Annotated in this window: 51 protein-coding genes and 2 pseudogenes (2 of these 53 only partly in view); 27 read left to right on the top strand and 26 right to left on the bottom strand. The window is 70.5% G+C overall.

Annotated features, from left to right (window positions below; translation table 11 throughout):
* A protein-coding gene (locus AB0I52_RS07020) for a class I SAM-dependent methyltransferase (RefSeq protein WP_363069707.1) crosses the window boundary here: on the bottom strand, positions 1-342 show its beginning. 450 nt of this gene lie to the left of the window's left edge; only the first 342 of its 792 coding nucleotides appear in the window; the start codon lies at positions 340-342; its stop codon lies off the left edge, out of view.
* 259 nt (positions 343-601) lie between these two features.
* On the opposite strand from AB0I52_RS07020, the pseudogene AB0I52_RS07025 reads away from it, so the two are divergent.
* Positions 602-718: pseudogene (locus AB0I52_RS07025) on the top strand (hydroxymethylbilane synthase); the annotation flags it as partial.
* Positions 719-1362: 644 nt separating this feature from the next.
* The gene (locus tag AB0I52_RS07030; protein ID WP_363069709.1) at positions 1363-1719 is read left to right on the top strand and encodes a hypothetical protein; all 357 of its coding nucleotides are present in this window, start codon (positions 1363-1365) and stop codon (positions 1717-1719) included.
* Here AB0I52_RS07030 and AB0I52_RS07035 read toward each other — a convergent pair.
* On the bottom strand, positions 1706-2137 hold the full coding sequence (locus tag AB0I52_RS07035) for a hypothetical protein (RefSeq protein WP_363069711.1): 432 nt from the start codon (positions 2135-2137) through the stop codon (positions 1706-1708). The genes AB0I52_RS07030 and AB0I52_RS07035 overlap by 14 nt on opposite strands.
* Positions 2138-2442: 305 nt before the next feature.
* On the opposite strand from AB0I52_RS07035, the pseudogene AB0I52_RS07040 reads away from it, so the two are divergent.
* Positions 2443-2583: pseudogene (locus tag AB0I52_RS07040) on the top strand (FAD-dependent oxidoreductase); the annotation flags it as partial.
* On the opposite strand, the gene AB0I52_RS07045 reads toward AB0I52_RS07040, so the two are convergent.
* The 3 genes from AB0I52_RS07045 to AB0I52_RS07055 all read right to left on the bottom strand — a co-directional run bounded on the left by AB0I52_RS07045 (position 2549) and on the right by AB0I52_RS07055 (position 4238).
* A complete protein-coding gene (locus AB0I52_RS07045; protein ID WP_363069713.1) occupies positions 2549-2932 on the bottom strand; it encodes a hypothetical protein in 384 nt (127 codons plus the stop codon). The pseudogene AB0I52_RS07040 and the gene AB0I52_RS07045 sit on opposite strands and share 35 nt — an antisense overlap.
* A 242-nt stretch (positions 2933-3174) precedes the next feature.
* Positions 3175-3372, bottom strand: a complete 198-nt coding sequence (locus tag AB0I52_RS07050) for a DUF397 domain-containing protein (protein WP_363069715.1) — start codon at positions 3370-3372, stop codon at positions 3175-3177.
* A gap of 11 nt (positions 3373-3383) precedes the next feature.
* On the bottom strand, positions 3384-4238 hold the full coding sequence (locus tag AB0I52_RS07055; protein WP_363069717.1) for a helix-turn-helix transcriptional regulator: 855 nt from the start codon (positions 4236-4238) through the stop codon (positions 3384-3386).
* A gap of 255 nt (positions 4239-4493) precedes the next feature.
* On the opposite strand from AB0I52_RS07055, the gene AB0I52_RS07060 reads away from it, so the two are divergent.
* A complete protein-coding gene (locus AB0I52_RS07060) occupies positions 4494-4997 on the top strand; it encodes an ATP-binding protein (protein WP_363069719.1) in 504 nt (167 codons plus the stop codon).
* 181 nt (positions 4998-5178) lie between these two features.
* Here the strand turns inward: AB0I52_RS07060 and AB0I52_RS07065 are convergent, their stop codons facing one another.
* Both AB0I52_RS07065 and AB0I52_RS07070 read right to left on the bottom strand, forming a co-directional pair.
* On the bottom strand, positions 5179-5361 hold the full coding sequence (locus AB0I52_RS07065; RefSeq protein WP_363069721.1) for a DUF397 domain-containing protein: 183 nt from the start codon (positions 5359-5361) through the stop codon (positions 5179-5181).
* A gap of 446 nt (positions 5362-5807) precedes the next feature.
* Positions 5808-6656: a C40 family peptidase gene (locus AB0I52_RS07070; RefSeq protein ID WP_363069723.1), complete on the bottom strand. Its 849-nt coding sequence runs from the start codon at positions 6654-6656 to the stop codon at positions 5808-5810.
* Between the two features lie 792 nt (positions 6657-7448).
* On the opposite strand from AB0I52_RS07070, the gene AB0I52_RS07075 reads away from it, so the two are divergent.
* The 15 genes from AB0I52_RS07075 to recQ all read left to right on the top strand — a co-directional run bounded on the left by AB0I52_RS07075 (position 7449) and on the right by recQ (position 25761).
* Positions 7449-7808, top strand: a complete 360-nt coding sequence (locus AB0I52_RS07075) for an NADH-quinone oxidoreductase subunit A (protein WP_123460983.1) — start codon at positions 7449-7451, stop codon at positions 7806-7808.
* An 18-nt stretch (positions 7809-7826) separates the two neighbouring features.
* Positions 7827-8381 (top strand): NADH-quinone oxidoreductase subunit B, encoded by a 555-nt coding sequence (locus tag AB0I52_RS07080; protein ID WP_024491742.1) that lies wholly within the window; start codon positions 7827-7829, stop codon positions 8379-8381.
* The gene (locus AB0I52_RS07085) at positions 8378-9091 is read left to right on the top strand and encodes an NADH-quinone oxidoreductase subunit C (RefSeq protein WP_363069725.1); all 714 of its coding nucleotides are present in this window, start codon (positions 8378-8380) and stop codon (positions 9089-9091) included. Before AB0I52_RS07080 ends, AB0I52_RS07085 begins: the two co-directional genes overlap by 4 nt.
* The gene (locus AB0I52_RS07090) at positions 9091-10413 is read left to right on the top strand and encodes an NADH-quinone oxidoreductase subunit D (protein WP_362960490.1); all 1323 of its coding nucleotides are present in this window, start codon (positions 9091-9093) and stop codon (positions 10411-10413) included. The genes AB0I52_RS07085 and AB0I52_RS07090 overlap by 1 nt, the downstream gene beginning before the upstream one ends.
* Positions 10414-10442: 29 nt before the next feature.
* Positions 10443-11258: an NADH-quinone oxidoreductase subunit NuoE gene (gene nuoE / locus AB0I52_RS07095; RefSeq protein WP_363069885.1), complete on the top strand. Its 816-nt coding sequence runs from the start codon at positions 10443-10445 to the stop codon at positions 11256-11258.
* On the top strand, positions 11255-12622 hold the full coding sequence (nuoF, locus tag AB0I52_RS07100) for an NADH-quinone oxidoreductase subunit NuoF (RefSeq protein ID WP_363069727.1): 1368 nt from the start codon (positions 11255-11257) through the stop codon (positions 12620-12622). The genes nuoE and nuoF overlap by 4 nt, the downstream gene beginning before the upstream one ends.
* Positions 12619-15150, top strand: coding sequence for an NADH-quinone oxidoreductase subunit G (locus AB0I52_RS07105; protein WP_363069729.1), 2532 nt, complete (start codon positions 12619-12621; stop codon positions 15148-15150). The genes nuoF and AB0I52_RS07105 overlap by 4 nt, the downstream gene beginning before the upstream one ends.
* Complete coding sequence (gene nuoH, locus AB0I52_RS07110; protein WP_363069731.1) at positions 15147-16550, top strand: NADH-quinone oxidoreductase subunit NuoH; 1404 nt, start codon at positions 15147-15149, stop codon at positions 16548-16550. The genes AB0I52_RS07105 and nuoH overlap by 4 nt, the downstream gene beginning before the upstream one ends.
* Positions 16543-17265 carry an NADH-quinone oxidoreductase subunit NuoI gene (gene nuoI, locus AB0I52_RS07115; protein WP_363069733.1) on the top strand — a complete coding sequence of 241 codons (723 nt, stop codon included), beginning with the start codon at positions 16543-16545 and terminating at the stop codon, positions 17263-17265. Before nuoH ends, nuoI begins: the two co-directional genes overlap by 8 nt.
* Complete coding sequence (locus tag AB0I52_RS07120; protein WP_363069735.1) at positions 17262-18092, top strand: NADH-quinone oxidoreductase subunit J; 831 nt, start codon at positions 17262-17264, stop codon at positions 18090-18092. The genes nuoI and AB0I52_RS07120 overlap by 4 nt, the downstream gene beginning before the upstream one ends.
* Positions 18089-18388 (top strand): NADH-quinone oxidoreductase subunit NuoK, encoded by a 300-nt coding sequence (gene nuoK / locus AB0I52_RS07125; protein WP_362960508.1) that lies wholly within the window; start codon positions 18089-18091, stop codon positions 18386-18388. Before AB0I52_RS07120 ends, nuoK begins: the two co-directional genes overlap by 4 nt.
* A 15-nt stretch (positions 18389-18403) precedes the next feature.
* Positions 18404-20311, top strand: a complete 1908-nt coding sequence (nuoL, locus tag AB0I52_RS07130) for an NADH-quinone oxidoreductase subunit L (RefSeq protein ID WP_363069737.1) — start codon at positions 18404-18406, stop codon at positions 20309-20311.
* A gap of 4 nt (positions 20312-20315) precedes the next feature.
* Complete coding sequence (locus tag AB0I52_RS07135) at positions 20316-21911, top strand: NADH-quinone oxidoreductase subunit M (RefSeq protein ID WP_363069739.1); 1596 nt, start codon at positions 20316-20318, stop codon at positions 21909-21911.
* Complete coding sequence (nuoN, locus tag AB0I52_RS07140; RefSeq protein ID WP_363069740.1) at positions 21908-23572, top strand: NADH-quinone oxidoreductase subunit NuoN; 1665 nt, start codon at positions 21908-21910, stop codon at positions 23570-23572. Before AB0I52_RS07135 ends, nuoN begins: the two co-directional genes overlap by 4 nt.
* A gap of 173 nt (positions 23573-23745) precedes the next feature.
* Positions 23746-25761, top strand: a complete 2016-nt coding sequence (recQ, locus tag AB0I52_RS07145) for a DNA helicase RecQ (protein WP_363069887.1) — start codon at positions 23746-23748, stop codon at positions 25759-25761.
* A 28-nt stretch (positions 25762-25789) separates the two neighbouring features.
* Here the strand turns inward: recQ and AB0I52_RS07150 are convergent, their stop codons facing one another.
* From AB0I52_RS07150 to AB0I52_RS07170, 5 genes are all read right to left on the bottom strand, one after another.
* Positions 25790-26398: a Uma2 family endonuclease gene (locus tag AB0I52_RS07150; RefSeq protein ID WP_363069742.1), complete on the bottom strand. Its 609-nt coding sequence runs from the start codon at positions 26396-26398 to the stop codon at positions 25790-25792.
* Positions 26399-26484: 86 nt separating this feature from the next.
* Complete coding sequence (locus tag AB0I52_RS07155) at positions 26485-27177, bottom strand: GPP34 family phosphoprotein (protein ID WP_363069744.1); 693 nt, start codon at positions 27175-27177, stop codon at positions 26485-26487.
* The gene (gene fahA, locus AB0I52_RS07160; RefSeq protein WP_363069746.1) at positions 27174-28403 is read right to left on the bottom strand and encodes a fumarylacetoacetase; all 1230 of its coding nucleotides are present in this window, start codon (positions 28401-28403) and stop codon (positions 27174-27176) included. Before fahA ends, AB0I52_RS07155 begins: the two co-directional genes overlap by 4 nt.
* Positions 28404-28562: 159 nt before the next feature.
* On the bottom strand, positions 28563-30557 hold the full coding sequence (locus AB0I52_RS07165; protein ID WP_363069748.1) for a CocE/NonD family hydrolase: 1995 nt from the start codon (positions 30555-30557) through the stop codon (positions 28563-28565).
* Between the two features lie 9 nt (positions 30558-30566).
* Positions 30567-32066 (bottom strand): peptide MFS transporter, encoded by a 1500-nt coding sequence (locus AB0I52_RS07170; RefSeq protein WP_363069750.1) that lies wholly within the window; start codon positions 32064-32066, stop codon positions 30567-30569.
* A gap of 156 nt (positions 32067-32222) precedes the next feature.
* On the opposite strand from AB0I52_RS07170, the gene AB0I52_RS07175 reads away from it, so the two are divergent.
* The 5 genes from AB0I52_RS07175 to AB0I52_RS07195 all read left to right on the top strand — a co-directional run bounded on the left by AB0I52_RS07175 (position 32223) and on the right by AB0I52_RS07195 (position 37533).
* On the top strand, positions 32223-33233 hold the full coding sequence (locus tag AB0I52_RS07175) for a polyprenyl synthetase family protein (RefSeq protein WP_362960536.1): 1011 nt from the start codon (positions 32223-32225) through the stop codon (positions 33231-33233).
* 220 nt (positions 33234-33453) lie between these two features.
* A complete protein-coding gene (locus AB0I52_RS07180) occupies positions 33454-34686 on the top strand; it encodes a DUF2092 domain-containing protein (protein WP_363069752.1) in 1233 nt (410 codons plus the stop codon).
* Between the two features lie 183 nt (positions 34687-34869).
* On the top strand, positions 34870-35871 hold the full coding sequence (locus AB0I52_RS07185) for an ABC transporter ATP-binding protein (protein ID WP_363069754.1): 1002 nt from the start codon (positions 34870-34872) through the stop codon (positions 35869-35871).
* Positions 35858-36748 (top strand): ABC transporter permease, encoded by an 891-nt coding sequence (locus AB0I52_RS07190; RefSeq protein WP_363069756.1) that lies wholly within the window; start codon positions 35858-35860, stop codon positions 36746-36748. Before AB0I52_RS07185 ends, AB0I52_RS07190 begins: the two co-directional genes overlap by 14 nt.
* Positions 36749-36945: 197 nt before the next feature.
* A complete protein-coding gene (locus AB0I52_RS07195; protein ID WP_363069758.1) occupies positions 36946-37533 on the top strand; it encodes a TetR/AcrR family transcriptional regulator in 588 nt (195 codons plus the stop codon).
* Between the two features lie 83 nt (positions 37534-37616).
* Here AB0I52_RS07195 and AB0I52_RS07200 read toward each other — a convergent pair whose 3' ends face one another.
* Complete coding sequence (locus AB0I52_RS07200) at positions 37617-38237, bottom strand: TetR/AcrR family transcriptional regulator (protein WP_363069760.1); 621 nt, start codon at positions 38235-38237, stop codon at positions 37617-37619.
* Positions 38238-38408: 171 nt separating this feature from the next.
* Between AB0I52_RS07200 and AB0I52_RS07205 the strand changes: the two genes are divergently transcribed.
* Positions 38409-39554, top strand: a complete 1146-nt coding sequence (locus AB0I52_RS07205) for an NAD(P)/FAD-dependent oxidoreductase (RefSeq protein WP_363069762.1) — start codon at positions 38409-38411, stop codon at positions 39552-39554.
* Between the two features lie 11 nt (positions 39555-39565).
* Here AB0I52_RS07205 and AB0I52_RS07210 read toward each other — a convergent pair whose 3' ends face one another.
* Positions 39566-40372 carry an HAD family hydrolase gene (locus AB0I52_RS07210; RefSeq protein ID WP_363069764.1) on the bottom strand — a complete coding sequence of 269 codons (807 nt, stop codon included), beginning with the start codon at positions 40370-40372 and terminating at the stop codon, positions 39566-39568.
* Between the two features lie 284 nt (positions 40373-40656).
* On the opposite strand from AB0I52_RS07210, the gene AB0I52_RS07215 reads away from it, so the two are divergent.
* On the top strand, positions 40657-41259 hold the full coding sequence (locus AB0I52_RS07215; RefSeq protein WP_363069766.1) for a hypothetical protein: 603 nt from the start codon (positions 40657-40659) through the stop codon (positions 41257-41259).
* 153 nt (positions 41260-41412) lie between these two features.
* Here AB0I52_RS07215 and AB0I52_RS07220 read toward each other — a convergent pair whose 3' ends face one another.
* The 6 genes from AB0I52_RS07220 to AB0I52_RS07245 form a co-directional block, all read right to left on the bottom strand.
* A complete protein-coding gene (locus tag AB0I52_RS07220; RefSeq protein ID WP_363069768.1) occupies positions 41413-41862 on the bottom strand; it encodes a VOC family protein in 450 nt (149 codons plus the stop codon).
* A 65-nt stretch (positions 41863-41927) separates the two neighbouring features.
* Positions 41928-42575, bottom strand: a complete 648-nt coding sequence (locus tag AB0I52_RS07225) for a class F sortase (protein WP_363069770.1) — start codon at positions 42573-42575, stop codon at positions 41928-41930.
* Positions 42572-44020, bottom strand: a complete 1449-nt coding sequence (locus tag AB0I52_RS07230) for a hypothetical protein (protein WP_363069772.1) — start codon at positions 44018-44020, stop codon at positions 42572-42574. The genes AB0I52_RS07225 and AB0I52_RS07230 overlap by 4 nt, the downstream gene beginning before the upstream one ends.
* 58 nt (positions 44021-44078) lie before the next feature.
* Entirely contained in the window at positions 44079-45671 is a 1593-nt protein-coding gene (locus tag AB0I52_RS07235) for an FAD-dependent monooxygenase (RefSeq protein ID WP_363069774.1), read from the bottom strand.
* Between the two features lie 101 nt (positions 45672-45772).
* A complete protein-coding gene (gene rarD, locus AB0I52_RS07240; protein ID WP_363069776.1) occupies positions 45773-46759 on the bottom strand; it encodes an EamA family transporter RarD in 987 nt (328 codons plus the stop codon).
* 132 nt (positions 46760-46891) lie between these two features.
* On the bottom strand, positions 46892-47770 hold the full coding sequence (locus tag AB0I52_RS07245; RefSeq protein ID WP_363069778.1) for an SDR family oxidoreductase: 879 nt from the start codon (positions 47768-47770) through the stop codon (positions 46892-46894).
* A gap of 109 nt (positions 47771-47879) precedes the next feature.
* On the opposite strand from AB0I52_RS07245, the gene AB0I52_RS07250 reads away from it, so the two are divergent.
* The gene (locus tag AB0I52_RS07250) at positions 47880-48284 is read left to right on the top strand and encodes a helix-turn-helix domain-containing protein (protein WP_363069780.1); all 405 of its coding nucleotides are present in this window, start codon (positions 47880-47882) and stop codon (positions 48282-48284) included.
* Between the two features lie 6 nt (positions 48285-48290).
* Here AB0I52_RS07250 and AB0I52_RS07255 read toward each other — a convergent pair whose 3' ends face one another.
* The 6 genes from AB0I52_RS07255 to AB0I52_RS07280 form a co-directional block, all read right to left on the bottom strand.
* Positions 48291-50246, bottom strand: coding sequence for an APC family permease (locus AB0I52_RS07255; protein WP_363069782.1), 1956 nt, complete (start codon positions 50244-50246; stop codon positions 48291-48293).
* Positions 50247-50392: 146 nt separating this feature from the next.
* Entirely contained in the window at positions 50393-51487 is a 1095-nt protein-coding gene (locus tag AB0I52_RS07260) for a 2-oxoacid:ferredoxin oxidoreductase subunit beta (RefSeq protein ID WP_363069784.1), read from the bottom strand.
* Complete coding sequence (locus tag AB0I52_RS07265; RefSeq protein ID WP_363069786.1) at positions 51480-53432, bottom strand: 2-oxoacid:acceptor oxidoreductase subunit alpha; 1953 nt, start codon at positions 53430-53432, stop codon at positions 51480-51482. The genes AB0I52_RS07260 and AB0I52_RS07265 overlap by 8 nt, the downstream gene beginning before the upstream one ends.
* 311 nt (positions 53433-53743) lie before the next feature.
* Positions 53744-54403 carry a response regulator transcription factor gene (locus tag AB0I52_RS07270; protein WP_363069889.1) on the bottom strand — a complete coding sequence of 220 codons (660 nt, stop codon included), beginning with the start codon at positions 54401-54403 and terminating at the stop codon, positions 53744-53746.
* Positions 54404-54572: 169 nt separating this feature from the next.
* Positions 54573-55928, bottom strand: coding sequence for a sensor domain-containing protein (locus AB0I52_RS07275; RefSeq protein ID WP_363069788.1), 1356 nt, complete (start codon positions 55926-55928; stop codon positions 54573-54575).
* Positions 55929-56120: 192 nt separating this feature from the next.
* On the bottom strand, positions 56121-57080 hold the 3' portion of the coding sequence (locus tag AB0I52_RS07280) for a sensor domain-containing protein (RefSeq protein WP_363069790.1). 267 nt of this gene lie beyond the right edge of the window; the window shows 960 of its 1227 coding nt (coding positions 268-1227); the start codon falls outside the window, past its right edge — the gene reads right to left on this strand; the stop codon is at positions 56121-56123.

Consider the following 57080-nt stretch of genomic DNA (forward strand, 5'->3'; position numbering starts at 1 on the left):
GGTGCGCAGTTCGAGTCCGTTGCGCTCCGCCACCATCCGGTCCTGGCCGAGCTGGCGGGGCGAGTTGTCGAACACGGTGACCCGCGCCCCTGCGGCGGCGAGGATCGGGCCCTGCTGGCCACCGCCGGAGGCCAGGCACAACACGTCCTTGCCGGTCAGGTCCGTCGGCAGCCAGGAGCGGTCGACCGGCTCACGCCCGATGAGGACAATCGACCAGTCGCCCGTGCGGGCGCGCTCGACGTCCTCAGCACTCACCGGCCTCGACCACTCGTTGCCCTCCTGGGCGTACTTGTCCCAGGCTGCCCGATTGTGGGCACCGGGGTCGACGACACGGTCCTGCACGTTTAACTCCCTGCGCTACAGCCAAGCGGGCACCAGCGGTACCGACAGTTCGGCGCCGCCAGCCAACACGATCACAGGTGCGGGCTCAACGAAATTAGCGGGCGTCGAGGCGCCCACGGCCCGGAACGCATGGCTGAGCCGGCAAAGCTCTGCCATCCAAGATTCCTCAACCCTGGTCAGGCCAGGTACGCCGAGGAAGATCACTTGTCACCGGACAACTGTCACTCGAGTGATGTGCCCGCCGATCGGCGCGGGAGTCCTCAACGCCCACGCGTGGGCCGGCCTCTCGAACCCGTGACCCGCGGCCCTCGGCACGGCCGTCGCAGTCAGCCTGCTGTGTCAGGGCGTGCATGAGCTGATCGACGGCATCGCGCACCGAATCCCCCGTGCGTCGGCGACGTGGGCGTCAGGGCCAGTTGGAGCAGGGGCGTACGTGCCATTCGATGTGGCGCCCCTTGCGGAGCAGAAGCGTGAACCCGCAGGCCTCGTCTCGATGGAGTGCCCCGAGCGCCTGTACGCCAGCCGCCTTGGTCGGCCCAGTAGAGCGCCCGTGCCGCTTCACGTGGGGTCAGCCCGAGTACGTGGTGCGCGCGGAGTTGGACGCGGATGACGCGGATGGCTTCGCGGGGGCGGGCAGGACGCGGAGGTCGACCGGTTCCGGGACGCAGCCGGCGGCGGGGAAGGCCAGAGCACTTCGAATCGGTATCCGTGTGCGACGCGGGCCTCCACGGGGGTGGGGCGGGGCGGCGACGCACGCATGGTCGGGGGTCCGATCGCGGTGAGGCACACAACGTGCCCGCGTGCAGGGGGAGGTGGCGCGCCGAGGGGGGCGGGTGTGTGGTGGGCTCGATACGTTCTTCGCCGAGCTCGGACCCGAGCGCGTCGCCGAACTGGTCGCGGTGAGCACGGATATGGGCCCGGCCTTCGCCAAGAGCGTCCGCAAGGAAGACCACGACCCGCAGACCGTGATCTGCATCGGCCCCTTCCGCGCCGTCAAGCTCGTCGGGGAGGTCACTGGACGTGGTGCACCGCGAGGTCTGGAACGAGACGCGGCAACTACCCGACCCCGCAGCGGCGAAGAAGTTCAAGGGCGCCCGCTGGATCCTGCTGGAGAACCCGGAGGACCTCACCGACGACCAGGCCGCGACCCTGCGCAGTCAAGCGCAAGGCCGGCCGATCTGGCGGGCGGGCCTACCGCCTCAAGGAGTCTTCCACGCTGTCTTCGCCGACGGTCCGGACGCCGACGAGGCAGGTGAGGCACGCGAGTTGACCGAGCGCCGGGTATCCAAGGCCCAGCGAGAGCCGCATTTCGGGGGTCACTCCACTTTCGGGGTGTCCGGCCCGTCTCACTCGCCTGCGGCGGTCATGGGCAGTTAAAACCGTTCGGGGCCACGGTGCAGCTCACTTGCCAATTGGTCCAGGAGCCGTCGGGGTAGCGCATTCGGAACCAGTAGTTGTCGTCGCCGCCGATAGCCGCGATGGTGAAGGCCAAGGGGTTGTTCTGCAAATAGCTGATCTCGATGTGGCTCTGCACCCACCCGCCCATGGACACCCACCCGTTCCAGGAGCCGTCTGTACGGGTCCAGTTCGTCCACACCGCGTGATCGGAGCCGACGACGAACTCCTCCTTCGTCCCGTTGGGGAACTTCGTCGTCGTGATGTTGTAGTCGCAGAAGTATTTCTGCCCCTTGGTCGTGCAGTAAGACGCCGCCTGTGCCGGTGCCGCCGCGACACCCACCCCGGCGAAGGCGGCCAGGGCCGCAACTGCCGCGAGGGCACTCCTGAATCTACGCATGTCCATGTTCCTTTGCTGAGTGGCGTGGTCGTGCCGGGGAAGGGGGCGAGCCAGCGCCCCGACGTCCCCTGGAGAGTCAACATTCTCGGCCCCGCCGCTAACGTCCCGCTAATGTGTCCCGTCGGCGATTCGCTTCCGCCCGCGCGGACGAGCACTCCCGCGAGTCGCGGGGATGCTCCGTGAGCCTGACCTGGCGCTTTCACGAAGCGGGCTGTCCGACCGGTGGGCGCTGGGAAGAGAACCCCGGACTCCTGGTCGGCTACGGACGCCGAAGTCCCCAATCCCTGCGAGCGCGAACCGAGGGCATGGCCACCCAGCGCGGTCTCATGTACCCGCTGCTGATGAAGTTCACCCTGAAGATGCTGGCCAACCTGACCGACCCGACGGGTGGCGATGCGATGGACCGGATCATCAATGGCCTGACGAAGTTGGGCCCGCGGGCCTGAGTGTGAGGTGCAGCAGCGGGCGTACGTGCCACTCGATGTGGCGCCCCTTGCGGAGCAGGAGAGTGAATCCGCAGGGCTCGCCACGATGGAGTGCGCCGAGCGCCTGCACCCAGCCGCCCTGGTCCGCCCAGTAGAGCGCACGCGCCGCTTCGCGCGGGGTCAGCCCGAGGACGTGGCTCGCGCGGAGCTGGACGCGGATGACGCGGATCGCTTCGCGGGGGCCGGGCAGGACGCGGAGGTCGACCGGTTCCGGGACGAAGCCGGTCGCGGGGCCGTACCGGAGCACTTCGAACCGGAAGCCGCGTTCGACGTGGGCCTCCACGGAGGTGGGGCGGGGTGACGTACGCATGGTCGACCGTCCGATCGCGGTGTGGGGGCGCGCGGCCCGCAACTGACCTGAATGTGCGCAGAGTTAATGCGCCTCTTGGCGCGGTTGAGCGGTGCGCTCGACCGGGATGGCGACGTACGGTGACGGTAGCGCCACCCGGTCTTGCGGCGCAACCATGCCCCGGAGCATGTATGTGTTCGAGGCGTGCGGAAGCCCCCCGCCGCTGGGCAGGGGGCTCTCGTGGTCGATGCGGCTGAAGGTTCCTACTGGGCGAAGTGGTCGAACTCGCCAGCCTTGACTCCCTTGATGAACGCGGCGAACTTGGCCCGGCTCGTGGTGGTCACGGCGCCGGGATCGTCGCTCTCGCGCATCAGGATCTGTTCTGCGTCCTGGGCCACCTCGACGCACTGCTCTCCGCCGCCGGAGAACGACGACTTCTGCCACCTGATTTCAGTGTTCATGCCGCGGATTATCACAGGTCGCGAGTGAGGTGGTGAATGAAGCTCCGCGACTCCTCGGGGTCCAGGCCGACCTGCTCCGCGTAGTCGAGTTGAAGGCGGTACCGGTGCAGATCGGCCCTGGCGTCCAGTTGGACGCCTTTGAACGGGGCGTCGATGTGGACGGTGTCCAGGTGTGGCGTGACCCCGCCCGCGTACAGCACGGTCTGTGTCACTTCGACGAACCTCTCGCTCGCGAAAGGGATCACGCGCACAGTTATCGACGGGCGGTCCGACGCCTCCAGGAAGCGCTCCAGTTGGGCCCGTGCGACCTTTCGGCCGCCGACCCGCATCCGGAGGGCTGCCTCATGGACGATGACGTCGAATTTCGGCGGCTTCTCGCGGTCGAGTACCGCGCCCCTGCGCATGCGGTGCTCGACCCTCGCCTCCACTTCGTCCTCGGGGAGCTTGGGCAGCACGCCTTCGAACAGTGCGCGCGCGTACTCAGGGGTCTGGAGCAGCCCCGGCAGCGTCATGGCCTGGAGGCAGCGGAGGTAGCTCGCGTGGTGTTCCAGCTCCGCGACGTTCAGGAAGCCCGGCGCCAGCACGCCACGGTACTCGTCCCACCAGAACTGGCCCCGATGCTCCCGCGATATGGCGCATAGCGCCTCGATCAACGCGGCGTCGTCGCAGGCGTAGAAACTGGCCAGGCGGCGGATTCGCTCCTCGCTGATGCCGATACGGCCCGATTCTGTGTGGCTGATCTTCGCCTGGTCGGTCGAGATGAGCGCGGCGGCCTCGCGGGCGGTCCGGCCGGCCTGCTCACGCAGCTTCCTCAGCTCGCAGCCCAAACGTGTCTGGCGCGCAGTCGGGTTGTCCCTTGGTGGCATGTCACCATCCTTCGCTCGTGTGCAGTCTCGCGTGCCGGGGTTATGACGGTCCACCCGATCGCGTGAAAAGGCAGGGGCAATCTTGCTACGTGGCTATCTTGCTCTCTATGGTCCCACTGGTAGGTGCTCAAAGGCGTTGTTGCTCGAAGTGCAGTCATCCATAGGCAAGTTGATTGTCCGCCGGATCGACCGATGTCACGAGCAAGACCCACTGCGCACCACCCCGGAGACCCGCACCCGTAGGGAGACCGCGCCATGACCTCCGTAACCGTTCCGCCCCCGCCCGCCCCGTACCTCCCGCAGCGCGGCGAGCGCTACCGGCTCGTCGCGCCCAACACCCCGGCCGCACCCCGCGTCGCGCGGGACTTCGTGGGCGCGCTGCTGCGGACCACCGAGCACCCGGGGCTGGTCGACGATGCCCGGTTGTGCGTGAGCGAGGTGGTGTCCAACGCGCACTGCCACACGCGGTCAGCGCGCATCCGGGTCGACGTGATGGTGAGCCGGTGTCAGGTGATGGTCTGTGTGACCGACGACGAACCGGGCCGGCTGCTGAATCCGGGCACCGCTCCCGACGCGGAGAGCGGGCGCGGACTCGTCATCGTCGAGAGCCTGGCCGGGCGGTGGGGGACCACGACGCGCGGCGGGCGGGTGCGGAACGCGAAGACCGTCTGGTTCGTCCTCGTCGAGCCGGGGCTGTATGCGGAATGTGCGATGCGCGAGGGGGATGAACTCCTGCGCGGTATCCGTCTGAAGCAGTGAAGCGCGGCCTGGCCTACTCCGGACGGGCCCGGCAGACTCCCGGCGTCATCCCGCCGGTCAGGAGTGTCGCCGTTCTCCCACAGGAACCGATGCGTGCGGCTCAAGCATGCTCCGTGGCATGTACGTATGCGAGACGCACGGGAGCCCCCGCAGGTTCGGCAGTCTGTGGGGGCTGACGGCCCTACTGGGTGAAGTGGTCGAACTCGCTGGCCTTGACGCCCTTGATGAACGCGGTGAACTTGGCGCGGCTGGTGGTGGTCACCGCGCCGGGATCATCGCTTTCGCGCATCATGATCTGCTCGGCGTGCTGAGCCACCTCGACGTACTGCTCTCCGCCGCCCCGGAAATGGACGACTTCTGCCACTCGATCTCTGTGTTCATGCAGCGGAGTATCACGGGTCCCGGGTGACGAGGGCGAAGATGCCCAGCGTCACGGAGAGCACGGCCGACCGGCCGCGTAAGGGCGTGCGGGGTGGCGGCCGGTGGCGGGGCTGGTGACCGTCGTGGGCATGGCGGGGCCGTCCTGTGTTCGCCGGGCCGGGGGCTGTTCGCTCCAGTTCACAAGCGCACGCGGCCGGTGTCCGGCAGGTTTGCGACGTCAACGTCTTCCGTCGGGGGTGAGGTCGGGTTCCCGCCGGAAACGTCCGCCGCGAACGCCGACGGCGAACACGACCGGCGACCTCGGCCACAAACGCCGAAGAGCCGCGGCTCCCGAGCGGGGGAGCGACGGCTCTTCGAGGTGCGCCGAGGCGCTTGTGAATCCGTGAACTCAGAGGTGCGGCCCGGTGGGCGCGGCTCGGAGGACCTGGCTCAGAGGATGCGGACCGCACCCGTCGGCATGTCGTAGTCCAGCGGGCGCTGCACCACACCGGTGGAGGAGTTCTGCGCGCCGACGAACTGGCCGCCGCCCACGTAGACCCCGACGTGGTACGCGCTGCCCGCGCTGCCCCAGTACAGGATGTCGCCCGGCTGGAGGTTGCCGAGCCCGACCTGGGTGCCCGCGGTCGACTGGCTCTGCGAGACGCGCGGCAGGTCGACGCCCACCGTGCGGAACGCGGCCTGGACGAGGCCGGAGCAGTCCCACGAGTTGGGGCCGGTGCCGCCGGGTACGTACGCGTCCCCGACCTGCATCTGCACGAACGACACGACGGCGGCCGCGGAGCCCGTGGCCGAGGAGGAGACCGGTGCCGAGGTGGTCGACGCCGAGGAACCGGACGAGGAGGAGCCCGAGGAGGAGCCCGAGGGGGCGCTGAGCGTCGTGCGCTCGGCGGTGCGGGAGGCGCGCTCGGCGGCCTCCGCCTTGGCCTTGGCGGCCGCTTCGGCCTTCTTCTTGGCCTCGGCCTTGCGGACGGCCTCGGCCTTGGCCTTCTTGGCGGCCTTGGCGGCGGTCGTGGCCGCGGCCTCCTCGTGGGCCTGCGTCTCCAGGTCCAGGGCGACCTGCTGCGTGGCCTCGGCGGACGCCGCGACGGTGGTGGAGAGGCCGGCCGTGATGGTGGGCATCTCGATGGTCTGGGTCACCGGCTCGGCCTGGGCCGGACCGGCAGCGCCTGCGACCGCGATGGTGCTGAGGACGCCACTGGCAACTCCGGCCCGCAGCGCCGATTTCGAGGCGCTCTGGCGGGGCTTCCGGTGGCTGGGTATGAGAGCGGTGTGGGACATGGGTACTACCGCTATCAGGGCCTCAGGGGTCCCATCAAGAAACGTGTGTTGCGACACAGTTACGTCCGGAATCTGCGAATCCGCTTCCTGGTGGCCTTTATTGACGCCGTAACGGGCAAATCGGACGGACGTGATCAAGGTCGTGATCACGGGTTTTCGGCAATACGCCCGAATTGCCCGTCACCTACCATCCGTTCACGCCATTGGCCAGGTCCGCTTATGTGGCGGGGGTGGTCGAGTGACGCAGGTCACAGCATGGTCTCGGTGTGATGGGCATACGAGCACCTCGCGCGAGGGGTGGGTCGTGAGCGCGGAACTGGCGGCGTGCGATGGCCTTTTCGTCCGGAAGGGTGCTGATGTCTGGATGCTTCCACTTCGTGCCCGGCGACTCTCTCCCGGATGCCCCCGGGGGGATCCCCTGGTCACCCCAGACCGGGGCAGATCCCTATATCACCGCATCGCGTCCATCGCCAATTTGTCTGCAGCCACCACGGCTTGATAGGGCGACACCTCTTTGACCAGCGGTAACGGCACCGAATGTCACGTCTCGTGATCACTCGGCCGCTTCGTGTACGAAGATCACCGCTCATCCGACTTCATGATCGTTCGTCAGGTGGTGGAGATCACAAAGGCGTTGTCGCACCCCGTGTCGCAGATCACAGGACCTCGGGCATAGGATGCGGGGCAGTCGGGCTTGTGAACTGCCTCACATGTGCACGATCTTGGTGAGGTGGCGAGCCAGATTGCCCGATGCGGTCCAACGGTCAAGGACGACTGGAAGGAGCGAGGAGCGTGAATGCCTACGCGCCCATCCTCGTGCTCGGCGCCCTCGGGGCAGGGTTTGCGATCTTCTCCGTGGTCAGTGCCACGCTTATCGGCCCCAAGCGGTACAACCGGGCAAAGCTCGAAGCGTACGAGTGCGGTATCGAACCCACACCCACTCCAGCCGGAGGCGGCCGCTTCCCGATCAAGTACTACCTGACGGCGATGCTCTTCATCGTCTTCGACATCGAGATCGTCTTCCTCTATCCCTGGGCGGTCACTTTCGACGCCCTGGGGATTTTCGGGCTCGTCGAGATGCTGCTCTTCGTGCTCACCGTCTTCGTCGCCTATGCGTATGTATGGCGTCGTGGCGGCCTGGAATGGGACTGAGGGGCTGAGGGGCACACCATGGGACTCGAAGAGAAGCTGCCCAGCGGCTTCGTGCTGACCACTGTCGAGCAGGCCGCCGGCTGGGTACGGAAGTCGTCCGTATTCCCCGCCACCTTCGGCCTCGCCTGCTGCGCCATCGAGATGATGACGACCGGGGCCGGTCGTTACGACCTGGCCCGGTTCGGGATGGAGGTCTTCCGCGGATCGCCGCGGCAGGCGGACCTGATGATCGTGGCAGGGCGGGTCAGTCAGAAGATGGCGCCCGTTCTGCGGCAGGTCTATGACCAGATGCCGAATCCCAAGTGGGTCATCTCCATGGGGGTTTGCGCGTCATCGGGCGGGATGTTCAATAATTACGCCATTGTTCAGGGTGTTGATCATATTGTCCCGGTTGACATCTATTTGCCGGGTTGCCCGCCGCGTCCCGAGATGCTGATCGACGCGATCCTCAAGCTCCACCAGAAGATCCAGGGCTCCAAGCTCGGGGTCAACGCGGAGGAGGCCGCCCGCGAGGCGGAGGAAGCGGCGCTCAACGCACTGCCCCTGATCGAGATGAAGGGGCTCCTGCGATGAGCGACCAGGAGCAGAACGCCAACGGCGTCCCCTCCCCGCGCGACGAGCACGGCGAAGTCATCGGCGTACGCAAGGGCATGTTCGGCGCCGGCAACAGCGGCGACACCTCCGGCTACGGCGGGCTCATCCGCACGGTCGCCCTGCCGGGCGCCACCTCGCGCCCGTACGGCGGCTGGTTCGACGAGGTGGCCGACGAGCTCGAAGGGGCCCTGGAGGAACAGGATCTCCTCCCGGCCAACGCCATCGAGAAGACCGTCGTGGACCGCGACGAGCTGACCTTCCACATCGCCCGCGAGCACCTGCTCACCGTCGCCAGGACCCTGCGCGACGACCCGGCACTGCGCTTCGAGCTCTGTACGGGGGTGAGCGGCGTCCACTTCCTCGGTGACAAGGGACGTGAGCTGCACGCCGTCTACCACCTGCGCTCCCTCACCCACGGCCGGCTCATCCGGCTGGAGGTGTCCGCGCCGGACAGCGATCCGCACGTCCCGTCCCTCGTCGCGGTCTACCCGACCAACGACTGGCACGAGCGCGAGACCTACGACTTCTTCGGGCTCATCTTCGACGGGCACCCGGCCCTCACCCGGATCATGATGCCGGACGACTGGCAGGGCTTCCCGCAGCGCAAGGACTACCCGCTCGGCGGCATCGCCGTCGAGTACAAGGGCGCCCAGATCCCGGCTCCGGACCAGCGGAGGTCGTACTCCTGATGACCACTCCCCACGCGACACCCCGCGCGACCACCGAGGGGACTGTATATACAGTCACCGGCGGCGACTGGGACGAGGTCGTCCAGTCGGCGGCCGCCTCCGACGACGAGCGCATCATCGTCAACATGGGTCCCCAGCACCCGTCCACGCACGGTGTGCTCCGGCTGATCCTGGAGATCGACGGCGAGACCGTCACCGAGGCCCGCTGCGGCATCGGCTACCTCCACACCGGCATCGAGAAGAACCTCGAATTCCGGAACTGGACGCAGGGCACCACCTTCGTCACGCGCATGGACTACCTGACGCCGTTCTTCAACGAGACGGCGTACTGCCTGGGGGTGGAGAAGCTCCTCGGCATCGAGGACCAGATCCCCGACCGGGCCACCGTCCTGCGCGTGCTGCTGATGGAGCTCAACCGGATCTCCTCGCACCTGGTGTGCATCGCCACCGGCGGCATGGAGCTCGGCGCCACGACGATCATGATCTACGGCTTCCGCGATCGTGAACTCGTTCTCGACCTCTTCGAGCTGATCACCGGCCTGCGGATGAACCACGCGTTCGTCCGGCCCGGCGGACTCGCCCAGGACCTGCCCGCGGGCACGGTCGACCACCTGCGCGAGTTCGTGAAGACCATGAAGAAGAACCTGCCGGAGTACGACAAGCTCGCCACCGGCAACCCCATCTTCAAGGCCCGTATGCAGGACGTCGGCTACCTCGACCTGAGCGGCTGCATGGCGCTCGGCGCCACCGGTCCCGTCCTGCGCTCCGCCGGGCTCCCGCACGACCTGCGCAAGACGGACCCCTACTGCGGGTACGAGGACTACGAGTTCGACGTCCCCACGGCGGACAGCTGCGACTCCTACGGCCGCTTCCTCATCCGTCTCGAGGAGATGCGCCAGTCGCTGCGGATCGTCGAGCAGTGCATCGACCGGCTCGCCCCCGGCCCGGTCATGGTCGCCGACAAGAAGATCGCCTGGCCCGCGCAGCTCGCGCTCGGACCGGACGGACTCGGCAACTCGCTCGACCACATCAGGAAGATCATGGGCACCTCCATGGAGGCCCTGATCCACCACTTCAAGCTGGTGACCGAGGGCTTCCGGGTCCCCGCCGGGCAGACGTACACCGCGGTCGAGTCGCCCAAGGGCGAACTCGGCGTGCACGTCGTCTCGGACGGCGGCACCCGCCCCTACCGGGTCCACTTCCGCGACCCGTCCTTCACCAACCTCCAGGCCATGGCGGCGATGTGCGAGGGCGGCCAAGTGGCCGACGTCATCGTCGCCGTCGCGTCCATCGACCCCGTGATGGGAGGCGTCGACCGGTGACCGAAGCACGTAGCGAAGTCAGTCTGGGGATGCCGCAGCTCCCCGCCCCCGCCTACCCGGCCGAGGTGCGCGCCAGGCTCGAAGCGGACGCGAAGGAGGTGATCGCCCGCTACCCCGGCAGCCGCTCCGCGCTGCTGCCGCTGCTGCACCTCGTGCAGTCGGAGGAGGGGTACGTCTCCCGTACGGGCATGGCGTTCTGCGCCGAGCTGCTCGGCCTCACCACGGCCGAGGTCACCGCGGTCGCCACCTTCTACACGATGTACCGCCGCAGGCCGAGCGGCGACTACCAGGTCGGCGTCTGCACCAACACGCTCTGCGCGGTGATGGGCGGCGACGCGATCTTCGACCGGCTCAAGGACCACCTAGGCGTCGGCAACGACGAGACGACCGAGGACGGCAAGGTCACCCTCGAACACATCGAGTGCAACGCGGCCTGCGACTTCGCGCCCGTCGTGATGGTGAACTGGGAGTTCTTCGACAACCAGACGCCCGAGAGCGCGACGCGGCTCGTCGACGACCTGATCGCCGGCCGCACCGTCGAGCCGACCCGCGGCGCCCCGCTGTGCTCGTACAAGGAGACCGCCCGGATACTGGCCGGTTTCCCCGACGAGCGCCCCGGTGCCGTCGAGGCCACCGGCGGCGCCGGCCACGCCTCGCTGATCGGCCTGAAGCTGGCCAAGGGCGAGGCCACACCGCAGCCTCGTGTCGTGAGCCCGCGCGGCGAAGCCCCGCGCGACGAACCGGACAAGGGCGCCGAGCACCTCAGCTCCCATGACGCACCACAGCAGACCTCGGCATCCGACCCGGACAACCCGGCCGGTCCCGCTGCCGAGGAGGGGGAGTGATGACGTTGGCCGCCGAAATCGACAAGAACGGGACCAGTCCCGAGAAGCTTCTGGCACCGGTCCTGTCCGCCTTCTGGGACGAGCCCGAGTCCTGGACCCTGGAGACGTACCGCCGCCACGAGGGGTACGAGGGACTGCGCAAGGCCCTGGCCATGTCGCCGGACGACCTCATCGCGTACGTCAAGGACTCCGGTCTGCGCGGCCGCGGCGGCGCGGGCTTCCCCACCGGGATGAAGTGGCAGTTCATCCCGCAGGGCGACGGCAAACCGCACTACCTGGTGGTCAACGCCGACGAGTCGGAGCCCGGGACCTGCAAGGACATCCCGCTCCTCTTCGCCAACCCGCACAGCCTCATCGAGGGCATCGTGATCGCCTGCTACGCGATCCGTTCGTCGCACGCGTTCATCTATCTGCGCGGTGAGGTCGTCCCCGTGCTGCGGCGGTTGCACGAGGCCGTACGAGAGGCGTACGAGGCGGGTTATCTGGGGACGAACGTCCTGGGTTCAGGGCTCGATCTGGAACTCACGGTGCACGCCGGTGCCGGCGCGTACATCTGTGGTGAGGAAACCGCGCTGCTCGACTCTCTCGAAGGGCGGCGTGGCCAGCCCCGGCTGCGGCCCCCCTTCCCTGCGGTCGCCGGTCTGTACGCCTGCCCCACTGTGGTGAACAACGTCGAGTCCATCGCCTCGGTTCCCGCGATCCTGAACAAGGGCAAGGACTGGTTCAAGTCCATGGGCAGCGAGAAGTCCCCGGGCTTCACGCTCTACTCGCTCAGCGGACACGTCTCGGGCCCCGGCCAGTACGAGGCCCCGCTCGGCGTCACCCTGCGCCAGCTCCTCGACATCAGCGGCGGCATGCGCCCCGGCCACCGGCTCAAGTTCTGGACCCCGGGCGGCTCCTCCACCCCGATGTTCACCGAGGAGCACCTCGACGTGCCCCTCGACTACGAGGGCGTCGGCGCCGCCGGCTCCATGCTCGGCACCAAGGCGCTCCAGTGCTTCGACGAGACGACCTGCGTCGTGCGGGCCGTCACCCGCTGGACCGAGTTCTACGCCCACGAGTCCTGCGGCAAGTGCACGCCGTGCCGTGAGGGCACCTACTGGCTCGTCCAGTTGCTCCGCGACATCGAGGCCGGCAAGGGACAGATGTCCGACCTCGACAAGCTGAACGACATCGCCGACAACATAAACGGCAAGTCGTTCTGCGCCCTCGGCGACGGCGCCGCCTCACCGATCTTCTCCTCGCTCAAGTACTTCCGTGAGGAGTACGAGCAGCACATCACGGGCAAGGGCTGCCCCTTCGATCCCGCCAAGTCGACCGTCTGGGCCGACGACAAGAACGCTCACCGGGGGGTGAACGCATGACAGTCACCACGAGTGCGCCCTCCGGGGGCGGCGAGGCGGCTCTCCCGCCCGAGGACCTCGTCACGCTGACCATCGACGGCATCGAGATCAGTGTGCCCAAGGGCACCCTGGTCATCCGGGCCGCCGAACTCCTCGGCATCGAGATCCCGCGCTTCTGCGACCACCCGCTCCTCGACCCGGCCGGCGCCTGCCGCCAGTGCATCGTCGAGGTCGAGGGCCAGCGCAAGCCGATGGCGTCCTGCACCATCACCTGCACCGACGGCATGGTCGTCAAGTCGCAGATCACCTCGCCCGTCGCCGACAAGGCGCAGCGCGGTGTGATGGAGCTGCTGCTCATCAACCACCCGCTGGACTGCCCGGTCTGCGACAAGGGCGGCGAGTGCCCGCTGCAGAACCAGGCGATGTCGCACGGCGACGCGACCTCCCGCTTCGACGGGAAGAAGCGGACGTACGAGAAGCCCGTCCCGATCTCCACCCAGGTGCTGCTGGACCGGGAGCGGTGCGTGCTCTGCGCGCGCTGCACCCGGTTCTCCAACCAGGTGGCGGGCGACCCGATGATCGAGCTGATCGAGCGCGGGGCGCTCCAGCAGGTCGGCATCGGCGAGGGCGACCCGTTCGAGTCGTACTTCTCCGGCAACACGATCCAGATCTGCCCGGTCGGGGCGCTGACCTCGGCGGCGTACCGGTTCCGCTCCCGTCCGTTCGACCTGGTGTCGACGCCCTCGGTGTGCGAGCACTGTGCGGGCGGCTGCGCCACCCGCACCGACCACCGGCGCGGCAAGGTCATGCGGCGGCTCGCCTCCAACGACCCCGAGGTCAACGAGGAGTGGCTCTGCGACAAGGGCCGCTTCGGCTTCCGCTACGCCCAGCAGCGCGACCGGCTCACCACCCCGCTGGTGCGGGGCGAGTCCGGTGAGCTGGAACCGGCGAGCTGGCCCGAGGCGCTTGAGGTGGCCGCCGCCGGACTCTCCGCCGCACGCGGCCGGACCGGAGTCCTCACGGGCGGCCGGCTGACCGTCGAGGACGCCTACGCGTACAGCAAGTTCGCCCGGGTCGCCCTGGACACCAACGACATCGACTTCCGGGCCCGGGTGCACAGCAGCGAGGAGGGCGACTTCCTGGCCGCACGCGTCGCCGGTCGCGGACGCGACCTGGACGGCGCCGGGGTCACGTACACCTCGCTGGAGAAGGCGCCGGCCGTACTGCTGGTCGGCTTCGAGTCCGAGGAGGAGGCGCCCGGCGTCTTCCTGCGGCTGCGCAAGGCCAACCGCAACCACGGACAGCGGACCTTCGCCGTCGCCTCGCACGCCACCCGCGGGCTCACGAAGGCGGGCGGCACGCTGCTGCCCGCCGCCCCCGGTACCGAGACGGAGTGGCTGGACGCGATCGCGGGCGGTGTCGGCCTGGACGGCGACGGCGCGTCCGCCGCCGAGGCGCTGCGCGGCGACGGCGCCCTGATCGTGGTGGGGGAGCGACTGGCCGGCGTGCCGGGCGGTCCGACCGCCGCGGTACGGGCCGCGACCGCCACCGGCGCCACCCTGGTGTGGATTCCCCGGCGGGCCGGCGAGCGCGGTGCGGTGGAGGCGGGCGCACTCCCGTCGCTGCTGCCCGGCGGCCGCCCGTCCACCGACCCGCGGGCCCGGGACGAGGTGGCGGCCGTCTGGGGCGTCGCCGAACTCCCGTCCCGGTTCGGCCGCGACACCGGCCAGATCATCGAGGCCGCGGCCACCGGCGAACTGGGCGCACTGCTCGTCGCCGGGGTCGAGACCGCGGACCTGCCCGATCCGGACCGGGCCCTGGAGGCCCTGGACCGGGTCGGCTTCCTGGTCTCGCTGGAGCTGCGCCCCAGCGAGGTCACCGACCGCGCCGACGTGGTGTTCCCGGTGGCCGCGGTCGCGGAGAAGTCCGGCACCTTCCTCAACTGGGAGGGCAGGGCGCGGATGTTCGAGGCCGCGCTGAAGCCGGAGCAGATGGCCCGGCCCCTCGCGCCGGGCGACGCCCGGGTGCTGCACATGCTGGCCGACGCGCTGGCCCGCGCCGGAGGCGCTGATCGGATCAGTCACTTCGCGCTGCCGGACCTGAAGTCGGTGCGCCGCGAGCTGGACCGCCTCGGCGGCTGGCAGGGCACGCACGCGGACGACCCGCGCGAGCCCGCCCAGCCGCTGCCCCGGCCCGGCGACGGCGAGGCGGTCCTCGCGGGCCACCGGATGCTGCTCGACCTGGGCAGGCTCCAGGAGGGCGATACGGCGCTGGCCGGGACCCGGCACGCGGCGGTCGCCCGGCTCTCCGCCGTCACCGCCGCCGAGACCGGTGTCAAGGACGGCGATCTGCTGGCCGTCAGCGGCCCGGCGGGCAGTGTCGAACTCCCGCTCCAGGTCACCGTCATGCCGGACCGGGTGGTCTGGGTGCCGCTGAACTCCGTCGGACGGGGTGTGCCGGCCGGGACCGGCGCCCGGCCCGGCGGTCTGGTGCGGATCGGTCCCGCCGCACCGGGTACTCCCGACGTCACACCGGAGGTGCGAGCGTGACTGCCCTCGCTCAACTGGCCGCGGCCCCGCACGGTGCGGTGCTCGCCGCCGAGGACCTGTCGATGTTCGGCACCGACCCCTGGTGGCTGGTCGTCGTCAAGGCGGTCTTCTGCTTCGCGTTCCTGATGGTGACCGTGCTGTTCTCCATCGTGTGGGAGCGCAAGGTCGTCGCCTGGATGCAGCTGCGCATCGGTCCCAACCGGCACGGCCCCTGGGGCATGCTCCAGTCGCTGGCCGACGGCATCAAGCTGATGCTGAAGGAGGACCTGGTCGTCAAGCGGGCGGACAAGGTCGTCTACATCCTCGCCCCGATCGTCGCCGCCGTACCGGCGTTCATGGCGATCGCGGTGATCCCGTTCGGCCCGCCCGGCAACGAGGTCTCGATCTTCGGGCACCGTACGGCGATGCAGCTCACCGACCTCCCGATCGCGATGCTCTACATCCTCGCGGTCGCCTCGGTCGGGATCTACGGCATCGTCCTGGCGGGCTGGTCCTCCGGATCGACGTACCCGCTGCTCGGCGGCCTGCGCTCGTGCGCGCAGATGATCAGCTACGAGATCGCGATGGGCGCCGCGTTCGCCTCGGTGTTCCTCTACTCCGGGTCGATGTCGACCTCGAAGATCGTGGAGGCGCAGCAGGACCGCTGGTTCATCCTCCTGCTGCCGGTCTCGTTCATCATCTACATCATCACGATGGTCGGTGAGACCAACCGCGCCCCGTTCGACATGCCGGAGTCCGAGGGCGACCTGGTCGGCGGCTTCAACACCGAGTACTCGTCGATCAAGTTCGCGATGTTCATGCTCGCCGAGTACGTCAACATGGTCACCGTCTCCGCGGTCTCCATCACCCTGTTCCTGGGTGGCTGGCGGGCCCCGTGGCCGATCAGCACCTTCTGGGAGGGCGCGAACCACGGCTGGTGGCCGATGCTCTGGTTCGTCCTCAAGGTCCAGCTGCTGCTGTTCTTCTTCATCTGGCTGCGTGGCACGCTGCCCCGGGTCCGCTACGACCAGCTGATGAAGCTGGGCTGGAAGGTCCTGATCCCGGTCTCCGTGGTCTGGCTGATGCTGGTCGCCACGGTGCGGGCGCTGCGCAACGAGGGCTACGACTACTCGAAGATCCTGCTCTACGTGGCCGGGGCCGTGATCGCGATCCTGCTGATCTCCTTCGTCGTGGACATGTTCCGCGACAAGAAGGGCCGGGCCGCGGAGGCCGAGGCGGAACCGGAGCCGGCGTTCGACCCGATGGCGGGCGGATTCCCGGTGCCACCGCTGCCCGGACAGACCCTGCCGCCGGTGCCGCGGCGTGTGCCGCGCCGTGAGCGGGAGCTCGTTGTCAGTGGTGGCGCGGATACTCAGAGTGACGGAAATCCGAGTGACGGAAAGGAGGCCGACCATGTCTGAACTGCCTGAGTCGCGGGGGTCCGAGAGGCCGCCGAAGGCCACCGGGCCGACGGGGTCGAGCGTGTCTTCCGGGGGCACGGGGACCGGCGGGTCCGCCCAGTCCCCGCAGTCCTCGGACGACAAGTTCCAGAATCCGGTGGCCGGCTTCGGCGTGACCTTCAAGGCCATGTTCAAGAAGCGGCTGACCGAGCAGTATCCGGAGACGCCGAAGGTGACGGCGCCGCGCTTCCACGGCCGGCACCAGCTCAACCGCCATCCGGACGGCCTGGAGAAGTGCATCGGCTGCGAGCTGTGCGCCTGGGCCTGCCCGGCGGACGCGATCTACGTCGAGGGCGCGGACAACACCGAAGAGGAGCGCTACTCCCCGGGGGAGCGCTACGGCCGCGTCTACCAGATCAACTACGCGCGCTGCATCCTCTGCGGACTGTGCATCGAGGCCTGCCCGACCAGGGCGCTGACGATGACCAATGAGTTCGAGCTCGCCAACACCACCCGCGAGAGCCTCATCTACACCAAGGACGAGCTGCTCGCGGGCCTGGAGGAAGGCATGGTCGAAAGCCCGCACGCGATCTTCCCCGGCACGGACGAACAGGACTACTACCGGGGCCTGGTGACCGAGGCCGCCCCCGGTACGCAGCGCCAGGTCGCCGTCTCCAAGGGCGAGAAGCCGTCCGGCAGCGAGAGCAACGGCTCCGCGCAGGAGGTGGACGCATGACCGGCCTGGCCGCCGCGGCCTCCCAGACCTCGACCGGCGAGGCCTTCCAGTTCTGGGTGCTCGGCACCGTCGCCGTGATCGGCGCGCTGTCCACCGTACTGATGAAGAGGGCCGTGCACAGTGCGCTGAGCCTCGCCGGGACCATGATCATCCTGGCGGTCTTCTACCTCGCCAACGGCGCCTACTTCCTGGGGATCGTCCAGGTCGTCGTCTACACCGGCGCGATCATGATGCTGTTCCTGTTCGTGGTCATGCTCGTCGGTGTCACGGCGGCGGACTCGCTGAAGGAGACCCTCAAGGGCCAGCGCTGGATGGCCGTCGGCTGCGGGCTCGGCTTCGGTGTCCTCCTGATCGCCGGCATCGGCAACGCCTCGCTGAACAGCTTCAACGGGCTCGGCGCCGCCAACGCCGAGCACGGCGGGAACGTGGAGGGGCTCGCCAGCCTCATCTTCACCAGGTACGTCTTCGCCTTCGAGATCACCGGCGCCCTGCTGATCACGGCGACCGTCGGCGCGATGGTGCTCACCCACCGCGAGCGCACCGAACGGGCCAAGACCCAGCGGGAGATGTCCGAGGAGCGCGTACGCAGCAGCCATCTGCCGCCGCTGCCCGCCCCCGGCGTCTACGCCCGGCACAACGCCGTGGACATCGCCGGTCTCCTCCCCGACGGCACACCGTCCGAACTCACGGTGATGCAGACGCTGCGCAAGCGCGGCCAGATGCGCGATGTCTCCGAGGAGTCGCTGGCCGAGCTCAAGGCGCTCGAACAGCGCTCCGGCGAACGGCTCGGCCGGGACAACACCGAAGACGAGGAGGTCGCCAAGTGAATCCGGTCAACTACCTCTATCTCGCCGCACTGTTGTTCACCATCGGCGCGTCCGGGGTGCTGGTCAGGCGGAACGCGATCGTGGTGTTCATGTGCGTGGAGCTGATGCTCAACGCCTGCAACCTCGCGTTCGTCACCTTCTCCCGCATGCACGGCAACCTCGACGGCCAGATCATCGCCTTCTTCACGATGGTCGTCGCCGCCGCGGAGGTCGTCGTCGGGCTCGCGATCATCGTGTCGCTGTTCCGTTCCCGCCACTCGGCCTCGGTCGACGACGCCAGCCTGATGAAGCTGTAAGGGGCGCTGGACCCAATGAACGCAGAGAACCTGATTGCGCTGCTTGTCGCGGCGCCCCTGCTCGGAGCGGCGGTGCTGCTCTGCGGCGGCCGACGCCTTGACCGTGTGGGCCACTGGCTGGGCACCCTGTTCGCCGCCGCCTCCTTCGTCATCGGCGCGGTGCTCTTCTTCAACATGCTGGGGAAGGGCGTCGCCGACCGGGCGCTGCACCAGAAGCTGTTCAGCTGGATTCCGGTCGAGGGCTTCCAGGCCGATGTGGCCTTCCAGCTCGACCAGCTGTCGATGACGTTCGTGCTGCTGATCACCGGTGTGGGCACGCTGATCCACATCTACTCGATCGGCTACATGGCGCACGACGAGCGCCGGCGCCGCTTCTTCGGCTATCTGAACCTGTTCCTCGCGGCGATGCTGATCCTGGTCATCGCCGACAACTACCTGCTGCTGTACCTCGGGTGGGAGGGCGTCGGTCTGGCGTCGTACCTGCTCATCGGCTTCTGGCAGCACAAGCCCAGCGCTGCCACCGCCGCGAAGAAGGCTTTCCTGGTCAACCGGGTCGGCGACATGGGCCTGTCGATCGCGATCATGCTGATGTTCACCACCTTCGGCACCTTCGCCTTCGGCCCCGTCCTGCACGCCGCCGACGCCGGCCAGGCGAGCGAGGGCAAGCTGACGGCGATCGGCCTGATGCTGCTGCTCGCCGCCTGCGGCAAGTCCGCCCAGGTGCCGCTGCAGTCCTGGCTGGGCGACGCGATGGAGGGCCCGACCCCGGTCTCGGCCCTGATCCACGCCGCCACCATGGTGACCGCGGGCGTCTACCTCATCGTCCGGTCCGGCGCGATCTTCAACGCCGCCCCGGACGCACAGCTGGTCGTCGTGATCGTCGGTGCGGTCACGCTGATCTTCGGGGCGATCGTCGGTTGCGCGAAGGACGACATCAAGAAGGCCCTCGCCGGCTCGACGATGTCGCAGATCGGCTACATGATCCTGGCCGCCGGGCTCGGCCCGATCGGCTATGTCTTCGCGATCATGCACCTGGTGACGCACGGCTTCTTCAAGGCCGGGCTCTTCCTCGGCGCCGGTTCGGTCATGCACGGCATGAACGACGAGGTCGACATGAGGAAGTACGGCGGCCTGCGGAAGTACATGCCGGTGACCTTCGTCACCTTCGGCCTCGGCTACCTCGCGATCATCGGCTTCCCCGGACTGTCCGGCTTCTTCTCCAAGGACAAGATCATCGAGGCGGCCTTCGCCAAGGGCGGCACCGAGGGCTGGATCCTCGGCGCGGTCACCCTCCTCGGCGCCGCGATCACCGCGTTCTACATGACGCGCGTGATGCTGCTGACGTTCTTCGGTGAGAAGCGCTGGCAGCCCGACGCCGAAGGACATGCGCCGCATCCGCACGAGTCCCCGAAGTCCATGACCATCCCCATGATCGTCCTGGCGTTCGGCTCGGTCTTCGCCGGAGGCTTCTTCTCCATCGGCGACCGCTTCCTGCACTGGCTGGAGCCCGTCACCGGCCACAGCCACGGCGACGCCCCGGTCAGCGCGACCACCGTCACCGCCGCCACCATGGTGGTGCTCGTCATCGGTGTCGGCATCGCCTGGATGATGTACGGGCGCAAGCCCGTGCCCGCGGTCGCCCCGCGCGGCTCGCTGCTCACCCGGGCCGCCCGCCGCGATCTCCTCCAGGACGACTTCAACCACGTCGTCCTGGTCCGCGGCGGCGAGCACCTCACCCGCTCCCTGGTCTACGTCGACCACACCCTGGTCGACGGTGTCGTCAACGGCACGGCCGCCTCGATGGGCGGGCTCTCCGGCCGGCTGCGCAAACTGCAGAACGGCTACGCCCGCTCCTACGCGGTCTCGATGTTCGGCGGTACGGCGGTCGTCATCGCCGCGACCCTGCTGATGAGGGCGGTCTGATCACATGTCCTTTCCCCTCCTGACAGCGACGGCGGTGCTCCCGGCGATCGGCGCGATCGCCACCGCCGCCGTCCCGGCCGCACGGCGCACCGCCGCCAAATGGCTGGCGCTGCTCTTCTCGCTGGGCACCCTGGTGCTCGCGGGCATCGTGCTCGCCCGCTTCGAACCCGGCGGCAGCCGCTTCCAGCTCACCGAATCGCACGCCTGGATCAAGGACTTCGGCGTCCGGTACGAGCTGGGGGTCGACGGCATCGGCGTGGCGCTCCTGGCGCTCACCGCCCTGCTCATGCCCTTCATCATCCTGGCGGGCTGGCACGACGCCGACCCCCTGGAGAACCAGAGCCGGCGCTGGCGGCCCACCCAGGGCTTCTTCGCCCTGATGCTGATGACCGAAGCGATGGTGATCCTCTCCTTCGAGGCCACCGACGTCTTCGTCTTCTACATCCTGTTCGAGGCCATGCTCATCCCGATGTACTTCCTCATCGGCGGCTTCGGGGACCGGGCCACCTCCTCCGCGGCCGCCGCGGCGGCGGGCGGCGGCGACGAGAACGCCGCGGCCCAGCGCTCGTACGCGGCGGTGAAGTTCCTCCTCTACAACCTGGTCGGCGGCCTCATCATGCTGGCCGCGGTGATCGGGCTCTACACGGTCGCGGGGACGTTCTCGCTCTCCGAGATCGCCGAGGCCCGCGCCAACGGCACGTTCTCCATGGCGACCAGCACCGAGCGCTGGCTCTTCCTCGGGTTCTTCTTCGCCTTCGCGGTGAAGGCCCCGCTGTGGCCGCTGCACACCTGGCTGCCCAACGCCATGGGCGAGGCGACCTCCCCGGTCGCCGTGCTGCTCACCGCGGTCGTCGACAAGGTCGGCACCTTCGCGATGATGCGCTTCTGCCTCCAGCTCTTCCCGGAGGCCAGCAAGTGGGCCACGCCGGTGATCCTGGTCCTGGCGCTGATCAGCATCGTGTACGGGGCGCTGCTCGCCGTCGGCCAGCGCGACATCAAGCGGCTGATCGCCTACGCGTCGATCTCGCACTTCGGCTTCATCGTCCTCGGCATCTTCGCGATGACGAGCCAGGGCCAGTCGGGCGCGACGCTCTACATGGTCAACCACGGCATCTCGACGGCCGCGCTGATGCTGGTGGCGGGCTTCCTGATCACCCGGCGCGGCTCGCGGCTCATCGCCGACTACGGCGGAGTGCAGAAGGTGGCGCCGATCCTGGCCGGCACCTTCCTGATCGGCGGTCTGGCCACCCTGTCGCTGCCGGGGCTCGCCCCGTTCGTCAGTGAGTTCCTGGTCCTGGTCGGTGTGTTCTCCGCATATCCGGTGGTCGGCGTCATCGCCACCACCGGCATCGTGCTCGCCGCGATCTACGTCCTCGTCCTCTACCAGCGGACGATGACGGGACCGGTCAAGGCCGAGGTCCAGGGCATGGCGGACCTCAGGGTCCGTGAGCTGGTGGTGGTCGTCCCGCTGATCGCACTGCTGATCTTCCTGGGCGTCTACCCGAAGCCGCTGACGGACATCGTCAACCCGGCGGTGCAGCACACCATGTCGGACGTACAGAAGAAGGACCCCCAGCCCGAGGTGGAGGCCGCCAAGTGAGCGCAACAGCTGTCCACAGCCTGTGGACAATGGCGGGCGGGGTGACATCGGCCGCCCCTGACGAGAAGTTCAAGGCGCCGGTCATCGAGTACGCCCAGCTGACCCCGGTCCTGATCGTGATCGGAGTCGCCGTCCTGGGCGTGCTCGTCGAGGCCTTCGTGCCGCGCCGGGCCCGCTACCACACGCAGGTCTTCCTCACGGTCGTCGCCCTGGTCGCCGCGTTCGCCGCGGTGGTCGGCCTCGCGGCCGACGGATACGGCACGACGAAGGCGCACATCGCCGCGATGGGGGCCGTCGCCATCGACGGGCCCGCCCTGTTCCTCCAGGGCACCATCCTGCTGACGTCGCTGGTCGCCGTCTTCACCTTCGCCGAGCGGCGGCTCGATCCCGCGTCGCACGGCAACCACGTCGACTCGTTCGCCGCGCAGGCCGCCTCGGTCCCCGGCAGCGACAGCGAGAAGGCCGCGGTCAAGGCCGGGTTCACCACCACCGAGGTCTTCCCGCTGATCCTCTTCTCGGTGGCGGGCATGCTGGTCTTCCCCGCGGCCAACGATCTGCTGACGCTCTTCGTGGCCCTGGAAGTCTTCTCGCTCCCGCTCTACCTCCTGTGTGCCGTCGCCCGCCGCAAGCGGCTGATGTCGCAGGAGGCCGCGGTGAAGTACTTCCTGCTCGGCGCCTTCTCCTCGGCGTTCCTGCTCTTCGGGATCGCCCTGATCTACGGGTACGCGGGCTCCGTCTCGTACGCCCGGATCGCCTCCGTGGTGGACGGCTCCATCCAGCAGATCGACCCGGCACTCGCGGACACCATGGGCAACGACGCGCTGCTGCTCATCGGCGGCGCGATGATCCTGACCGGCCTGCTCTTCAAGGTCGGCGCCGTCCCCTTCCACATGTGGACCCCGGACGTCTACCAGGGCGCCCCGACCCCGGTCACCGGCTTCATGGCCGCGGCCACGAAGGTCGCCGCGTTCGGTGCGCTGTTGCGCCTGCTGTACGTGGTGCTGCCGGGCCTCACCTGGGACCTGCGGCCGGTCATGTGGGGCGTCGCGATCGTCACGATGCTGGGCGGCGCGATCGTCGCCATCACCCAGACCGACATCAAGCGGCTGCTGGCCTACTCCTCGATCGCGCACGCCGGCTTCATCCTGGCCGGTGTCATCGCGGCCACGCCGGAGGGCATCTCCTCGGTCCTCTTCTACCTGGCCACGTACTCCTTCGTGACGGTCGGCGCCTTCGCCGTCGTCACCCTGGTGCGCGACGCGGGCGGCGAGGCGACGCATCTGTCGAAGTGGGCCGGGCTCGGCCGTCGCTCGCCGCTGGTCGCCGCGGTCTTCGCGGTGTTCCTGCTGGCCTTCGCCGGTATCCCGCTCACCTCGGGGTTCGCCGGAAAGTTCGCGGTGTTCAAGGCCGCGGCCGACGGCGGCGCCGGCGGACTGGTCGTCGTCGGTGTGATCTCCTCGGCGATCGCCGCGTTCTTCTACATCCGGGTCATCGTGCTGATGTTCTTCAGCGAGCCGAAGGCGGACGGCCCCACGGTCGCCGTCCCGTCCCCGCTGACGATGACCACGATCGCGGTCGGTGTCGCGGTCACGCTGGTGCTGGGCCTGGCCCCGCAGTACTTCCTGGACCTGGCGAGCCAGGCGGGAGTTTTCGTGCGGTAGTGCGAAGGGGCACCACCGCTGGAACAGCGCCGGACGGGCTTGTGAGTCAAGCCCGTCCGGCGCTGTCGTAGGCGGCGCCTATCGTGGCAGGGGAGAGCAGGGACGGAACGGGCCGGATACCGGGGGACAGAGCGATGAGCGGGACGGGCGGGACAGGCGTGACAGATGTGACCATGGATGTGGCCGAGAGCGATGCGCGGCAGACGCTCCACCGGGTTTTCGGGTACGAGACGTTCCGGGGCGAGCAGGAAGCGGTCGTCGACCATGTGGTGGCCGGCGGGGACGCCGTCGTGCTCATGCCGACCGGTGGCGGCAAGTCGCTCTGCTACCAGATCCCGTCCCTGGTCAGGTCCGGTACGGGCATCGTCATCTCGCCGCTGATCGCCCTGATGCAGGACCAGGTGGACGCCCTGCGGGCGCTGGGCGTGCGGGCCGGATTCGTCAACTCCACGCAGGACCTCGACGAGCGCCGCTCGATGGAGGCCCAGTTCGTGGCGGGCGAGCTCGACCTGCTGTACCTGGCCCCGGAGCGGCTCCGGCTGGACTCCACCCTCGGCCTGCTCTCGCGCGGTGAGATCTCCGTCTTCGCCATCGACGAGGCGCACTGCGTCGCCCAGTGGGGCCACGACTTCCGGCCCGACTACCTGGCCCTGTCCGTGCTGGGTGAGCGCTGGCCCGACGTACCGCGCATCGCGCTGACGGCGACGGCGACCGCGGCCACGCACCAGGAGATCACCCAGCGCCTGGGCATGCCCGACGCCAAGCACTTCGTGGCGGGCTTCGACCGGCCCAACATCCAGTACCGCATCGTCCCCAAGGCCGACCCGAAGAAGCAGCTGCTGTCCTTCCTCAAGGAGGAGCACGCCGGGGACGCGGGCATCGTCTACTGCCTCTCGCGCAACTCCACGGAGAAGACCGCCGAGTACCTCTGCCGCAACGGCATCGAGGCCGTCCCGTACCACGCGGGTCTGGACGCCGGCACCCGAGCGCGCCACCAGTCCCGCTTCCTGCGCGAGGAGGGCCTGGTCGTCGTCGCGACGATCGCCTTCGGCATGGGCATCGACAAGCCGGACGTGCGCTTCGTCGCCCACCTCGACCTGCCGAAGTCCGTCGAGGGGTACTACCAGGAGACCGGCCGGGCCGGCCGTGACGGCGCCCCCTCCACGGCCTGGATGGCCTACGGACTCCAGGACGTCGTCCAGCAGCGCAAGCTCATCCAGGGCGGCGAGGGCGACGAGGCCTTCCGCCGCCGGGCCGCCTCGCACCTGGACTCCATGCTGGCCCTGTGCGAGACCGTGCAGTGCCGGCGGGCCCAGCTGCTGAAGTACTTCGGCCAGGAGCCGACCACGGCCTCCTGCGGCAACTGCGACACCTGCCTGGCCCCGCCCGAGACCTGGGACGGCACGGTGGTCGCCCAGAAGCTGCTGTCCACGGTGGTACGGCTGAAGCGGGAGCGCGGGCAGAAGTTCGGCGCGGGCCAGATCATCGACATCCTGCTGGGCCGCAAGACGGCGAAGATCATCCAGTTCGACCACGACCAGCTCTCGGTGTTCGGCATCGGCGAGGAGCTGGCCGAGGCGGAGTGGCGGGGCGTGGTCCGGCAGCTGCTGGCCCAGGGCCTGATCGCCGTCGAGGGCGAGTACGGCACGCTGGTGCTGACGGAGGAGAGCGGCTCGGTCCTCGGCCGGGAGCGCGAGGTGCTGCTGCGCAAGGAGGCCGCGAAGCCCGCGTCGCGCTCCTCGAAGGGCGACCGGAAGGCGAAGTCCTCGGTGGCGGTCGCCGAGCTGCCGGAGCAGGCCGTCCCGGTCTTCGAGGCGCTGCGCGCCTGGCGCGGAGCCCAGGCCAAGGAGCTGGGCCTCCCGGCATACGTGATCTTCCACGACGCGACGCTGCGCGAGATCGCGACGCTGCGTCCGGGTTCGACCGCCGAGCTCGGCGGTATCAGCGGCCTGGGCGAGAAGAAGCTCGCGACGTACGGGGACGGGGTGCTGGAGGTGCTGGCGTCGTTCGGCGACGCGCCCTCGGAGGCCCCGGAAACGGCCCCGGCCCCGGCCCCTGCCCCTGCCCCGCAAGCGGCCCCGGCCCCCGCCCCGGCGGCCGTACCCGCACCTGCCGTGGCACCCCGCTCCACCGTCCGGGACGCCGATCCGGAGTTCGGCTGGGACGAGGAGCCGCCGGAGTTCGACTGAGCCGGGGGCGCGGCGGGCGGCGGACGGTCTACTCGGAGGCCGCCGTCCGGCGGAGGGAGACGATCGCGGTCAGGTCGAGGTCGACGGCGAAGGGCGCGGACACCTTCATTCGGTCGCGGAAAATTCCGGTGGAGGTGTAGGCCCCGGTCGCCGGCTCCAGCTCGAAGACGTAGACGACCGCGCGGCCGTCCTGGTTCTCCACCCGCCAGTAGTGCGGGATCTTCGCCCGCGCGTACTTCACGGGCTTGGTCTCCCTGTCACGCGTGACGGACTCGGCGGACACGACCTCGATCGCGAGCAGCACGCTGCTCGCGGGGAACCGGGTCTGCCGCAGACTCTCGACCGCGTCGGCGCGGACGACGACCACATCGGGTTCGGGCCGGTTCCAACGGTCGATGTCGATCGTGAACCGGGCCACGACCTCCAGGTGGGGCGGCGCCGAGGACTGAAGCCACCGGCTCAAGTTGCTGACGGCCTGTGAATGGAAAACGGTCTGAGGAACCGCGAACACCAGACTGCTGTCGATCAGCTCCGTATGCGGAGGTAGATCCGGAAGCATGTCCAGGTCATCGGAGGTCCATCCGCCCTCGGGCGGAACCGGCCACCGCGGCTCGGCGGGCGGGGGTCCGGCGTTCATCGGTACTCGCATACGAAGGAGTCTCGTGTTCCGGCCGGCCCATACGCCGGCGACGGGAGCCAGGACCCTCCCAACGCGTGAGCGGGTCACGCGCCGTTGACCGTCGTCCCCCGGGCCGCCCGCCGCACCCGTTGCCCGCCCCCCGACTGGTTCGCCCTGTCGCGGCGGACGTTGCGGTGCACCGCGTGGGCCGGCCACTGTTCGCGGATCAGGTGGCGCATCGCGGCGCGGCTGGTCCGGTCCGTGCCGACGAAGCGGGACAGGCCCGCCGCCGAGACGAGCGCGGCGAGGGCCCGGCTGCGGTGATCGGGGAAGCCCGCCCGCTCGGCGGCGGCGAAGCGTTCGCGGACCTGCGCGGCCAGGTCCTTCGCCACCACCGGGTGGCGGTGGTACGGCAGCAGGCCGAGGAACCGGTGGGTCTCCCGGCGCAGGACGCCGCGCTGCACGAGGGAGTCCAGGTACAGCCCCGCTACCTGCCGGCCCGCCTGCCGCACCAAGCGCGTGGCCGATACGCCCGAGCCACGCCGGCCCTTGCCGGGGGCCGGCAGGCTCCGGGTCAGCGTGGCGAGCAGCGGGTCCGGCGGCTCCAGTGGTTTGACCAGCTGGGCCTGCCCGCGCTCTTCGGTGATCCACCCCTGGAGCTCCAGCTCGGCCAGGGCCGCCCCGGCCGTCGCGTACTCCAGGAAGCGGTTGCGGCAGTACGGTCTGCCGCGCTGCGGGTCCAGCGCGAGCAGCAGCAGTTCCTCGGGCAGCGTCGGTCCGGGCGGCGGCGGGGTCATGGCGCGGGGACGATCCGTCCGGTCACTTCGCCGAGACCGACCCGGATGCCGTCCGGTCCCGGTGCCCAGGCCGTCAGTGTCACCGTGTCGCCGTCCTCCAGGAACGTCCGCTTGCCCTCGGGGAGTTCGAGCGGGTCTCGCCCGTTCCAGGTGAGTTCGAGCAGCGAGCCGCGCTGGGCCGGCTCCGCGCCGCTGATGGTGCCGGAGCCGTACAGGTCGCCGGTCCGCAGCGAGGCGCCGTTGACCGTCATCTGCGCCAGCTGCTGGGCGGCCGTCCAGTACATGGTGGAGAACGGCGGCTCCGCGACGACGTGGCCGTTGATCGCGACGGAGAGCCGCAGGTCGAATCCGCCGGGCTCCTCGTCGTCCGCGTCGTCGAGGTAGGGCAGCAGGGGGAGGTCACGGGCCGGCGGAGCGGTGCGTGCCGCGTCCAGGGCCTCCAGCGGCGTCACCCACGCCGATACGGACGTCGCGAACGACTTGCCGAGGAAGGGGCCCAGCGGGACGTACTCCCACGCCTGGATGTCCCGCGCCGACCAGTCGTTGAGCAGCGACAGGCCGAAGACGTGCTCGCGGAAGTCGGCCAGGGCGACGGACCGGCCCTGCTCCGATCCGACGCCGACGACGAAGCCGACCTCGGCCTCGATGTCCAGCTTCACGGACGGGCCGAAGACGGGCGCCGGGTCCGTGGGGGCCTTGCGCTGGCCGGAGGGGCGCGCCACGTCCGTACCGGAGACCACGACGGTGCCCGCGCGGCCGTGGTAACCGATCGGCAGGTGCTTCCAGTTGGGGGTGAGCGCGTCGCCGTCCGGGCGGAAGATCCGGCCGACGTTGGTGGCGTGGTGCTCGCTGGCGTAGAAGTCGACGTAGTCCGCCACCCGGTAGGGCAGATGGAGCGTCACGGAGTCCACCGGGTGCAGCAGCGGCTCGATGTCCGCGCGGTGGGCCGGGACGGTCACCCACGCGGTCAGCGCCCGGCGCACATCGCTCCAGGCGGTGCGGCCGGCCGCGAGCAGCGGCATCAGGCCGGGCTGGGCCAGCAGTTGCGCGTACGGCGAGCCGAGGGCCAGCGCCGCCGCCCCGGCGTCCAGCACATGGCTGCCGATGCGGACGCCGACGCGTCGTTCTCCGGGCCGGTCGGGGGCGGAGAAGACGCCGTACGGAAGGTTGTGCGGACCGAAGGGATCGCCCTCGGCCAGATCGAGCGGGCTGCTCTGTTCGGGCATCTGTTGCTGCCTCGCTTTCCAGGTCGCTTGGGGGACACGTTACGTCGGGGGCGTCACCCGGCGGCAGAGCCCCAACCACCCCCCTATGCCCGGAAAGTGCCGCTGTATCCCCGCGCGTCCGGAGGAACGCGGGGACACCGCGGGGATACGGCGGAACGGTCAGCCGGCGGTGCGCGGGATGCGTTTCTCCCAGGTCCGGTGGAAGACGACCTCGCCGCCGTCCTTGCAGACCACCTCGTTGGAGGTGATGAAGTCGCTCGCGTCGGCGGAGATCTCGGAGCGCGTCTCGATCAGCACGTCCCACGCCATCTCCGGCCGGTGCAGCCGGATGGTCCAGTCGGAACGGGTGCGTGCGGAGAGCGGGTCGTTCTCCTGGATCGTGTACGTCTCGACCGCGTCCTCGGTGAATTCGAGGCCGTCCGGGTAGACCCGGGTGCCGCCGTAGCGCGGGTCCACCTCCATCCGCCACTCGCCCTTGGCGACATCGCGGATCACCAGGCGCTCGGGGCGCTGCTCGTCGAGGGTGGCCGGGTGGACGACGCCGAGCGGCTCCGACTGCTCCGGCTCCTCGAAGTGGATCGCGGGGTCCTCGGTGTGCCGGCGCACCGGCAGTTCGACGAGGCTGCCCGCGGCGTCCAGGGTGAAGCCCGCCGAACCGGCCTGCGGCCAGATCCAGGGCCAGTACGAGGAGGAGACCGCGAGCCTGATCCGGTGGCCGGGCGGGAAGGTGTGCCCGATGCCGTTCAGCTCGAACGCCACGTCCTCGGTCGCCCCCACCGGCCAGTCCTCGGCGCGGTCCCGGCCGTGCCGGGCGGCGAGGTTGAGGACGCCGCGGGTGACGAGCGTGGAGGAGCCGTCGGGGGCGACGTCGCAGAGCCGGGCGATCGCCTGGCCGCGCGGCACGTCCATCCGGATGCGCAGCCGCACCCGGGGGCGGCCCAGGATCTCGATCGGGGCGTCCTCGACCGGGAACTCGAAGCACACCGACTTGGCGTCCTCGTCGCGCTGGTCGGGCGGCAGGTCGGCGTCGTTGCCGAACGGGAAGAACCGGCCCGCGTCCACCCCGGTCTGCTGCGGTGAGTCGACGGTCTGCGGCCCGCCCTTGAGGGCGTACGCCACCGGCGCGACGTTCTCCGACGGCCAGCTGGTGTCCCCGACCCAGCGGCCGGGCAGCGTCTCGTACACCGTGGCGGGCCGGTGCGACTCGCTGATCCAGGACCGCAGCAGCGGCTCCGACATGACGCCGGTGTCCTTCTCCTTCAGGTGCTGGTCCCACCAGCGCAGCGTCTCCTGGAGGAAGCCGATGCCGGGCCCCGGCGGCAGACCGCGGTCGGGGTACTGGTGCGACCAGGGCCCGATCAGCCCGCGGACCTTCGCCGGGTCCAGGTGCTCCACGAGCCGGAGCACGGTGTCGCGGTACGGGTCGTGCCAGCCGCCGACCGCGAGGACGTTCGCCTTGATGGCGGAGTAGTCCTCGCAGACGCTGCCGTGCTTCCAGTAGTCGTCGCGGGTCTGGTGGGCCAGCCAGGTGTGGATGAAGGGGTCGACCGCTTCGAGCCGCTCCAGCCACATGTCCTTCCACGCGGCGCCGGCCCGGGCCGGGTCGGGCGGCCGGCAGACGAAGGCCAGCATCGTGGCGGCCCAGGCGTGCATGTCCACGGCGAGGACCGAGCCGCCCATGTAGTGGACGTCGTTGTCGTAGCGGTCGTCCGCCGAGCACACGGTGACGATCGCCTTCAGGGGCTCGGGCGCGAGCGCGGCGATCTGGAGGGAGTTGAAGCCTCCCCAGGAGATGCCGAACATGCCGACCCGGCCCGAGCACCACTCCTGCTGGGCCAGCCAGTGGATGACGGCGACGCCGTCCGCGAGCTCGGTCGCGTCGTACTCGTCGCCCGGCAGCCCCTCGCTGTTGCCGTGGCCGCGCACGTCGACGCGGACCGAGGCGTAGCCGTGGCCCGCGTACCAGGGGTGGCGCTGCGCGTCGCGGGGCGCCGTCCAGTCGCTCAGCCGGTAGGGCAGGTACTCCAGCAGGGCGGGCACCGGTTCGTCGGTGACCGGCCGCCAGATCCGGGCGTACAGCCGGGTTCCGTCCGGCAGCGGGATCCGGATGTCCTCGTGGGTCGTCTCGTACGGGAATTCGGTGCGGATGCGCATGGGGGTACCTCAGTGGACGGGGTGCATGGTGCGCTTGAGCCAGGGGGCGGCGGCGACGACGGCCACACCGGCCGCCACCGCGATAGCGCCATTGACACCGAAGTAGGCGGGGTTGGAGACCTCGCCGTACAGCTTCACGATCTGGGCCTGGATTCCGTTGGCGAGGGCCAGGGAGAGGAACCAGAGCGCCATGGTCTGGCTGGCGAACGCCTTGGGGGCGAGCTTCGTGGTCGCGGACATGCCGGAGGTCTCCAGCAGGATGTCGCCGAGGCCGAGCAGCAGGTACGAGCCGACGATCCACCAGGCGGCCATCTTGTAGGTGTCGTCGGAGTGACCGGAGGTCGGCAGGACCATCAGCAGGAACGAGAGCCCGCCCAGGATCACCCCGATCGCGATCTTGTTGGACGCGTGCGGCTGGCGCGGGCCCATCCTCGCCCAGACGGCCGCGACCACCGGGGCGAGTGCCACCTCGAACGCGCCGAGCGCCGAGGCGTACCAGGAGGCCGGGAAGTGGAAGCCGAGGATCTCCGTGCGGGCGTTCGCCGACGCCAGCAGCATCATCGTCGAGTACGCCTGGAAGAGGATGAAGTTGAAGACGACGGAGGCCAGGAACAGCACCACGTACGGGCGCAGCCTGCCGCGCTCCTCGGCGCTGACCCGGGGGCTCCTGAACATCACCACGAAGTACACGACCGGTGCGATCACCGAGATGAGGGTGAGCAGGTCGACGAAGCGGTCCATGGTCAGCCAGCCCGCCAGCGCCAGTGCGGTGGCGAGTGCGGCGACCACGACGACGCCGATGACGATGAGCCGGACGGCCCGGCGCATCGGCGCGGGGGCCAGGGCGAATTCGGCGGCGTTCTTACGCCCGGCCAGGTGACGCCGGCCCAGTACGTACTGGATCAGGCCGATCGTCATGCCGAAGGCGGCGGCCGAGAAGCCCCAGTGCCAGCTCGCGTGGTCACCGAGCCAGCCGGTGATCAGCGGGCCGAGGAACGCACCGATGTTGATGCCCATGTAGTAGAGGGCGAAGCCGGCGTCCCGGCGCTCGTCCTCGGTGCGGTAGAGCTTGCCGACCATGGTGGCCACATTGGGCTTGAGCAGGCCCGTTCCGGCACTGATCAGGCCGAGGCCGACCCAGGTCATGGCGTCGGTGGGCACCGCCATGGAGTAATGCCCGACGGCGATGAGGATGCCGCCGTACAGGACGGCGCGGTACGAGCCGAGAATCCGGTCGGCCAGCCAGCCGCCGGCCACCGAGACCAGGTAGACGAGGGTGCCGTAGGCGGCGGAGACGGACGCGGCGGTACCCGCTTCCATCCCCATGCCGCCGTTGGCGACGGTGTCGGCGAAGTAGAGGACCAGGATCGCCTGCATGCCGAGGAACGAGAACCGCTCCCAGACCTCCAGGCCGGACAGGGTCATCAGACCCCGTGGCTGGCCGAAGAAGGCGTGGTCGTCGCCGGGCGGGGGCTGGGAGGGTTCGGTGTCGGTGGCGGTGTGGGACAAAGGGACAACTCCTGATCGTATGAGCTGATCCCGAACATACCGGCGGTGGCGGGAAGGCGCCCACGGTGATCCAAAGGGGACCGGATACGCTGACTTGAGTGATGACAGCGACACATCGACATTCCGTGTGATCGTCAGCAGACAGGAGATCCCCTCGTGACCGTCGTCGGGCCGTTCGGACTGAGCGTGCGGGACCAGGCCCTTGAAGCCGGTGTCCAGGCCGGTTTGGCTGCTGTCGAGTCGGGGCTGCTCGATGCGACCAAGAGCGAGGTGCCCTTCATCACCGAGGCCGCGCAGCACCTGGTGCACGCGGGGGGAAAACGGTTCCGGCCGCTGCTCGCGATGCTGGCGGCCCAGTTCGGTGACGCCGACGCCCCGGGCGTGGTGCCCGCCGCCGTGGTCGTCGAGCTGACGCACCTCGCGACGCTGTACCACGACGACGTGATGGACGAGGCCGACGTACGGCGCGGGGTCGACAGCGCCAATTCCCGCTGGGGCAACTCGGTGGCGGTGCTGACCGGCGATTTTCTCTTCGCGCGCGCGTCGCACATCCTGGCCGACCTCGGCCCCGAGGCGGTGCGCATCCAGGCGGAGGCGTTCGAGCGCCTGGTCACCGGCCAGATCCTGGAGACCGCGGGCCCGCGCGACGGCCGCGACCCGGTCGACCACTACCTTGAGGTGATGCGCGGCAAGACCGGTTCGCTGGTCGCCGTGGCCTGCCGGTTCGGCGCGATGATGGCCGGTGCCGGCGATTCGGCGACCGACACCCTCACCCAGTACGGCGAACGGCTCGGCGTCGCCTTCCAGCTCGCCGACGACGTCCTCGACATCGCCTCCGACTCCCACGAGTCCGGCAAGACCCCCGGCACCGACCTCCTCGAAGGCATCCCGACGCTGCCCGTGCTCCGTCTGAGGGCGCAGGCCGAGGCCGACGGCAAGCCGGACGACCTGGAGCTCGTCGAGCTGCTGGACGGCGACCTGACCGACAGCGGACGGCTCGCCGAGGCGCTGCGCCGGCTGCGCGCCCACCCGGCGCTCGACCAGGCCCGGCGCGACACCATCCGGTACGCCGAGGAGGCGCGGGCCACGCTGGCCCCGCTGCCCGGCTGCTACGCCAAGTCCGCGCTGGAAGAGATGTGCGACGCCGTGGTGCACCGCGCGGGCTGAGCCCCGGTCTGCTGGCTGTCCCCTAAGGGTCGGCGCAGCGACAGCCCCGCGGTGTCATACCGAAGAGGTACGAGGAGTTGCTCCCCCGGGCTGACGCTTCGGGCCGCCCGTTTTGGTCAGATGGAGGACAACCACTCCTGACCAAAACGGGTGAGAATGGCGGCACGGAGTGGACGAGTGCATCCGGACGGAAGCCGCCGACCACGGAGGTAGGGCACACATGGCACCGAACGACAGCGCAGGGACCAACGGCACGGCCCCGCACGGCACCACGGGCACCGTCGCAGTCCGCCGGAAGGCGGTCCGCTACATCGTCCCGGTAGCGGTGGCGGGCGTGGCGGCCGCGACGATCGGGCTGGTCCCGGCGCTCGCGAGCTCGGGCGACCCCGATCTGCCGGAGATCAGCGCACAGGAACTCATCGAGAAGATCGCCGCATCGGACACGCAGCAGCTGTCCGGCACGGTGAAGATCAGCACCGACCTCGGCATCCCGTCGCTGGGCGGACTGGCCGGCTCCTTCATCCCGGACGGCGCGGGGGACAAGGGCGCGGCGAGCGCCGACCCGCAGGCGAAGCTGACGGAGCTGGCGTCCGGCACGCACACCCTCCGGGTGGCCGCCGACGGCCCCGACAAGCAGCGGGTGTCCATCCTGGACAACGCGTCCGAGTACAGCCTCATCCACAACGGTGACCAGGTCTGGGCGTACGACAGCAAGTCGAACGCGGTCTACCACGCCAAGGAGAAGGCGGGGGACGCCGCGAAGCGCGGCGAGCACCCGGCCCCGGACGGCGTACCGACCACCCCGAAGGCCTTCGCCGAACAGGCCCTCAAGGCCGCCGACGGCACCACGTCCGTGAAGGTCGGGGGCACCGCGCAGGTCGCGGGCCGCGATGCGTACCGGCTGGTCATCAAGCCCGAGCAGAGCGGCTCCACGATCGGTTCGATCACCGTCGCGGTGGACGCGAAGACCGGGGTACCGCTCAAGTTCACGCTCCAGCCCAGCAGCGGTGGCAAGGCCGCGATCGACGCGGGGTTCACCTCCGTCGACTTCGGCAAGCCGGACGCGTCCTCGTTCTCCTTCACCCCGCCCAAGGGCGCCGAGGTCACCGAGGCCGACAGCGCCGGAAACCACGAGAAGGCCGGGAAGGCGCAGAAGGCCGAGGGCGCTCTGAGCGAGCTCAAGGGCCTGAACGTGATCGGCGAGGGCTGGAACAGCATCGCCGAGATCAAGGCCCCCGGTGGCAAGGGCCTCCCGTCGAAGGCGTCGGGTGACGTACCGGCCGAGGCGCAGGATTTGCTGGGCTCGATGGGCGACAAGGTCACCGGCAAGTTCGGTTCGGGCACGGTCTTCAAGACCCGCCTGGTCAACGCGCTGATGACCGATGACGGCCGGGTGTACGTCGGCGCGGTCACGAAGGACGCGCTGGTGAAGGCGGCGGACAACGCCGGCTGAGAAGCCCGTGGGGGTGACCCGGCAGTCTCTGTCACCCGACACCACCGCCAACGCGTGCACCGAGCATCCGCCCCGCCGTAGCCTCCGTACGGCGGGGCGGACGCGATCCGCGCCCGCTGCCGCGCATCCGCTCCGGCGAACCCGTTCGGCGAGTCCGTTCCGGCGAACCCATGGGGAGTACGCATGACCGAGACCGAGCCGGTGACCGGCCCCGGGACCGTGAGCGGTCCACGGCCGACGGCGGAGGCCGCCCCCGTGATCGAGACCCGGGGCCTGACCAAGCGGTACCGGGGCGGCCAGCTCGCCGTCGACGGGCTCGACCTCACCGTCCCCGGCGGCAGCGTCTTCGGCTTCCTGGGCCCCAACGGCTCCGGGAAGACCACCACCATCCGGATGCTGATGGGGCTGATCGACCCTACGTCCGGCACGGCACGGGTCCTGGGCCGCCCCATGCCGGACGCGGCCCGCACCGTGCTCCCGCACGTCGGGACGCTGATCGAGGGGCCCGCGCTGTACGGGTTCCTGAGCGGCCGGGACAACCTCGTGCGCTTCGACTGCGCCGACCCGACCGCCGATCCGCGCACCCGCCGCGCCCGCGTCGCCGGCGCCCTGGAGCGGGTCGGCCTGGCCGCCGCGGGCGGCAAGAAGGCGCGGGCGTACTCGCTGGGCATGAAGCAGCGGCTCGGCCTGGCCGCGGCCCTGCTCCGGCCGCGCCGGCTGCTCGTCCTGGACGAGCCGACCAACGGCCTGGACCCGCAGGGCATGAGGGAGATCCGCACCCTGGTCCGGGAGCTGGCGGCCGAGGGCACCACGGTGTTCCTCTCCTCCCACCTGCTGGACGAGATCGAGCAGGTCTGCACGCACGCGGCGGTCATGGCACGGGGCCGGCTGCTCACCCAGGGCCCGGTCGCCGACCTCGCGGCAGGAACCCGCGGCCGGCTCGCCGTCACCACCCCGGACCCGGCCGGTGCCGCCCGCGTCCTGAAGGAACACGGAGTCACCGGGCTCACCGTCGACGGAGACCGGGTACGGGCCGACGCCCCACCGGGCTCCGTGGAACTGTCCGACCTGAACGCCGCCCTGGTGCGCGGCGGAGTCCGGGTCAGGTCCTTCGGCGTCGAACGGGCCTCCCTGGAGGACGCCTTCGTCGCGCTCACCGGAGAGGGATTCGATGTCGCAGGCTGAACAGGTACGCGAGGAGGCCCGCCCGCTCCGGCGCAACCCGCTGTGGACGCTCGGCATCCTCCGCTCCGAACTGACCACCACCCTGCGCCGTTGGCGCACCGTCGCCCTGCTCGGGGTGCTGGCGGTCGTCCCCGTACTGATCGGGATCGCGGTCCGGATCGAGACGGCGAACGGCTCCTCGGCCGGTCCCGGCGAGGGCGGGGCCGGGCCCGCGTTCCTCTCCCAGGTGACCAACAACGGCCTCTTCCTGGTCTTCGCCTCCCTCGCCGCCACGCTCCCGGTCTTCCTCCCGATGGCGGTGGGCGTCATCGCGGGCGACTCCGTCGCGGGCGAGGCCAACGCGGGGACGCTGCGCTACCTGCTGGTCGCGCCGGCCGGGCGGACCCGGCTGCTGCTCGCCAAGTACGCCACCACGCTGGCCTTCTGCCTGATCGCGACCCTGGTCGTGGCGGCGTCCGCGCTGGCCGTGGGCGCGCTGCTGTTCCCGGTCGGCGACGTCACGACGATCTCCGGCACCCGGATCGGCTTCGGTGAGGGCCTGTTCAGAGCGGCGCTGGTCGCGGTGGCGGTCGCGGCGTCACTGATCGGCTTCGCGGCGCTCGGACTGTTCGTCTCGACCCTCACCAACAGCGGCATCGCGGCCATGGCGGCGACGGTCGGGGTCCTGGTCACCGTGCAGATCGTGGACACCATTCCGCAGTTGCACGGGATTCACCCGTACCTCTTCCCGCACTACTGGCTGTCCTTCGCGGACCTGCTGCGCGCCCCGGTCTACTGGGACGACCTGGTGAGGAACCTGGAGCTCCAGGGGCTGTACGCGGTGGTGTTCGGCTCGGCGGCCTGGGCGCGTTTCACGGCGAAGGACATCACGGCCTGACCTCGGCCGGGGCTCTCACCCGTACCGCCGGCCGGGCGAGCCGTCCCCCGATCGGCTCGTCGCGGCACGAACGGCACGAACGGTGCGAAGGGTGGGAACGAGCCGACACGGTACGTTCCGTTTCCGCCTGAGCATTGTTCGACTTCTGGCGACGGGCTGTCAACAACGATGGGCACGAACGGCCCTATGCTCACCGAATGATCACATCGCCGAGTTCACTGCGCCGCAGCGAGAGCTCACGCAGGGCGACCCTGGAAGCCGCCCTCGACCTCTGTACGGAGAAGGGCTACGGCCGCGTCACCGTCGAGGCGATCGCGGCGCGGGCGGGTGTCAGCAAGAAGACGATCTACCGCTGGTGGCCGTCGAAGAGCGCGGTGCTGCTGGAGGCGTTCACGGAGGCGCTGGTCCAGGCCAACCCGTCCATCGACACCGACGACATCGCCGCGGACCTGCGGACCCATGTGACCGGTGCGGTCGGCGTGCTGTCCGTGCCGCCCTACGGGCCCGCGTACGCCGGGATACTCTCCGAGGTCCACCACGACGACGAGCTGGCCGAAACGGTCCGCACCCAGCTGATCGAACCCCGCTTCGAAGAGGTGGTCGCCCGGCTGCGCGTCGCTCAGGAGCGGGGTCAGATCCCGCCGGGCGCCGATCTGCGGCTGGCGGTGGAGATGCTGTACGGCCCGGTCTACTACCGCCACGTGCTGCGCAAGCCGATGCAGGACGCGGAGGCGGTGGCGTCGCTGGTCGACCATGTGCTGCGGTCGCTGGGCGCGGTCACGTAACGACCTGGTGCGCGATAGGGAGCGGACCAGGTCGTAAGAGCTCGCGCGACCCCTGGCGGATCAGGGCCGGCCCGGCCGGCGGGTCAGCCCTTCCGGGGCTCCGCGGCCGTGTCCCCGGAGTCGGGCTGTGACGACTTCCAGCCGTACGTCAGCAGATCGAACACCGTCTCCACGGAGGCGCGCGGATCGTTTCCGGCCATGGCCAGGGCCGGGACCTCCAGGACGAACCGTGCGAGCGCCGAGCACGCGAGGTCATCGGCCTCCCGGCCGAGTTCCTCCGCGATCACGGCGCCGAGCGCGCCCGCGTGCCGCATCCACATGCGTTCCCAGTACTCGCGCAGCGCGGGCGTCCCGTCCACCAGTGCGGTGAACCGGTCCCGACGCGGATCCGACGCGACCCGCACCCACGACGTCAGGGCGTGGGCGCGGAGCGCTTCGACCACGTCCTGGCCCGGGGGCCGATCGCGGACGGCGGCGGTCAGCGCGGCCTCGACCTCCGCCTCGCGGTCGAAGACCAGGGCCTCCTTGCCCGGGAAGTGCGCGAAGAGGGTCGTCGTCGAGACGTCGGCCCTTTCGGCGACGTCACGGACGCTCACTCGTTCGAATCCGTGCTCCAGGAACAGTTCCAGAGCGGCGTCGGCGATGGCCTGCCTGGTCGCGGCCTTCTTGCGCTCGCGGCGGCCAACGGTCGGAGTGTCGGACATGGTGCCCACCGTACCCCACAGCTGGAACGAAGCAGAAACTGTAACGGTTGCAGTTATGTACTCGTTCCTGCTTTGCTGGGTACCGACAGGGGTTGCCGCCGATCCGGCCGCGACACCGGAGACCGCCGCGCCGTGGCGTCGCCGCGACCCCGCCGACGAGGGGAATCCACCATGAACAGTCCGACACCCGCCGACGCCCGCATAGGCGTCATCGGCGCAGGCCCGGGAGGCCTCACCTGCGCACGCATCCTCCAGCGGCACGGCATCGCGGTGACCGTGTACGACCGCGATCCGGACCGGACCTCCCGGAACCAGGGAGGCTCGCTCGACCTGCACGAGGAAGACGGCCAGCTCGCCCTCCGCGAGGCCGGCCTGCTGGAGGAGTTCTTCGCGTTCGCCCGGTTCGAGGGGCAGGAGATGCGCCGACTGGACCCGGCGGGGGGCGTCATCGCCCACCACGTTCCGGACGAGGGCGAAACGGCCCGCCCCGAGATCGACCGCGGACAGCTGCGCGACCTCCTGCTGCGCTCGCTCGCACCGGGAACGGTCCAGTGGGGACGCGCTCTCGAGTCCGTGAGCGGACCGGCCGGCGGCCCGCGCACGCTGACGTTCACCGACGGGACGGCCGTCGAGGCCGATCTCGTCATCGGCGCGGACGGCGCCTTCTCCCGCGTCCGCACCGCGGTGTCGCCCGCAGCGCCGCACTACACGGGGGTCGGCTTCCTGGAGGCGCGGTTCGACGACATGGAGACCGCGCACCCCGAGCTCCGCGAACTGGTCGGGAAGGGCAGCGCCCACGCCGCCGACGGAGAGCGGGGCCTGTTCGCGCAGCAGAACAGCGGCGGCCACCTGCGCGTCTACATCATGCGGCGCGTCCCCGTGGACTGGATCGCCGCGACGGGACTCCGCCCCGAGGACACCGAGGGCATCCGCGCGCAGCTGCTCGGCGAGTACGCGGGCTGGTCACCTGAGGTGCTCCGGATGATCACCGACAACGACGGCCCCTACGTCGACCGCCCGATCCTCGCCCTGCCGGTGCCGCACACCTGGGAGCACTCGCCCGGCGTGACGCTCCTCGGGGATGCCGCACACCTCATGCCGCCGCTGGGCGTCGGCGTCAACCTCGCCATGCTCGACGCCAGTGAACTCGCGCTCTCGCTCGTGCGCTCCGCCACCGTCGACGACGCGGTGCGCGGCTACGAGGAGACGATGCTCCCGCGCTCGGCCGACGTGGCGCGGATGCTCGAAGGCGGCGCCGAATTCCTGCTGGCCGTGCCCGGACCCGGCGAGGAAGGGCACGGTCCGGGCCGGCCCTGACGGGCGCCGCGTCAGCCGAAGACCCGCTCCAGGACGACCGCGACCCCGTCGTCCTCGTGGGACAGGGTCACCTCGTCCGCCGCGGCCCGCAGGAGCGGATGGGCGTTGGCCATCGCCACCCCGTACCCGCAACTGCGGAACATCGGCAGGTCGTTCGGCATGTCACCGAAGGCGATCGCGGTGGCCGGGTCCAGCCCCAGGTGCTCGGCGACGAGCGCGATCCCGGCGCCCTTGTCGATGCCGTACGGCTGGAGCTCGACCGTGCCCGGCCCGGACAGGGTGACGGTCGCCAGATCCCCGACGGCCGCGTGGGCGGCGGCCGCCAGCGTGTCGTCGTCGAGCTCCGGATGACGGATCAGCACCTTGATGACCGGAGCGGCCCACAACGCGTCGCGGTGGAGCGTCCGGAGGGCCGACAGCGGGGGGCGCGGCATGGGAAAGCCCGGCTCGATCAGGGTCCGGCCGTCGACCCCGTCCTGGTCCACCGCGGCGAAGACCTGCCCCACCTGGGCCTCTATCTTGCCGAGCGCGGTGGCGGCCGCCTCCCGGTCCAGGCCGACCGCACGGATCATGCGCCCGGCCCCGGCGTCGTACACCTGCGTTCCCTGCCCGCAGACGGCGAGCCCCCGGTACCCCAGCGCGGCGAACAACTCCCGTACGGCAGGCACCGGTCGGCCGGTGGCCACCAGGTGGCGGGCCCCGGCGGCAGTGGCGAGGCCGAGCGCGGCGCGGGTGCGGGGGCTCACGGTGGCGTCGCTGCGCAGCAGGGTGCCGTCCAGATCCGTGGCGACGAGGGCGTAGGCGGGTGGGAGAGGCATGGGGCAAGCCTAGGCCGTGTCCCGCTGTGCGGCGCTGACCTGCGGCGATGGTCCGGCATGGGGAGCCACCGCCGGTCGGGCACAGCACGGTCTAGGGTCGTGTCATGCCCCTGCCTGCCGTTCCGAAGCAATCCACGCTCGGGGAAGAGCTCTCGTTGCTGCGTCGGCGTCGGCGCACGCGTCGGCGCCGGCTCGTCACGGCTGCCGGAGCCGGTCTCTGCGTGATCGCCGGCGGCTTGTGGCTTCCCCTGGGCGCCGGGCCCGAACCGGGCGACCATGCGCCCATGGCCGTATGCGCCATCGGTACCACCGCACTGCGCGCCGACGTGGACGCGGACGGGCACCTGGACGAGATCCGCGACCTGAACCGCGATGGTGCCGGCTCGGTGGTCTTCCGGAGAGACGGTCACCGCACCACTGTCGGCATCGGCGATGCCCGCGGGTTCTGGCAGAAGCTGCGAGGCGCACCGAAGGAGGACATGGCGACCCGGGGAACCTTCGGCGACTTCGACGGTGACGGGTACCTCGATCTGGCGCTCTTCTACACTCAGCGCGACGCGGGCGACGGCATGCGGGACAACATGCTGGTGCATGAGGTGCACTACGGGCCCCTCGCCCGCGACCTGAGCAGTGACCGGACCGGCACCATCCGTATGGGTGAGTCGGCGTTCGTGTACGGGGTGTGGGTCACGGACACCGACCACGACGGCCGCGCCGAGCTGCAAGTCTTCCAGTCGGCCGGGGACGGCATGGCTGCCCGCCATATCGGTCGCCAGAGCGGCGGCGGGATCTCTGTGAGCAACCGGGAGGCCGACGCCTACGCAGGGTCGGACTGGCCCGAGGCGGAGCTCGGGCGGCTCGACTTCCGTGCCTGCCCGGCTGGTTAGCCCGCTCGGCCAGGTGCGGCGCGGGCGAGCTGCGGTGCCACCTGAAGCAGTGTGTCCGGCAGTCCGGCGAACTCGACCGGACGCGCCCACCGGGTCCGTCGGTGTGGCCGTCACCGACGACGGCCCGAAGCCGATCGGCCCCGCCCCTCCAGGTCACTGCACGCAGAACTCGTTGCCCTCCGGGTCGCTCATCACCGTCCAGGTCCCGCCCGGCTCCGCCACCTTGCGGAGCACCCGCGCGCCCACCCGCTCCAGTCGGGCCACCTCCGCCTCCCGGCGGTCCGGTCCGGCGTGCACGTCCAGGTGGAGGCGGTTCTTCACCGTCTTGGGCTCGGGGACGCGCTGGAACAGCAGGCGGCGTCCGAGGCCCGTTCCGCTCTCCGGCTCGTACGGGTCGTCCGGGTGCCGGGCGGCCGCGAGGTCGAGCCAGGCCTTCCGGCCGTGCGCGGTCGTCGTGAGCACTTCCGGTACGGCTCCGATTCCCAGGAGGCGTTCGACCAAGGGGCTGTTGTCCTCGATCTCGTAGCCGAGGGCATCGGCCCAGAAGCCCGCCTGGGCGTGCGGGTCGACGGCGTCGATGACGATCTTCCAGTCAAGGGGCATGACGCCATTCTTGCTCGTACGACTCGACGGTGGAGTCGAATTGGTGTTCGGGTGCAGTGGAGTTCTCAGGCCGCCCGGACCGACGCGAGCCGGGCGAAGGCCACCACGTTGGACTGGTAGCCGCCCGCGCTGCGGTCGTAGGCGCCGCCGCAGGTGAGCAGGCGGAGCTGGGCGTCCTTCGTCGGCCCGTAGACACGGGTGCTGGGGAAGTCGCTCTTCTCGAACTCGTCGATCGCGTAGATGCGGAAGGTCGCGACCTTCCCGTCCGCGCGGTGTACGTCGACCCGCGCGCCGGGTCGCAGCGCGTCGAGTCCGGCGAAGGCGGCCGGGCCCGTGGGTGTGTCGACGTGGGCCACCACGATGGCGTTGCCGGGGGAGCCCGGCGGCACGCCGTCCCGGTACCAGCCGGCCAGGTTGCGGTCCGCCGGATCGGGCACGCCGAGCTTGCCCCCGCTGTCCAGGGTCAGGTCCACCAAGGGTGCGCTGACCCGGAGTCCGGGGATGTCGATACGGACGGGGCGGGCGGCGGGCAGGGGCGCCGCCGCCGTGGACGCGGGGCCGGACCGGGGGGCGGCCCCGGTGCCGGGCTCCGCGAGGGGGGAGCCCAGCAGCAGGACCAGCGCCGCCGCGGCGGCCGGGATCAGCCCGGCCGCCCCGGCCGGGCGCGGGAACGACCGCCGGGGCGGCCGCTCCCGCGGGAGGCGGGTGCTCAACCGCGCCGGCGCCGCGCGGTGCGGAGCCCGCCGACAGCGGCGGCGACGGCTGCCAGCAGCCCGGCCGCGCCGATCGCCGTACCGGGACCGGAGAGGCCGTCGGAGCCGGAGCCGGTCAGCGCGGTGGAGCCGTCACCCGCGTCGACCGGGCCGTTCGGCAGGGGTGCGCCGCCGTTGCCGTGGCCGCCGCCGTGCCCGCCGCCGTGACCGCCGCCGGGCGGGGTGGGCTTGGGGTGGTGGGGGTGCGTGGGGGAGGGCGACGGGCCCGGACCCGTGTCGGCGGTGATCCGGCTGTGGCCCGTGGCGCTCACGCCCGTACCCACCGGACCGTCGGTGCCGTCGACGGTGACGGTCAGTTCGGTCGTCACGTCGAGCCGTCCGGTCGGCGCGCCCTCGGCCGCGGCCAGGGTGAACGCGGCCCCGGCCTTCCCGCCCGGCTCCAGCGTGGCGCCCGCCCGGAGGTTGGTCCGCAGTTCTCCGGTGAGCGATCCGTCCGTCTGCCGGGTCAGGGGGACCGCGGAGCCCTCGGACACGACGGTCAGCTGGTCAGGTTGCAGCCCGGCCGGTCCCTTGAGCGTCAGGCGCGTGCCGATGCCCTGGTACTCGGGGCCGTCCGCCGGGTCGCTGTAGGAGGCGTCGGCCGGACGGGGGCCGTCGCCCGCCTTGATCTCCTCGGGGACCGTGAGCGCCGCCGACGCCCGGCCGGTGACGGCGAAGTCCCAGGTGGTGCCCTTGGCGGTGATGTTGTCGACGTACGTGTTCAGCGTGCCGTTCGGGTCGCCGAGCCGGCCGATGTTGGCGATCACCCCGTACGCCCCCTCGCACGCGGTGACGAAGTGCGACAGCGGGGCGTCCCCGCCCGCCGGGATGCCCGCCACCGCACGCGAGGTCCGCATCACGGAGTCGCCGGTGAGCCGGTACTTCTGCCAGGTGTCCGGCTTCAGCGCCGCGCCCTGCGCGTCCGTGTTGTTGCCGGGTTCGAACGACAGGGTGGTGAAGCCCCCGCAGGACGCCGGGAGCTGGAGGTTGGCGCCGATGTTCGTGACGCTGGAGCCCTCGGACGCCGTGTACGCCCAGTACGAGACGCCCGCGTCCAGCAGCGGCTGGATCGGTTCGGGCGTCCAGGTCGCGTTGAAGTAGTGGGCGGCCTGGGCCTGTTGCCCGGCCGCGATGGCGAGGCGCAGGCTGCCGTTGAGATGGACCGGGTCGGGCTTCGGGGAGACCACCTGGACCCCCGGGTCCCGGTCGGGGGTCGTTTCCTGGAGACGGAGCCAGGGGCCGTCGGGGCCGAGCCCGTCCTGATGGACGGTCACCACCGTGTCGTCCGCGACCGCGGTGGGAGCGATCCCGCAGGCGAGGACGGACACGGCGGACAGGGCGGCGGTGGCGGTCGCGGTACGCAGGAGCGTCCGGGACGTCCCGGACGTGCGCAGGGGTCGGGTCATAACATGTGAGGAAAATATAAGCAGCGGGTCATCCGGGGGACGCCCCGCTGTGACTCGCTCAAGCTCGCTCCAATGCCGCACCCTTCAGGTACTCCGCGACGGCCCGGTGGTCCCCGGCCGGGGCGATGAGTGCCACGTGGTTGTCCGGGCGGATCAGTACGAGTACGTCGTCCTCGTCCGGCCCGATGCCGTACGCCGAGCGGGCCCGGCCGCCGTCATCGGTCAGCCCGCCGTGTGCGGCGCCTCCGGCCGGCCCGGTTGCTCCGGTGGCCCCGTCCGCCCGGACCACCGCGTGCGCCCGCAGTTCGTCGCCGTGCGCCTCGGCCGCATCGCGCAGGGCCTGTGCGGTGCCCGCGCCGAAGCCGAGCAGGGTGAAGTGCGGTCCGGCGAAGGTCTCGAACAGCCGGCGGGGCGCTCCGGTGGCCGCGTCGCGGCAGGGCGCGTCCGGCGCGCGGTCGCCCGCGCGGAGCCGGGCGGTGCCGCCGGCGGGGGCCAGGGAGCTCCAGCGGTAGCCGTCGCCCAGGCCGTAGGTCTGCGGGGTGATCGCCGAGTCCAGGCCGCCGCCCGGCTCCTTGATCGCCTCCAGCGTGGCCCGCAGCCGCTCCGCGGTGATGTCCAGGGTGTGGGCGGCGATCGGCAGCCGCTCCTCCTCGTAGGTGTCGAGCAGCTCCGGAGCCGCCCGGCCGGTGGCGACCCGGGCCAGCTTCCAGCCCAGGTTGAACGCGTCCTGGATACCGGTGTTCATGCCCAGCCCGCCCGCGATGGCGTGCACATGCGCGGCGTCACCGGCCAGGAACACCCGGCCCACCCGGTAGCGGTCCACCATGCGCTCGTTGACCCGGTACGTGGAGAGCAGGGTGGCCGAGGAGAGGAGGCCGCCGGGGCGTCCGGTGTGCTTGGCGAAGAGCCGCTGGAAGCTTTCCAGCGACGGGGGTACGGGACTGCCCGCGGCGTCCGTCTCGGGGGCGGCCTGGAACCACCAGCCCGACCGGGTGCCGGGGATCGGGCAGAGCATCACGCCGCCGTCCTCGTCGAACCACTGGTGCCAGGCACCGCGGTCCGGCCCCTGCGCCTCGACGTCGCCGCAGACCATCATCTGCTCCTCGTCCGTCTTCCCCTCGAACGGGACGCCGAGCAGCTTGCGCACCGTGCTGTGGCCGCCGTCGCAGCCCACCAGGTACCGGGCCCCGATCTCCCGGCCGTCGGCCAGGGACGCCGTCACGGTGTCGTCGCCCTGGGCCAGCCCCACGAGTTCGGCGCCGAGCTCGACCCGTACGCCGTACTCCGCGAGCCGGGCCCGCAGGATCTCCTCCAGCCGCCACTGGGCGATCAGCCACGGGCGGCCGTAGGGGGCGTCCGGCGTCGGGCGGACCGCCGCGTACGGGTCGGTCTCGGCGATCACCTCTGCGCCGCGGTACTTGCGCATCGGCAGCGGTGCCGATCCGGCGGCCAGCACCTGTTCGACGACACCGAGGTCCTCCAGGACCTCCAGGGAGCGCGGGTTGGGGCCCTTGGCCCGGGAACTGCGCGGGAACTGCGGGGACTTGTCGATGATCCGTACGCCGATGTCCCGCCGGGCCAGATCGATGGCCAGGGTCAGGCCGGTCGGCCCGGATCCTGTGATCAGCACGGTGGTCGGGGGCTTGGGCATGCGTACTCCTCGGTTGCCGGTTCCGTTGGGATCCATGGAAACGCAACCGAGTTAAAAAGGCAACCGGGTAAACTATCGTGCAGTGTGAGTCACGGTGTGGGTCACGGGGTCGGGGTCGTCACCGCGGGAGGGGAAGCGGAACCGTCCGCGGCGGGATCGGCCGGCGTCGCCGCGGCCTGTCGCGCGGACAGCACCTGCATCCTCGTGCGCCGTGACGTTCGCAGCGCGTCCCAGGTCAGCAACGTGAGCGCCAGCCAGACCAGAGCGAAGCCGGCCCACCGCTCGGGCGGCATCGCCTCGTGGAAGTACACGATTCCCAGGATGAACTGGAAGACCGGGGCCAGGTACTGGAGCAGGCCGAGCGTCGAGAGCGGTACGCGGATCGCCGCGGCCCCGAACAGGATCAGCGGTCCGGCCGTCACCACCCCGGTCGAGGCGAGCAGCGCCGCGTGACCGGCGCCCCCGGAGAGGAAGGTCGACTCGCCCCGCGCGCCCAGCCACAGCAGGTAGCCGAGCGCGGGCACGAACACCACCGCGGTCTCGGCGGCGAGCGACTCCAGGCCGCCCATGTTGACCTTCTTCTTCATCAGGCCGTACGTCGCGAAGGAGAACGCCAGGACCAGCGAGATCCACGGCGGCTGCCCGTAGCCGATCGCCAGGACGAGCACCGACGCGACGCCGGTGCCGACCGCCACCCACTGCACGGGGCGCAGCCGTTCGCCCAGGAGCAGGACCCCCATGGCGATGGTGACCAGCGGATTGATGAAGTAGCCGAGGGAGGCCTCGACGACGTGGCCGTGGTTCACGGACCAGATGTACAGGCCCCAGTTGATGCTTATCACGATCGCGGCGACGGTGATCAGGGCCAGCTTCCGCGGCTGCCGTAGCAGCTCGCCGATCCAGGACCAGCGGCGCAGCGCGAGGAGCGCGATGCCGACGACGCCCAGGGACCAGACCATGCGGTGGGCGAGGATCTCCACCGCGCCGGACGGCTTCAGCAGTGGCCAGAAGAGCGGGACCAGTCCCCACAGCCCGTAGGCGGCGAATCCGGACAGGAGCCCGGCCCGTTGATCGTTCGTTCCCTTCACGGGCCCTCCCGGCAGATGTGCGTCGGCGCTGCCTACGTCAGCCAGACGAAGGTAACGCCGACCGGGCCCGGTGTCATTGCCGTATCGCCAGACGGTCATGACATCGGGTCCGGAGCCCTGCCGCGGGTTCCCCTACTGGACGTTCTTCTTCCGCTCCGCGGCGACGGCAGCCGCGACGGTCTCGGCGAGCGGGGTGGTCGGGCGGCCGATCAGCCGGGCCAGGTCGCCGTTGGTGCCGGCGAGCCGTCCGCGCCGCGTCGCCTCGTCCACGTCCACCAGGATCGCGGCGAGCTCCGCGGGCAGACCGGCGCCGACCAGGATCTCCTGGCGCGCGGCGGCCGGGACGTCGTTGTGGACGATCTCCTGGCCGGACGCCTTCGCGACCTCGGCGGCGTACTCCGCGAACGACCAGGCGGCATCGCCGCTCAGCTCGTAGGCCTTGCCCAGGTGGCCCTCGCCGGTCAGTACCGCGGCGGCCGCGGCGGCGTAGTCGGCGCGGGGCGCGGAGGCGATCCTGCCCTCGCCCGCGTTGGTCACGACGGCGCCGTGGGCCAGGACGGGGGCCAGGTTGGCCGTGTGGTTCTCGGTGTACCAGCCGTTGCGCAGGAAGGTGTACGGCAGTCCGGAGTCGAGGATCAGCTGCTCGGTCGCCTTGTGCTCGTCGGCCAGCAGGAAGTCCGCGTCCGGGCCGCCCAGGACGCCCGTGTACGCGAGCTGCGCCACGCCCGCCGCCCTGGCCGCGTCGATGACGGCGGCGTGCTGCGGGATCCGGCTGCCGACCTCGCTGCCGGAGATCAGCAGGACCCGGTCGCCGGACCGGAAGGCCCCCGTCAGGGTCTCCGGGCGGTTGTAGTCGGCGATCCGGAGCTCGACGCCGCGGGCGGCCAGGCCGGCCGCCTTCTCCTTGTCGCGGACGACGGCGGCGATCCCGTCGGCGGGCGTGGTGGTCAGCAGCTGGTCGATGACCAGCCGGCCGAGCTCTCCGGTGGCTCCGGTGACGACGATGCTCATGGAGTGTCGCTCCTCTTTGGATGTTTATGTTCCGTTCGCGCTTTCTGTTACTCACCTTAAGGAGGGCGCTAACCAAAAGAAAGTACGCACTTTGAAGTAAGGTACTGGTATGAGCGTAAGCAGTGTGGAGAAGCGGCCGGATGTGCGGCAGCCGAGCGTGCGGGAGCCCATGTGCCCGTCCCGGGTGGTGCTCGAACACGTCACCAGCCGCTGGGGGGTCCTGGTGCTGGCCGCCCTGCTGGAACGCTCGTACCGCTTCAGCGAGCTGCGCCGCGAGGTCGGCGGGGTCAGCGAGAAGATGCTGTCGCAGACGCTCCGGACGCTGGAGCGCGACGGCTTCGTGGACCGGGACGCCAAGCCGGTCATCCCGCCACGGGTGGACTACACGCTCACCGCGATGGGCCGGGAGGCGGCCGAGCAGGTGTGGGGCCTGGCGCGCTGGTCGGAACGGCACCTGGACGCGGTGGACGCGGCGCGCACGGCGTACGACGCGAGCGGCCGGGGCTCCGGCTGAGCCGGGTCAGCCCTCCCCGGGCCGGTGCCGCTCCTCCATCGTCCGCAGCGCCCGCGAGACGTCGAACGGCAGGATCGTCACCACCACGTGCGGCAGTTGCGTCAGCGTCTTGCCCATCTTCTCGCCGGTGCCCCGGTGCAGCAGCTTCCCGAGTGCGTTGCTGTACGTCCGTCGGGGCACCAGGACCGTCAGCCAGGTCTCGCCGTCCTCGGTGCTGCGGTACGCGAGCTCCTTCATCGCGTGGCGCAGCCGCCGGTCCGGGCACGCCACCAGCTCCAGCGGGACGGCGGTGGCGGCCGTCGCCTCCCAGCGGGCGGCCAGCCGCCTGGCGTACGCCTCGTCGATCGCGAAGTGCACCGCCCGGACCTCGTCGGGCCGCAGCTCATGCGCGTACCGCAGGGCCATCAGCGTCGCCAGGTCGAGCGCCTCGACCAGGACCAGGACCAGGTGGCGGCTGTACATCGCCCGGTCCGCGCCCGGGGCCTGGATGCCCTGGAGCACGGCGGCCTCGCGCCGGTACTCGCGGTTGATCCGCATGAGCGTCCACACCCCCAGCGGGAAGACCACCACGACCAGCCAGGCGCCCTCGGTGAACTTGGTGACCGCGAAGATCAGCACGACGGCGGCCGAGGTGACCGCGGCGAGCCCGTTGAGCATGATCTTCGTTCTGCGGTGCCGGTCCTGGCGCCGCAGGTGGTAGACGGTGAGGCCGGCCCCCGCCATGGTGAACGCGGTGAACACGCCGATCGCGTACAGCGCCACCAGCTTGTCCACGCTGGCGCCGGTCGCCAGGAGCAGCGCCAGTGAGACGACGGTCAGCGCGATGATGCCGTTGGAGAACGCGAGGCGGTGCCCGCGCCGGGTCAGCACCCGCGGCAGGAACCGGTCCTCGGCGACGAAACTGGCCAGGTAGGGGAAGCCGGTGAACGGGGTGTTGGCGCCCGTGTAGAGGACCAGCGCGGTCGCCAGCTGCACGAAGATCAGCCCGGCCGTGCCGACGATCCCGCCGCCGAAGGCGAGATGGGCCTCCTGCGCGATGACGGTCGGCGTGCCGTCCGTGTACGGGACGGCATGGGTGTAGTGCGCCAGCGTGGAGACGCCGAGCACGAGGATGCCGAGGATCACGCTCATGGTGATGAGGGTGCGGCGCGCGTTGCGGCCCTGGGGCTCACGGAACGCGGAGATGCCGTTGGAGATCGCTTCGAGCCCGGTGAGGGACGAGCCGCCGTTGGCGAACGAGCGCAGCACGATGAAGAGCGAGGCGCCGTAGAGCCAGCCGTTGCCCGGGGTGCCGAGCGGCACGACCCCGGCGGCGTGCAGATCGGCGTGCGGCAGTCCGCCGGTGAGCCCGCGCGCCGCGGAGACGGCCAGGATCAGGCCGACGGCGGCCACGAAGAGGTAGGCGGGCAGCGCGAAGAGCCGCCCCGCCTCACGGACCCCGCGCAGGTTCCCGTACGCGAGGATCACGATCACGCCGACGGAGACCGGCAGCTGGAGATGGTCCAGGCCGGTGAACTGGTTGCCGGCCAGATGGGCGAGCGAGATGAGGGCGTTGGTGCCGGCCGAGACCTGTACGGCGACGGTGACGATGTAGTCGACGAGCAGCGCCACGGCGGCGATCTGCGCGACGTTCGGCCCGAAGTTCTCCCGGGCGACGACGTACGATCCGCCCGCCCGGGTGTAGATCATCACCACGTCGCTGTAACAGAGCGTCAGCAGCAGCAGCACCAGCAGGATCGCGAAGGTCACCGGCATGATCATCGTGAACGCGGCGGCGCCGACGACGGGCACGAGGACCCGGAGCATCTCCTCGGAGCCGTACGCCGACGAGCTGATGCAGTCGGAGGCGAGCACCCCGAGCGCCGTCCGGTTGTTCAGTTTCTCGTCGCTGATGTGCTCGGTGGTCAGCGGCTTGCCGAGCAGCCGTCGTTTGATGCGGTACGCCGGACGGTCCAGGGTCATGTCCACATGGTGCGCGGATGCCGGCCGGAGCCCGGTCCGCAATCGCCGGACGCCGGGAATGTCAGCCGTTCGGCAACGCGGAGCGGCCCCCGGGGATGTTCTCCCGGAGGCCGCTCGGCGTTGCCGGACAGGGCGGACGGCGATATCTAGCCGACCACGGTCCAGTTGTCGTTCCCCGCGAGCAGCGCGCCCAGGTCGCCCTTGCCGTCCCGCTCGACGGCGGTGTCCAGCTGCTCGGCCATCCGGGTGTCGTAGACCGGCCGTTCGACGCTGCGGAGCACCCCGATCGGGGTGTGGTGCAAGGTGTCCGGGTCGGCGAGCCGGGACAGCGCGAACGCGGTGTTCGGGTTGGCGGCGTGCGCGTCGTGGACGAGGATCTGCGAGCGGTTCTCCTCGGTGACCGCGACCACCGACAGATCACCCGTCCGCGGGTCCCGTACGACCCCCTTGGCGCCGTCGGTGCCGAAGAGGATCGGCTGCCCGTGCTCCAGCCGGATCACGGCCTCCTGGGCCTGCTCCCGGTCCTTGAGGACCTCGAACGCGCCGTCGTTGAAGATGTTGCAGTTCTGGTAGATCTCCACCAGCGCCGTGCCGGGGTGGTCGGCCGCCGCGCGCAGCACGCTCGTGAGGTGCTTGCGGTCGGAGTCGACCGTACGGGCGACGAAGGACGCCTCCGCGCCGATCGCCAGCGACACCGGGTTGAAGGGGGAGTCCAGCGACCCCATCGGTGTCGACTTGGTGATCTTCCCGACCTCGGAGGTCGGGGAGTACTGGCCCTTGGTGAGCCCGTAGATCCGGTTGTTGAAGAGGAGGATCTTCAGGTTGACGTTCCGGCGCAGGGCGTGGATGAGGTGGTTGCCGCCGATGGAGAGCGCGTCGCCGTCGCCGGTGACCACCCAGACGGACAGGTCCCGCCGGGAGGAGGCGAGTCCGGTGGCGATGGCCGGGGCGCGGCCGTGGATCGAGTGCATCCCGTAGGTGTTCATGTAGTACGGAAAACGGGAGGAGCAGCCGATGCCGGAGACGAAGACGATGTTCTCCTTCGCCAGACCCAGTTCGGGCATGAAGCCCTGCACGGCGGCGAGGACCGCGTAGTCCCCGCAGCCGGGGCACCAGCGCACTTCCTGGTCGGACTTGAAGTCCTTCATCGACTGCTTGGCCTCGGACTTCGGCACCAGCTGAAGGAGCTCGTTCGGCTCGGTCCCGGTCTCGGGCTGGAGGAGTTCATTGGTCTCAGGCATCGATGGCCTCCTTGAGGGCCGTCGCGAGCTGCTCGGCCTTGAACGGCATGCCGTTGACCTGGTTGTAACTGTGCGCGTCCACCAGGTACTTGGCCCGGATGAGCATGGCCAGCTGCCCGAGGTTCATCTCCGGGACGACCACCTTGTCGTAACGCTTCAGCACCTCGCCGAGATTCCGCGGGAACGGATTGATATGGCGCAGATGTGCCTGGGCGATGGGGTGCCCGGCGGCGCGCAGCCGGCGGACGGCGGCGGTGATGGGGCCGTAGGTGGAGCCCCAGCCCAGGACCAGTGTCCGGGCCTGAGCGGGGTCGTCGACCTCCACGTCCGGGACCTCGATGCCGTCGATCTTGGCCTGCCGGGTGCGGACCATGAAGTCGTGGTTGGCGGGGTCGTAGGAGATGTTGCCGGTGCCGTCCTGCTTCTCGATGCCGCCGATGCGGTGTTCGAGGCCGGGGGTGCCGGGGACCGCCCAGGGGCGGGCCAGGGTCTGCGGGTCGCGCTTGTACGGCCAGAAGACCTCGGTGCCGTCGGCCAGCTCGTGGTTCGGGCCGCCGGCGAACTGGACCCGCAGGTCCGGGAGCCCGCCGACCTCCGGGATGCGCCAGGGCTCGGAGCCGTTGGCCAGGTAGCCGTCGGAGAGGAGGAAGACCGGGGTGCGGTAGGTCAGGGCGATCCGGGCGGCGTCGAGCGCCGCGTCGAAGCAGTCCGCCGGGGTCCTCGGGGCCACGATCGGCACGGGGGCCTCGCCGTTGCGCCCGAACATCGCCTGGAGCAGGTCGGCCTGTTCGGTCTTGGTGGGCAGACCGGTGGAGGGGCCGCCGCGCTGGATGTCGATGATCAGCAGCGGCAGTTCGAGGGAGACGGCGAGGCCGATGGTCTCGGACTTCAGCGCCACCCCGGGCCCCGACGTGGTCGTCACCCCGAGCGCACCGCCGAACGCGGCGCCCAGCGCGGCGCCGATGCCCGCGATCTCGTCCTCGGCCTGGAAGGTCCGCACACCGAAGTTCTTGTGCTTCGACAGCTCGTGCAGGATGTCGGAGGCCGGGGTGATGGGGTACGAGCCCAGGTAGACCGGCAGGTCCGCCTGCCGGCCCGCGGCGATCAGCCCGTAGGACAGCGCGAGGTTCCCCGAGATGTTGCGGTACGTGCCGGCAGGGAAGGCCTGGGAGGCCGGGGCCACCTCGTAGCTGACCGCGAAGTCCTCGGTGGTCTCTCCGAAGTTCCAGCCGGCCCGGAACGCGGTCACGTTCGCCTCGGCGATCTGCGGCTTCTTGGCGAACTTGGCCCGCAGGAAGGTCTCGGTTCCCTCGGTCGGCCGGTGGTACATCCAGGAGAGCAGCCCGAGCGCGAACATGTTCTTGGAGCGCTCGGCCTCCTTGCGGGGGAGCCCGAACTCCTTCAGCGCCTCGATGGTGAGGGTGGTCAGCGGCACCGGATGGACGTTGTACGCCTCCAGCGAGCCGTCCTCCAGCGGGCTGGTCAGGTACCCGACCTTCGCCATCGGCCGCTTGGTGAACTCATCGGTGTTCACGATGATTTCGGCGCCGCGCGGCACATCGGCGATATTCGCCCTGAGCGCGGCCGGGTTCATCGCGACGAGCACGTCGGGCGCGTCGCCCGGGGTCAGGATGTCGTGGTCGGCGAAATGCAGCTGGAACGACGACACGCCCGGCAGGGTGCCTGCGGGGGCCCGGATCTCGGCGGGGAAGTTCGGCAGAGTGGAGAGGTCGTTCCCGAAGGAAGCGGTCTCCGAGGTGAACCGGTCACCCGTGAGCTGCATGCCGTCACCGGAGTCACCCGCGAAACGGATGATCACCCGGTCCAGACGGCGGATCTCTTTGTCCCCGTTGCCTGCTGCGGACTGGGGGGCACGCTGTCCCCCCACGAGCGCCTCACTGGCCTCATCGGCGTGTTCGGCTGGGCTACTGACCTGGCTGGTCACTTACTGGACCTCCCTCGGCGCGGCGGCTCGGAACCATCCGGCCCGCCGGCGGTCCCAGGCCCCACCCTACGTCTGTAAGGGCCGCCTTCCTCTGGCCGATCACATGATGGACGGCCTTTTGAGACGCTTTTCGGCGCTGTTCCGCCATGATTCACCAGCCACCTGGTTCCTCGTCGGACCCTCGCTGGAGAGGGTCCGACAGCGAGTCGCCGCCCGCCCTGTCCGGCTCCTGCGTCCGGTCCTCCTGTCCGGACGCCGCCGGGAGCGCCCCGGCAACTATCTGACAGAGTGTCAGATAGATGGCCGCGGCATCAGGAATTCAGATAGGTCAGCACGGCCAGCACCCGCCGGTGGTCGCCGACGCTGGGGGACAGCCCGAGCTTCTGGAAGATGTTGCTGACGTGCTTCTCCACCGCGCCGTCGCTCACCACCAGCTGCTTGGCCACCGCCGAGTTCGTCCGCCCCTCCGCCATCAGGCCGAGGACCTCGCGCTCACGGGGCGTCAGCCCGGCCAGCACGTCCTGCTTACGGCTCCGGCCCAGCAGCTGCGCCACCACCTCGGGGTCCAGCGCCGTACCGCCCTGCGCCACCCGGACCACCGCGTCCACGAACTCCCGGACCTCGGCGACCCGGTCCTTCAGCAGATACCCCACGCCCCGGCTGGACCCGGCCAGCAGCTCGGTGGCGTACTGCTCCTCGACGTACTGCGAAAGGACCAGCACCCCGATCCCCGGGTACTCCTTGCGCAGCCGCACCGCGGCCCGCACGCCCTCGTCGGTATGGGTCGGCGGCATCCGCACGTCGGCCACCACCACGTCGGGCAGCGCGTCCTGCGCGGCGAGGTCGCTCACCGTCTTGATCAGCGCCTCCGCGTCCCCGACGCCTGCCACGACGTCATGACCGAGATCGGTCAGCAGCCGGGTGAGTCCCTCCCGGAGCAGTACCGAATCCTCGGCGATGACCACGCGCACCCTGTCCTCCACCACGACGTCTCTTCCCCCACTGCTCGCTGTTCCCGCCCGTATGCCGTTCAGCATCCCAGCATCCCGGTATCGGCGGTGACGCCGCGGGTGGTCGAAGGGTTGCGTCGCCCCGGGGGACCGGAGCCGGCCGGAGGTGGAGTGACGGGGGGAGGGGTGGTCAGCCGCGCCAGGGCAGTTCGGCCGTGACCTTGGTCGGGCCGCCCGCCGGGGACTCGACGAGCAGGATCCCGTCCACCGCGTCCAGCCGCTCGGCCAGACCGGCGAGACCGCTGCCCGACGTCAGGCCGGCGCCGCCGCGCCCGTCGTCGGTGACCTGGAGCAGCAGCCGGTCCGCCGTCCGCCAGACGTCGACGGACGCGCGGGTGGCCTGGGCGTGCTTGCTGACGTTCTGGAGCAGTTCGGACACGGTGAAGTAGGCGATGCCCTCGATGGCCTGCGCAGGCCGGGACGCCAGGTCGACCTCGACCGTGACCGGGACGGTGCAGCGGGAGGCGATGGCGGAGAGGGCGGCGTCGAGGCCGCGGTCGGTGAGGACGGCGGGGTGGATGCCGCGGGCCAGGTCGCGGAGTTCCTGGAGGGCGACCTTGACCTCGCCGTGGGCCTCGTCGACCATCCGTGCGGCGGCCTCGGGGTCGTCGGTCAGCTTCTCCTTGGCGAGCCCCAGATCCATGGCGAGGGCGACGAGGCGGGCCTGGGCGCCGTCGTGGAGGTCGCGTTCGATGCGGCGCAGGTCGGCGGCGGCGGTGTCCACGACCACGCCCCGGTCCGACTCCAGCTCCGTGACCCGGGTCGCCAGCTGCGACGGACCCAGCAGCCCGGCCACCATCAGCCGGTCCACCGAGGCGAGACCCCGGATGATCCACGGGGTGACCAGGACGATCGCCAACCCGGTGGCGCTGGTCGCCGTCAGGTCGAGGGAGGAGTCCAGGTAGACCTGGTGGCCGGCGTCCCCGTACAGCTGGATGCCGCTGGTTCCCACGTGCGTCGGGAAGGCCCAGTGCCACAACGGGTACGTGAGGGCGGCCCAGCCCCACGACCAGAACGTCAGCGACACGCAGAAGGCGAAGACCGCCCACGGGAGGTGCAGCACCGCGTAGAGCAGGTGCCGCCAGGACACCCCGCTCTTCAGGACCGCCCCGACCCAGGACATCAGCCCGCCGGTCCGGCCCCGTACCCGCGCGGGAGCGGGCACGTCCAGCTTCAGCAGGACCCGGGCCCTGGCCCGCTCCACCGCCCCGAAGCCGCGGCACACGGCCAGCCCGGCGGCCAGCAGCGGAATCCCGAGGAAGGTGATGAGGAGGCCGGCGCTCACCGACGTCACGGTGACCGCGACACAGAACAGCACGATGCTGATCGGCAGGCTCAGCATCAGATAGGCGAACTCGCGCCAGGTCCGGCCCTCGACGGGGGCACGCAGCCAGGCCGGGAAGAAGTGCCTCTCCGCGGTGCCGTCCCCGAAGCCGGTTCCCGGTCGATCATCGTCCCGCGCCTCGGGTCCGTATGTCGTGGCCATGGGTTCCGTCCGTTTCTTCTGCTCGTCTGCGTCTGCGTCTGCGTCTGCGTCTGCAAGGCCGGCTCTGTCTGCTGTGCGTGCTTCATGGGTGCACTTCAAGTGTGCTGTCGCGGTGAGCGGCCCACCATGAGGGCGGTATCCCTCTCCGGCCGGGGGTTTTCCCCACCCCTCGGGGCTGCCCGGCGGCGATCCTCAGCGCCGCTCGGCCGCGGCGGGCCGGTCCGGGCCGGCCGTGGCCGCGCTCTTCTCGTCGTCCCGGTTGCGCCAGGGCAGTTCCGCGGTGACCGTCGTCGGGCCGCCGGGCGGGGAGTCGAGGACGAACAGACCGTCGACGGCGCCCAGCCGCTCGGCCAGCCCGGACATCCCCGTACCGCCGTCCAGCGAGGCCCCGCCCCGTCCGTCGTCGGATACCTGGATCAGCAGCCGGTCCGCAGTCCGCCACACATCGACGGACGCCGTGCGCGCCCCGCTGTGCTTGCTGACGTTCTGGAGCAGTTCGGACACGGTGAAGTAGGCGATGCCCTCGATGGCCTGCGCGGGCCGGGACGCCAGATCCACCCCCACCGTCACGGGGACGGTGCAGCGGGAGGCGATGGAGGAGAGGGCGGCGTCGAGGCCGCGGTCGGTGAGGACGGCGGGGTGGATGCCGCGGGCGAGATCGCGGAGTTCCTGGAGGGCGACCTTGACCTCGCCGTGGGCCTCGTCGACCATCCGTGCGGCGGCCTCGGGGTCGTCGGTCAGCTTCTCCTTGGCGAGCCCGAGCCCCATGGCGAGGGCGACGAGGCGGGCCTGGGCGCCGTCGTGGAGGTCGCGTTCGATGCGGCGCAGGTCGGCGGCGGCGGTGTCCACGACCACACCCCGGTCCGACTCCAGCTCGGCGATCCGGCTCTCCAGCTCGTCGGAGGGCGAGAGCAGTCCGCGCACCATGCCCCGGTCCGCGTTGGACATGAGCCGCGCCGTATAGGGGAGCACCGGCCACAGGACGAAGAGGCTCACGAACGTCACCACGAAGGTGAGCACCCCCCACGGCAGCCGGATGAAGGAGTACAGCACCGCGCGCCAGCCCACCGGGTCCTTCAGGCTCGACCACAGCCAGGAGAAGAACCCCTCCTCCCGGCGGACCAGGGCCATCGGACTCGGCTCGTCGATCCG

Source organism: Streptomyces sp. NPDC050423, from assembly GCF_040655445.1.
GTDB lineage: Bacteria > Actinomycetota > Actinomycetes > Streptomycetales > Streptomycetaceae > Streptomyces.

Bases quoted from the DNA above. Each gene is read 5' to 3' on its own strand.
- AB0I52_RS07135 (WP_363069739.1), top strand. From the start codon at position 20,316: ATGTCCTTTCCCCTCCTGACAGCGACGGCGGTGCTCCCGGCGATCGGC.
- AB0I52_RS07205 (WP_363069762.1), top strand. From the start codon at position 38,409: ATGAACAGTCCGACACCCGCCGACGCCCGCATAGGCGTCATCGGCGCA.
- AB0I52_RS07165 (WP_363069748.1), bottom strand. From the start codon at position 30,557: ATGCGCATCCGCACCGAATTCCCGTACGAGACGACCCACGAGGACATC.
- AB0I52_RS07050 (WP_363069715.1), bottom strand. From the start codon at position 3,372: ATGAACACTGAAATCAGGTGGCAGAAGTCGTCGTTCTCCGGCGGCGGA.
- AB0I52_RS07055 (WP_363069717.1), bottom strand. From the start codon at position 4,238: ATGCCACCAAGGGACAACCCGACTGCGCGCCAGACACGTTTGGGCTGC.
- AB0I52_RS07080 (WP_024491742.1), top strand. From the start codon at position 7,827: ATGGGACTCGAAGAGAAGCTGCCCAGCGGCTTCGTGCTGACCACTGTC.
- recQ (WP_363069887.1), top strand. From the start codon at position 23,746: ATGGATGTGGCCGAGAGCGATGCGCGGCAGACGCTCCACCGGGTTTTC.
- AB0I52_RS07155 (WP_363069744.1), bottom strand. From the start codon at position 27,177: ATGACCCCGCCGCCGCCCGGACCGACGCTGCCCGAGGAACTGCTGCTG.
- AB0I52_RS07195 (WP_363069758.1), top strand. From the start codon at position 36,946: ATGATCACATCGCCGAGTTCACTGCGCCGCAGCGAGAGCTCACGCAGG.
- AB0I52_RS07235 (WP_363069774.1), bottom strand. From the start codon at position 45,671: ATGCCCAAGCCCCCGACCACCGTGCTGATCACAGGATCCGGGCCGACC.
- AB0I52_RS07230 (WP_363069772.1), bottom strand. From the start codon at position 44,020: ATGACCCGACCCCTGCGCACGTCCGGGACGTCCCGGACGCTCCTGCGT.
- AB0I52_RS07220 (WP_363069768.1), bottom strand. From the start codon at position 41,862: ATGCCCCTTGACTGGAAGATCGTCATCGACGCCGTCGACCCGCACGCC.
- AB0I52_RS07190 (WP_363069756.1), top strand. From the start codon at position 35,858: ATGTCGCAGGCTGAACAGGTACGCGAGGAGGCCCGCCCGCTCCGGCGC.
- AB0I52_RS07200 (WP_363069760.1), bottom strand. From the start codon at position 38,237: ATGTCCGACACTCCGACCGTTGGCCGCCGCGAGCGCAAGAAGGCCGCG.
- AB0I52_RS07210 (WP_363069764.1), bottom strand. From the start codon at position 40,372: ATGCCTCTCCCACCCGCCTACGCCCTCGTCGCCACGGATCTGGACGGC.
- AB0I52_RS07250 (WP_363069780.1), top strand. From the start codon at position 47,880: ATGAGCGTAAGCAGTGTGGAGAAGCGGCCGGATGTGCGGCAGCCGAGC.
- AB0I52_RS07150 (WP_363069742.1), bottom strand. From the start codon at position 26,398: ATGAACGCCGGACCCCCGCCCGCCGAGCCGCGGTGGCCGGTTCCGCCC.
- nuoI (WP_363069733.1), top strand. From the start codon at position 16,543: ATGTCTGAACTGCCTGAGTCGCGGGGGTCCGAGAGGCCGCCGAAGGCC.
- AB0I52_RS07035 (WP_363069711.1), bottom strand. From the start codon at position 2,137: ATGCGTAGATTCAGGAGTGCCCTCGCGGCAGTTGCGGCCCTGGCCGCC.
- AB0I52_RS07085 (WP_363069725.1), top strand. From the start codon at position 8,378: ATGAGCGACCAGGAGCAGAACGCCAACGGCGTCCCCTCCCCGCGCGAC.
- AB0I52_RS07180 (WP_363069752.1), top strand. From the start codon at position 33,454: ATGGCACCGAACGACAGCGCAGGGACCAACGGCACGGCCCCGCACGGC.
- AB0I52_RS07105 (WP_363069729.1), top strand. From the start codon at position 12,619: ATGACAGTCACCACGAGTGCGCCCTCCGGGGGCGGCGAGGCGGCTCTC.
- AB0I52_RS07275 (WP_363069788.1), bottom strand. From the start codon at position 55,928: ATGGCCACGACATACGGACCCGAGGCGCGGGACGATGATCGACCGGGA.
- AB0I52_RS07185 (WP_363069754.1), top strand. From the start codon at position 34,870: ATGACCGAGACCGAGCCGGTGACCGGCCCCGGGACCGTGAGCGGTCCA.
- AB0I52_RS07255 (WP_363069782.1), bottom strand. From the start codon at position 50,246: ATGACCCTGGACCGTCCGGCGTACCGCATCAAACGACGGCTGCTCGGC.
- AB0I52_RS07060 (WP_363069719.1), top strand. From the start codon at position 4,494: ATGACCTCCGTAACCGTTCCGCCCCCGCCCGCCCCGTACCTCCCGCAG.
- AB0I52_RS07260 (WP_363069784.1), bottom strand. From the start codon at position 51,487: ATGCCTGAGACCAATGAACTCCTCCAGCCCGAGACCGGGACCGAGCCG.
- nuoL (WP_363069737.1), top strand. From the start codon at position 18,404: ATGAACGCAGAGAACCTGATTGCGCTGCTTGTCGCGGCGCCCCTGCTC.
- nuoE (WP_363069885.1), top strand. From the start codon at position 10,443: ATGCCGCAGCTCCCCGCCCCCGCCTACCCGGCCGAGGTGCGCGCCAGG.
- AB0I52_RS07120 (WP_363069735.1), top strand. From the start codon at position 17,262: ATGACCGGCCTGGCCGCCGCGGCCTCCCAGACCTCGACCGGCGAGGCC.
- fahA (WP_363069746.1), bottom strand. From the start codon at position 28,403: ATGCCCGAACAGAGCAGCCCGCTCGATCTGGCCGAGGGCGATCCCTTC.
- AB0I52_RS07090 (WP_362960490.1), top strand. From the start codon at position 9,091: ATGACCACTCCCCACGCGACACCCCGCGCGACCACCGAGGGGACTGTA.
- AB0I52_RS07045 (WP_363069713.1), bottom strand. From the start codon at position 2,932: ATGCGTACGTCACCCCGCCCCACCTCCGTGGAGGCCCACGTCGAACGC.
- AB0I52_RS07070 (WP_363069723.1), bottom strand. From the start codon at position 6,656: ATGTCCCACACCGCTCTCATACCCAGCCACCGGAAGCCCCGCCAGAGC.
- AB0I52_RS07215 (WP_363069766.1), top strand. From the start codon at position 40,657: ATGGCCGTATGCGCCATCGGTACCACCGCACTGCGCGCCGACGTGGAC.
- AB0I52_RS07245 (WP_363069778.1), bottom strand. From the start codon at position 47,770: ATGAGCATCGTCGTCACCGGAGCCACCGGAGAGCTCGGCCGGCTGGTC.